The sequence below is a fragment of the Kitasatospora sp. NPDC057692 genome, assembly GCF_042799475.1.
Taxonomy (GTDB): domain Bacteria; phylum Actinomycetota; class Actinomycetes; order Streptomycetales; family Streptomycetaceae; genus Kitasatospora.
This window is the reverse complement of record NZ_JBHVIV010000064.1, coordinates 1-53,038: the sequence shown is the minus strand read 5'-3', so window position 1 is coordinate 53,038 and position 53,038 is coordinate 1. Positions and strand designations below refer to the sequence as shown.

General features: G+C 73.5%; 51 protein-coding genes. 21 read left to right on the top strand and 30 right to left on the bottom strand.

Annotated features, from left to right (window positions below):
- Positions 1–73: 73 nt before the first annotated feature.
- From ACFVFS_RS29445 to ACFVFS_RS29435, 3 genes are all read right to left on the bottom strand, one after another.
- Positions 74–331, bottom strand: a complete 258-nt coding sequence (locus tag ACFVFS_RS29445) for a hypothetical protein (protein ID WP_380627811.1) — start codon at positions 329–331, stop codon at positions 74–76.
- Positions 331–870, bottom strand: coding sequence for an RNA polymerase sigma factor (locus tag ACFVFS_RS29440; protein WP_380627808.1), 540 nt, complete (start codon positions 868–870; stop codon positions 331–333). Before ACFVFS_RS29440 ends, ACFVFS_RS29445 begins: the two co-directional genes overlap by 1 nt.
- 84 nt (positions 871–954) lie before the next feature.
- Positions 955–1,485, bottom strand: a complete 531-nt coding sequence (locus tag ACFVFS_RS29435; RefSeq protein WP_380627807.1) for an ATP-binding protein — start codon at positions 1,483–1,485, stop codon at positions 955–957.
- Positions 1,486–1,637: 152 nt separating this feature from the next.
- Between ACFVFS_RS29435 and ACFVFS_RS29430 the strand changes: the two genes are divergently transcribed.
- Positions 1,638–2,984 carry a hypothetical protein gene (locus tag ACFVFS_RS29430; protein ID WP_380627805.1) on the top strand — a complete coding sequence of 449 codons (1,347 nt, stop codon included), beginning with the start codon at positions 1,638–1,640 and terminating at the stop codon, positions 2,982–2,984.
- A 31-nt stretch (positions 2,985–3,015) separates the two neighbouring features.
- Here ACFVFS_RS29430 and ACFVFS_RS29425 read toward each other — a convergent pair whose 3' ends face one another.
- The gene (locus ACFVFS_RS29425; RefSeq protein ID WP_380627814.1) at positions 3,016–3,432 is read right to left on the bottom strand and encodes a VOC family protein; all 417 of its coding nucleotides are present in this window, start codon (positions 3,430–3,432) and stop codon (positions 3,016–3,018) included.
- A gap of 140 nt (positions 3,433–3,572) precedes the next feature.
- The gene (locus ACFVFS_RS29420) at positions 3,573–5,894 is read right to left on the bottom strand and encodes a hypothetical protein (protein WP_380627804.1); all 2,322 of its coding nucleotides are present in this window, start codon (positions 5,892–5,894) and stop codon (positions 3,573–3,575) included.
- 198 nt (positions 5,895–6,092) lie between these two features.
- Between ACFVFS_RS29420 and ACFVFS_RS29415 the strand changes: the two genes are divergently transcribed.
- Positions 6,093–6,707 (top strand): NADAR family protein, encoded by a 615-nt coding sequence (locus tag ACFVFS_RS29415; protein ID WP_380627802.1) that lies wholly within the window; start codon positions 6,093–6,095, stop codon positions 6,705–6,707.
- Positions 6,708–6,894: 187 nt separating this feature from the next.
- A complete protein-coding gene (locus tag ACFVFS_RS29410) occupies positions 6,895–8,175 on the top strand; it encodes a hypothetical protein (protein WP_380627801.1) in 1,281 nt (426 codons plus the stop codon).
- 79 nt (positions 8,176–8,254) lie between these two features.
- Here ACFVFS_RS29410 and ACFVFS_RS29405 read toward each other — a convergent pair whose 3' ends face one another.
- Positions 8,255–9,637, bottom strand: coding sequence for a glycine--tRNA ligase (locus ACFVFS_RS29405; protein ID WP_380627800.1), 1,383 nt, complete (start codon positions 9,635–9,637; stop codon positions 8,255–8,257).
- A 191-nt stretch (positions 9,638–9,828) separates the two neighbouring features.
- Between ACFVFS_RS29405 and ACFVFS_RS29400 the strand changes: the two genes are divergently transcribed.
- The 4 genes from ACFVFS_RS29400 to ACFVFS_RS29385 are packed head-to-tail and all read left to right on the top strand — an operon-like array spanning position 9,829 to position 12,992.
- A complete protein-coding gene (locus ACFVFS_RS29400) occupies positions 9,829–10,812 on the top strand; it encodes a metal ABC transporter substrate-binding protein (protein ID WP_380627798.1) in 984 nt (327 codons plus the stop codon).
- 13 nt (positions 10,813–10,825) lie between these two features.
- Positions 10,826–11,605 carry a metal ABC transporter ATP-binding protein gene (locus ACFVFS_RS29395; RefSeq protein WP_380627797.1) on the top strand — a complete coding sequence of 260 codons (780 nt, stop codon included), beginning with the start codon at positions 10,826–10,828 and terminating at the stop codon, positions 11,603–11,605.
- Entirely contained in the window at positions 11,602–12,546 is a 945-nt protein-coding gene (locus tag ACFVFS_RS29390) for a metal ABC transporter permease (RefSeq protein WP_380627795.1), read from the top strand. The genes ACFVFS_RS29395 and ACFVFS_RS29390 overlap by 4 nt, the downstream gene beginning before the upstream one ends.
- Before the next feature lie 35 nt (positions 12,547–12,581).
- Complete coding sequence (locus ACFVFS_RS29385) at positions 12,582–12,992, top strand: Fur family transcriptional regulator (RefSeq protein WP_376091030.1); 411 nt, start codon at positions 12,582–12,584, stop codon at positions 12,990–12,992.
- Positions 12,993–13,074: 82 nt separating this feature from the next.
- Here ACFVFS_RS29385 and ACFVFS_RS29380 read toward each other — a convergent pair whose 3' ends face one another.
- From ACFVFS_RS29380 to leuA, 4 genes are all read right to left on the bottom strand, one after another.
- Positions 13,075–13,920 (bottom strand): isoprenyl transferase, encoded by an 846-nt coding sequence (locus ACFVFS_RS29380; RefSeq protein WP_380627793.1) that lies wholly within the window; start codon positions 13,918–13,920, stop codon positions 13,075–13,077.
- A 4-nt stretch (positions 13,921–13,924) separates the two neighbouring features.
- Positions 13,925–14,671 carry a DNA repair protein RecO gene (gene recO / locus ACFVFS_RS29375; RefSeq protein WP_380627791.1) on the bottom strand — a complete coding sequence of 249 codons (747 nt, stop codon included), beginning with the start codon at positions 14,669–14,671 and terminating at the stop codon, positions 13,925–13,927.
- A 194-nt stretch (positions 14,672–14,865) separates the two neighbouring features.
- On the bottom strand, positions 14,866–15,519 hold the full coding sequence (locus ACFVFS_RS29370; protein WP_376091293.1) for a TerB family tellurite resistance protein: 654 nt from the start codon (positions 15,517–15,519) through the stop codon (positions 14,866–14,868).
- Between the two features lie 280 nt (positions 15,520–15,799).
- Entirely contained in the window at positions 15,800–17,596 is a 1,797-nt protein-coding gene (leuA, locus tag ACFVFS_RS29365) for a 2-isopropylmalate synthase (protein ID WP_380627789.1), read from the bottom strand.
- A gap of 359 nt (positions 17,597–17,955) precedes the next feature.
- Here leuA and ACFVFS_RS29360 point away from each other — a divergent pair, with 359 nt between their 5' ends.
- Both ACFVFS_RS29360 and ACFVFS_RS29355 read left to right on the top strand, forming a co-directional pair.
- Positions 17,956–18,984: a M4 family metallopeptidase gene (locus ACFVFS_RS29360; RefSeq protein ID WP_380627788.1), complete on the top strand. Its 1,029-nt coding sequence runs from the start codon at positions 17,956–17,958 to the stop codon at positions 18,982–18,984.
- Between the two features lie 67 nt (positions 18,985–19,051).
- Complete coding sequence (locus tag ACFVFS_RS29355; protein ID WP_344337572.1) at positions 19,052–19,318, top strand: protealysin inhibitor emfourin; 267 nt, start codon at positions 19,052–19,054, stop codon at positions 19,316–19,318.
- Positions 19,319–19,344: 26 nt separating this feature from the next.
- Here the strand turns inward: ACFVFS_RS29355 and ACFVFS_RS29350 are convergent, their stop codons facing one another.
- The 15 genes from ACFVFS_RS29350 to hrcA form a co-directional block, all read right to left on the bottom strand.
- Positions 19,345–20,058 (bottom strand): alpha/beta fold hydrolase, encoded by a 714-nt coding sequence (locus ACFVFS_RS29350; protein ID WP_380627785.1) that lies wholly within the window; start codon positions 20,056–20,058, stop codon positions 19,345–19,347.
- Positions 20,059–20,074: 16 nt separating this feature from the next.
- On the bottom strand, positions 20,075–21,055 hold the full coding sequence (locus ACFVFS_RS29345) for a GTPase Era (RefSeq protein WP_380627783.1): 981 nt from the start codon (positions 21,053–21,055) through the stop codon (positions 20,075–20,077).
- A gap of 55 nt (positions 21,056–21,110) precedes the next feature.
- Positions 21,111–21,272 carry a hypothetical protein gene (locus ACFVFS_RS29340; RefSeq protein WP_380627781.1) on the bottom strand — a complete coding sequence of 54 codons (162 nt, stop codon included), beginning with the start codon at positions 21,270–21,272 and terminating at the stop codon, positions 21,111–21,113.
- 125 nt (positions 21,273–21,397) lie between these two features.
- Entirely contained in the window at positions 21,398–21,763 is a 366-nt protein-coding gene (locus ACFVFS_RS29335; RefSeq protein ID WP_380627779.1) for a cytidine deaminase, read from the bottom strand.
- 30 nt (positions 21,764–21,793) lie between these two features.
- Positions 21,794–22,333 (bottom strand): DUF4383 domain-containing protein, encoded by a 540-nt coding sequence (locus tag ACFVFS_RS29330; protein WP_380627777.1) that lies wholly within the window; start codon positions 22,331–22,333, stop codon positions 21,794–21,796.
- A 30-nt stretch (positions 22,334–22,363) separates the two neighbouring features.
- Entirely contained in the window at positions 22,364–22,600 is a 237-nt protein-coding gene (locus ACFVFS_RS29325; RefSeq protein ID WP_380627775.1) for a hypothetical protein, read from the bottom strand.
- Positions 22,601–22,633: 33 nt separating this feature from the next.
- Positions 22,634–23,959 carry a hemolysin family protein gene (locus tag ACFVFS_RS29320; protein WP_380627773.1) on the bottom strand — a complete coding sequence of 442 codons (1,326 nt, stop codon included), beginning with the start codon at positions 23,957–23,959 and terminating at the stop codon, positions 22,634–22,636.
- 19 nt (positions 23,960–23,978) lie between these two features.
- On the bottom strand, positions 23,979–24,473 hold the full coding sequence (gene ybeY / locus ACFVFS_RS29315; RefSeq protein WP_355375134.1) for an rRNA maturation RNase YbeY: 495 nt from the start codon (positions 24,471–24,473) through the stop codon (positions 23,979–23,981).
- 14 nt (positions 24,474–24,487) lie between these two features.
- Positions 24,488–25,612 (bottom strand): PhoH family protein, encoded by a 1,125-nt coding sequence (locus tag ACFVFS_RS29310; RefSeq protein WP_380627771.1) that lies wholly within the window; start codon positions 25,610–25,612, stop codon positions 24,488–24,490.
- Positions 25,613–25,822: 210 nt separating this feature from the next.
- Positions 25,823–26,743: a ribonuclease Z gene (locus tag ACFVFS_RS29305; RefSeq protein WP_380627769.1), complete on the bottom strand. Its 921-nt coding sequence runs from the start codon at positions 26,741–26,743 to the stop codon at positions 25,823–25,825.
- Between the two features lie 4 nt (positions 26,744–26,747).
- Entirely contained in the window at positions 26,748–27,101 is a 354-nt protein-coding gene (locus tag ACFVFS_RS29300; RefSeq protein WP_380627767.1) for a histidine triad nucleotide-binding protein, read from the bottom strand.
- A gap of 146 nt (positions 27,102–27,247) precedes the next feature.
- Positions 27,248–30,490 (bottom strand): PDZ domain-containing protein, encoded by a 3,243-nt coding sequence (locus tag ACFVFS_RS29295; RefSeq protein WP_380627765.1) that lies wholly within the window; start codon positions 30,488–30,490, stop codon positions 27,248–27,250.
- 77 nt (positions 30,491–30,567) lie between these two features.
- Positions 30,568–31,317 carry a 16S rRNA (uracil(1498)-N(3))-methyltransferase gene (locus ACFVFS_RS29290; RefSeq protein ID WP_380627763.1) on the bottom strand — a complete coding sequence of 250 codons (750 nt, stop codon included), beginning with the start codon at positions 31,315–31,317 and terminating at the stop codon, positions 30,568–30,570.
- A gap of 81 nt (positions 31,318–31,398) precedes the next feature.
- Positions 31,399–32,544, bottom strand: a complete 1,146-nt coding sequence (dnaJ, locus tag ACFVFS_RS29285; RefSeq protein ID WP_380627762.1) for a molecular chaperone DnaJ — start codon at positions 32,542–32,544, stop codon at positions 31,399–31,401.
- A gap of 73 nt (positions 32,545–32,617) precedes the next feature.
- A complete protein-coding gene (gene hrcA, locus ACFVFS_RS29280) occupies positions 32,618–33,652 on the bottom strand; it encodes a heat-inducible transcriptional repressor HrcA (protein ID WP_380627760.1) in 1,035 nt (344 codons plus the stop codon).
- A 274-nt stretch (positions 33,653–33,926) separates the two neighbouring features.
- On the opposite strand from hrcA, the gene htpX reads away from it, so the two are divergent.
- The 4 genes from htpX to ACFVFS_RS29260 are packed head-to-tail and all read left to right on the top strand — an operon-like array spanning position 33,927 to position 37,188.
- On the top strand, positions 33,927–34,847 hold the full coding sequence (htpX, locus tag ACFVFS_RS29275; protein WP_380627759.1) for a zinc metalloprotease HtpX: 921 nt from the start codon (positions 33,927–33,929) through the stop codon (positions 34,845–34,847).
- A 60-nt stretch (positions 34,848–34,907) separates the two neighbouring features.
- Positions 34,908–35,495 (top strand): hypothetical protein, encoded by a 588-nt coding sequence (locus tag ACFVFS_RS29270; RefSeq protein WP_380627757.1) that lies wholly within the window; start codon positions 34,908–34,910, stop codon positions 35,493–35,495.
- Between the two features lie 42 nt (positions 35,496–35,537).
- Entirely contained in the window at positions 35,538–36,317 is a 780-nt protein-coding gene (locus ACFVFS_RS29265; RefSeq protein ID WP_380627756.1) for a DUF2785 domain-containing protein, read from the top strand.
- A gap of 37 nt (positions 36,318–36,354) precedes the next feature.
- On the top strand, positions 36,355–37,188 hold the full coding sequence (locus tag ACFVFS_RS29260) for a DUF3097 domain-containing protein (RefSeq protein ID WP_380627754.1): 834 nt from the start codon (positions 36,355–36,357) through the stop codon (positions 37,186–37,188).
- Here the strand turns inward: ACFVFS_RS29260 and ACFVFS_RS29255 are convergent.
- The 3 genes from ACFVFS_RS29255 to ACFVFS_RS29245 form a co-directional block, all read right to left on the bottom strand.
- Positions 37,179–37,736, bottom strand: a complete 558-nt coding sequence (locus tag ACFVFS_RS29255; protein WP_380627752.1) for a Uma2 family endonuclease — start codon at positions 37,734–37,736, stop codon at positions 37,179–37,181. The two genes, ACFVFS_RS29260 and ACFVFS_RS29255, sit on opposite strands and share 10 nt — an antisense overlap.
- Before the next feature lie 40 nt (positions 37,737–37,776).
- Positions 37,777–39,006: a radical SAM family heme chaperone HemW gene (hemW, locus tag ACFVFS_RS29250; RefSeq protein WP_380627750.1), complete on the bottom strand. Its 1,230-nt coding sequence runs from the start codon at positions 39,004–39,006 to the stop codon at positions 37,777–37,779.
- Positions 39,007–39,076: 70 nt separating this feature from the next.
- On the bottom strand, positions 39,077–40,999 hold the full coding sequence (locus ACFVFS_RS29245; RefSeq protein ID WP_380627748.1) for an AMP-dependent synthetase/ligase: 1,923 nt from the start codon (positions 40,997–40,999) through the stop codon (positions 39,077–39,079).
- Between the two features lie 321 nt (positions 41,000–41,320).
- Here ACFVFS_RS29245 and ACFVFS_RS29240 point away from each other — a divergent pair, with 321 nt between their 5' ends.
- The 4 genes from ACFVFS_RS29240 to ACFVFS_RS29225 all read left to right on the top strand — a co-directional run bounded on the left by ACFVFS_RS29240 (position 41,321) and on the right by ACFVFS_RS29225 (position 47,457).
- Complete coding sequence (locus ACFVFS_RS29240; protein WP_380627746.1) at positions 41,321–43,054, top strand: ABC transporter ATP-binding protein; 1,734 nt, start codon at positions 41,321–41,323, stop codon at positions 43,052–43,054.
- Between the two features lie 197 nt (positions 43,055–43,251).
- Entirely contained in the window at positions 43,252–45,150 is a 1,899-nt protein-coding gene (locus ACFVFS_RS29235) for an ABC transporter ATP-binding protein (RefSeq protein ID WP_380627813.1), read from the top strand.
- Positions 45,151–45,264: 114 nt separating this feature from the next.
- Positions 45,265–46,260, top strand: coding sequence for an RNA polymerase sigma factor SigJ (gene sigJ / locus ACFVFS_RS29230; protein ID WP_380627745.1), 996 nt, complete (start codon positions 45,265–45,267; stop codon positions 46,258–46,260).
- A gap of 129 nt (positions 46,261–46,389) precedes the next feature.
- Positions 46,390–47,457, top strand: coding sequence for an NAD(P)/FAD-dependent oxidoreductase (locus tag ACFVFS_RS29225; protein ID WP_380627743.1), 1,068 nt, complete (start codon positions 46,390–46,392; stop codon positions 47,455–47,457).
- A 94-nt stretch (positions 47,458–47,551) separates the two neighbouring features.
- Here the strand turns inward: ACFVFS_RS29225 and lepA are convergent, their stop codons facing one another.
- Positions 47,552–49,423 (bottom strand): translation elongation factor 4, encoded by a 1,872-nt coding sequence (gene lepA, locus ACFVFS_RS29220; RefSeq protein ID WP_380627741.1) that lies wholly within the window; start codon positions 49,421–49,423, stop codon positions 47,552–47,554.
- Between the two features lie 249 nt (positions 49,424–49,672).
- Here lepA and ACFVFS_RS29215 point away from each other — a divergent pair, with 249 nt between their 5' ends.
- The 3 genes from ACFVFS_RS29215 to ACFVFS_RS29205 all read left to right on the top strand — a co-directional run bounded on the left by ACFVFS_RS29215 (position 49,673) and on the right by ACFVFS_RS29205 (position 51,567).
- Positions 49,673–49,978 (top strand): antibiotic biosynthesis monooxygenase family protein, encoded by a 306-nt coding sequence (locus tag ACFVFS_RS29215; RefSeq protein ID WP_380627739.1) that lies wholly within the window; start codon positions 49,673–49,675, stop codon positions 49,976–49,978.
- Positions 49,979–50,120: 142 nt separating this feature from the next.
- Entirely contained in the window at positions 50,121–50,390 is a 270-nt protein-coding gene (gene rpsT / locus ACFVFS_RS29210) for a 30S ribosomal protein S20 (protein WP_350566336.1), read from the top strand.
- A gap of 346 nt (positions 50,391–50,736) precedes the next feature.
- Complete coding sequence (locus ACFVFS_RS29205) at positions 50,737–51,567, top strand: hypothetical protein (protein ID WP_380627737.1); 831 nt, start codon at positions 50,737–50,739, stop codon at positions 51,565–51,567.
- Between the two features lie 31 nt (positions 51,568–51,598).
- Here the strand turns inward: ACFVFS_RS29205 and holA are convergent, their stop codons facing one another.
- Complete coding sequence (gene holA, locus ACFVFS_RS29200) at positions 51,599–52,600, bottom strand: DNA polymerase III subunit delta (RefSeq protein ID WP_380627735.1); 1,002 nt, start codon at positions 52,598–52,600, stop codon at positions 51,599–51,601.
- Positions 52,601–52,654: 54 nt separating this feature from the next.
- Between holA and ACFVFS_RS29195 the strand changes: the two genes are divergently transcribed.
- Positions 52,655–52,948 carry a hypothetical protein gene (locus ACFVFS_RS29195; RefSeq protein ID WP_380627734.1) on the top strand — a complete coding sequence of 98 codons (294 nt, stop codon included), beginning with the start codon at positions 52,655–52,657 and terminating at the stop codon, positions 52,946–52,948.
- Positions 52,949–53,038 lie beyond the last annotated feature (90 nt).

Here is a 53,038-nt window from a genome sequence, read left to right as displayed (position 1 = left end):
CGGGGTGGGGGGTGGCGTTGGGCCGCGGCCCGGTCGCGGCCACCCCCCCGGGGGGGGGGCCGCGACGCGCGCCTCACCCCTTCCGCAACTCGCACCGCCCGTCGACGCACTCCCGCTGCAGCCTCCCCCGCGACACCGTCTCCACCAGCCCGATCACCCAGCACGTCGGACAGCCCCGGAAGGCGAGCAGCCCGACCGGCAGCAGGAGCAGCGCCACCGGGCCGGCGAACGGCAGCAGCGCGAACGCGCCCAGCAACGCGGCGAATCCCACCCCGCCGCGCGCCAGGTGCCCGGCCAGCGTCCGGCTGCCGTACCCCCGGTCCCCGGCCATCACCGCTCCCCCGCGACGGTGACCGCCCGGACCGAGGCCCGCGCCCGGTGCAGCCGCGACTTCATGGCGGCCGTGCTGAGCCCCAGCACATCGGCGACCATCCGCCCGCTGAGCCCCTGGACGTCCCGCATGATCAGCACCCGCCGCTGGTCCTCCGGCAGCGCGGCGATCGCCTCCGCGACCCGCCCGGCCTCCAGCCGCCCGAGCACCTCCTCCTCCGCCGACCGGTACGGCGCCTCACCGGGCACCGGACGTTCCCGCAGTACCGAACGGGCCCGCCGCAGACACTCGTTCCGCACGATCCGGAACATCCACGAGGCCAGCGCCCCGGTCGCCCGCAGCATCCCGATCTTGCGGTACAGGATGATCAGCGCCTCCTGCGCCGCGTCCTCGGCGTCCTCCGGTGTGGCGCACAGCGAGCGGGCGAACCGCTGCACGTGCGGGTGCGCCCCCGACACCAGGGCGGCGATCGCCTCCACGTCCCCGTCCTGCGCCGCGGCCACCACCGAACTGCCCGGCCACTCCCGCACCTCAGCCACGCCGCCGACCCCACTTCCGCAGCACCGTCACACTGCACATCACGACCAGCGCCGCGCCGACCGCCACGACCACCCAGACCATCATCACCGTCTCCTCGTCCGCCCCGGCGCTCGCCGGAACCGCCTATAGGAGGCGGCGGCCCCCCGAAAGGATTCACCCCGGCATCCCCGGGCCCCCGCCGCTCCGGACGGAGCCGGAACCGGCAGGTCCGGCGGGTAGGTGAACCAGACGACCTTGCCGGCGCCGGACCGCTCCCAGCCCCAGCCCTGCGCGAGGGCCTCCACCAGCAGCAGGCCGCGGCCGTCGACGGCCTCCGGATCCGGCTCGCCGCGCGGGAGGGACGGGGAGGCGTCCGTGATCTCGATCCGCAGCAGCTCGTCCGCCCACCGCACGGTGACGGTGCAGGGGGCGCGGGTGTGCTCGGCGGCGTTGGCGAGCAGCTCGCCGGTGCACAGCTCCACCTCGCCCAGGGCGTCGGCCGAGAGCGGGAGGCCCCACGACCGCGCGGCCGCCACCACCGACCGGCGCGCCGCCACCACCGCGCCCTCGTCCGGCGGGACGCCCCAGGCGCCGAGGACGGGGAAGCCTGCCGTGTCGAGCGGGCTGATGGTCATGGTTCTCCGTCCGGACGAGGGGGCGCAACGGGACGGGTGTCGCCGACGGCACCCGATGGGCTGACTTTCAGTCAACGCGGGTACACGGAGAGAAAGAATCGGCGAAGCTGGTCCGGACGTTGAACCGGTTGAACGGAGAGACGGGGATCGCGATGGCGAGACGACCGCGCACACCCAACACCGCACTGGCCGCGCTGCTCCTCCAGGCGCACTGGAGCAACGACCAGTTGGCGCGCGCGGTGAACCGCACGGGAGCGGAGGCCGGGTTCGCCCTCACCTACGACAAGTCGTCCGTCTCGCACTGGCTCTCCGGCGTCAAGCCCCGCGCGGAGGTCCACGAGGCGGTCCGGGAGGCGTTCGCGCGGCGGCTCGGCCGACCGGTGACACCGGAGGAGACCGGCTTCGGCGGGTGCGACCGGCGGGACGGCCACACCGGCGCGCTGTCCGACCTGATGTCGATCGGAAAGGCCGATATGGATCCGTCCCGTCGAGGGGTGCTCGCCGCCGGACTGTACTCCGTCGCGCTCACGCTGCCGGTGTTCGACGATCCGGAGGCCGTCGAGCGGGTGGCGCGGGCGGGGGCGGGCCGGACGGTGCGGGTCGGGCGGGGCGAGGTGGAGACGGTCCGGGTGATGACGGAGCGGATCGCCGGGATCCTCGACGAGTTGGGCGCGGCGCACGCCCGGCCGATGGCGGCGGCCTTCCTGGTGAACTCGGTGGGACCGTGGCTCCGCGCCTCGGGAAGCGAGCGGGTGAAGGCGGAGCTGCTGGCGGCCGCGGCCGACCTCACGTACCTGACCGGCTGGATGGCGATGTACGAGACGGCCCACGGGCTGGGTCAGCAGTACTACGTCCAGGCCCTGAAGCTGGCCCGCGAGGCGCGGGACCACACCACCTACTGCCGCACCCTGCGCGGCATGGCACTGCAGGCCTCGAACCTCGGCTACGGGTCGAAGGCGCTGGACCTCGCCGACTCCGCCGCCGAGGCCGCTCCGGCGGCGGGGCCGCGCCTGCGGGCCTTCCTCGCCGGACAGCAGGCGCACGGCGCCGCGATGGTGAAGGACCGCCGGCAGGCGTTCGCCCGGCTGACCGAGACCGAGGCGGCGCTCTCCCGGGCGGACGGGCGCAACGACGCCGTCGGCGGCTACGACCAGGCCGCCTTCCACTTCCACGTCGCGCACGTCCTGTACGAACTCGGCGACCTGCCCGGCTCGATCACGGAACTCCAGGCCTCCACCCGGGTCCGCCCGCGCCACGAGAAGCAGGGCCGGGTGCACGCCAACGGGCTGCTCGCGCGGCGGCAGTTGGAACTGGGCCACGTCGAGGCGGCCTGCGAGACCTGGCACACCTTCCTGGACGACTACGCCACCCTCAGCTCCGTCCGCGGCGACGAGCACTTCCGCGCCCTCGGCACCGCGCTCCCCGGCCGCGCGGAGATCCCGGCCGTCCGCCGACTCCGGCAGCGCGCCCGCGACGTGGCGCGGCAGAAGGCCGCCTGAGAGGGCGGCCGGAGGAGAGGGGCCGAGGAGGTCACTCCCCGGTGGCGGTCTCGCCGAGTTCGGTGAAGAGGGTGAGCTGAAGGGCGCCGGGCGCCTCCAGGCGGGAGTTGAGGGAGTTCCAGGGGGTGCGGACCGGCTCGGCGATCACCTCGGCCCCGGCGGCGGCGAGGCGGGCGGTGGTGGCGGTGGAGTCGTCGACCTGGAAGGCGACCCGGAGGTGGCCGGCGACGCGGCGGCCGACCTCGACCTCGTCGATGAAGTCGGCGTGGCCCGGGTCGGCGATCTCCAGGGTGGCGCGGCCGGCTTCGAGGATGGTGACCCGGCCGTCGGGGGAGGCGAAGGCGCCGCGTTCGGGCAGGCCGAGGACGTCGCGGTAGAAGTGCAGCGCCTGCTCGTAGTCGGCGGCCGTGACCACCAGCCGGAGTTCACGGACGGCGGGCGCCGGCACGGGAACGGGAACGGGCCCGGCGTCGGGGAAGACGTCGGGGAAGGCGTCGGAGGGCTGGGACACGTCGGCTCCAAGGCGGAAAGGGGAAGGCGGCCCCACCGACAACCGCGGTGGGACCGCCTTCATTTCACGGGCGGACGTCAGTGCCGGTGGCGCCGACGACGGGAGACGAGGACGAGGGCCGCTCCGCCGAGGGCGACGGCGGCACCGATGCCGCCGATCACCGCGACCTGACTACCCGTCTCGGCGAGGCCGCCGCCCGGGTGGTGCGGCTTGCCGGTGGGCGCCGGGTGCGGGCTGTGGCTGCCGGTCGCGGTCGGCGAGGCCGTCGGCGAGCCGGTCGGCTCCGCGGTGGGCGAGGTGGTCGGCGAGGAGGTCGGCGAGGCCGTCGGGGACGGCGAGGACGTGGTCACCGTCACCGTGGCCGTGCACTCCCCCGCGGTCGAACCGGGCGGGCAGTTGCCGCCGGGCCGGTCGGCCACCACGGTGTTGCGCAGCGTGTGGTCCCCGGCCGCCGGGTCCTTCACCTTCACCGTGTAGGTCACCCGGGCGCTGCCGCCGACCGCCAGGTCGCCGGTCCAGCCGAGCACCGGCTGCGTGTAGGACACCTGTCCGGCGGTCGCGGTGGCGTCCCCGTTGTACACGGCGTCGTCGAGGACGGCGCTCAGGTCGTCGGTGACGGTCAGTCCGGTGAGCGCCGCGTTGCCGGTGTTGGTGATGTCCACGTGGTACGTGACGGTGTCGCCCGGGGCGGCCTGGCTCTTGTCGGCGCTCTTGGCGAGGCGGTAGCCGGCGTGCTCGGTGACGGTGTTGCGCACGGTGTTGCTGGTGCGCTGCTGGTCGCGGCCGGTCTGGGCGCCGCGGTAGGAGAGGGACGCGGTGTCGTCGAGCTTGGTGCCCGGCGCGAGTCCGGCGGCGACCTTGGCCCGGAAGGAGATGGTGGCCTCGGCGCCCGGCGCGAGGTCGGCGGCGGTGCAGGTGACGTTCTGCCCGGAGGCGGTGCAGCCGGTGCCGGATCCCTCGACGTAGGTGGTGCCGGCCGGCAGCACGTCGGTCAGGGTGACGCCGGTGGCGGTGTCGAGGTCGGCGCTGCTGCCGTCCGGGTGCCGGTTGGCGATGGTGAAGGTGTAGGTGATCTCGGCCCCGGGGTCGACCAGGCCGGGCGGGGTGTCGTCGGGCTCGCCCGCGGGGGTGTTGGCCTTGGTGATCTGCAGGTCCGGTTCGAGGGCGTCGACGGCGAGCCAGACCGCCTGCGGGTGCAGCGCGTCGCCCGCGCCGTTGATCTGGAGCACGGCCTGGGTGCTGCTCGCGGGGATCTTGCCGGTGACGTCGATCATCCGGGCGTCGTAGCCGTAGTTGTTGACCGGCGCCGGGTCACGGGTCGTGATGTTGGTGCCGGTCCCGTCCGTCGCGACGTGGTCGATCCGGCTGGTGAAGGCGTTGTCGGTGGTGACGCCACCGGCCGGGTTGGGCATCTCCAGCAGCGTCAGGTTGCTGGTCGAGGAGCCGACCAGCAGCTCGTCGCCCTGGATCGGCACGTCGCCGTCGCCGACGGTGACGCCCATGGTGGCCGGCGGGGCCGTGGCGGGCGTGCGGATGCCGGTGAGCGTGAGCGTCGCCAGGTTGTCGGGGAAGCGCAGCAGCTGGAAGCCGTCCCAGATGTTGAGGTAGCGCAGCGGCTCCGCCTGGTTCTCGTAGGCGACCACCAGGGACCAGCCGCCCCAGCAGCCGACGTTGTTGCCGCCGAAGTTCTGGGCGGAGGACCGCCCGGCGCACGCCTGGATGTCCGCGACGGTGTAGCTGCCGGGGCCGGCGGCCTTCACCTGGGCGGTGACGTCCTTGACACCCGCCCCGGCCAGCAGCGGCTCCGGCGGGTTGCCGCCGACCTGCTGGTCGAACCAGTCGTAGGTGTCGGCGGTCAGCTGCTCGTAGGAGGCGCTGCCCGGGACCTTCCAGGACACCAGGTTGCCGGTGTTGATGTTCCCGGAGGTCCCGCCCGCGGTGCTGGTGTTGGTCGGGTTGAACTGCCAGTACAGGCGGGCCGACAGCACCTGGGCCCCGGCCGGGATCACCAGCTGCGCGGAGGACGCGTTGTTGCCGGGCGCGTTCGGGTCGGTCTTCACGTACTTGGTGCGGCCGTTGTTGGTGCCCTCGGTGTCGTTGCAGACCGAGCCGTCGCTGTCGTCACAGGTCAGCACCGAGTTCGACGCCATCGTCAGGTTGCCGTGCGCCAGCAGGTCGACCACCGGGTCCGGGCCGATCGGCCGCTCGGTCCCGAGACCGCGGACCGCCTTGGCGGCCGGGCCGGTGGACGGCGCCGACGGCCCGGCGAGCGGCGCGGAGGGGGCGAGCGCCAGCGCCGAGGCGGCGAGGGCGCCGAGCACCGCCCGGCCGGGCAGGCGCCGGGGCCGGGGGTCGGGTGCCGGGCGTCCCGGACGCGCGGGTGGCGTGAGGTCTCTCACGAGGACTCCAAGATGTGCGGTGATACAGGAGGGTGAGGGGCCCTCCGGGCCGAATCGTGACGATACGTCCGAATTCGGCCAGCCGAATAATATGTCACATGCCTTCACCGGTCGATCACCGGCGCCCGCCGTGCCGTCGAACAGTGGGCGGAGGAAACCCGTTGGCCGCACCACACCCCTTCATGTCAATATGACGATATGAGCGACGAACGCACCATCGACCCCGTCGAGACCCGCGACCGCGCCGCCCTGCTCGCCGCCGTGGCGGCCGGGGCGGAGCCCAAGTGGCTGATGTTCTGGGGCCACCAGGAGCAGCCGGGCGGGTCGCTCGGCCCCGGGGTGCTGAGCCAGTGGTGGCCCGGGCACCCGTTCACCGTCGACGGCGTCGCGTACCCGACCGCCGAGCACTGGATGATGGCGGGCAAGGCCCGGATGTTCGGGGACGAGCGGACGCTCGCCCGGATCCTCGCGGCACCGCACCCCGCCGAGGCGAAGAAGCTGGGCCGCCAGGTCCGGAACTTCGACGACGCGACGTGGACGGCCGGGCGGTTCGAGCTGGTCGTCGAGGGCAACGTGGCCAAGTTCGGCGGCCGCGAGGAGCTCCGGGACTATCTGCTGTCGACGCGTCGGCGCGTCCTGGTGGAGGCCAGCCCGCTCGACCGGATCTGGGGCATCGGCCTCGGCGCCGACCACGGGAGCGCCCGGCGCCCCGCCGAGTGGCGCGGTCTGAACCTGCTCGGCTTCGCCCTCATGGAGGCCCGCGCCCGACTGGCGGCCGCGACCGGGGCAAGCGCCGGCGCCGCCACCGGGTGACCACCGGTGCCTGCTGCGGGGCGGCGCTCCGGCGGGGCGCGCGCGCCGGGCCGCTCACCACCCGCGCGCTCTGCGCGCTCCCGGACACCACTCGCAAGCCAGTGGACGCACTGCCGTAACGCCAGCGCCGTATTTCGACGCGAGGATGTCTTGCCGTCAGGGCCTAGTTGGACAGGTTGCGGTGATCATGCGTACACGGCACACGGAACAGCCCCTCACCCCGGATGCGGGCGGCGGCGAGGGCGAGCGGACGGCGCTCGAACTCAGGGCGCAGCTGGACGAGTTACTGCGTGCCCGGCAGTACGCGGGGCAGCGCGAGCGGCGCCTGTCCGAGGCGCTGCGGGCGCTGCCCGAGCGGCAGCACCCGGACGGTGAGCTGCTGCGGCAGCTGACCCAGGCCCGGACGCTGCGCGAGGGACTGGGCGCGCGCTGCCTGGAGCTGAGCGACCAGCTGAAGACGCTGGAGGAGCGGCTGCGGCAGCCGGCGCCGCGCCGGTGGATCCCTCGCCAGCCCACCGCCGCGTCGGCCGCCGCGCCCACCGGCATGCCCGCCGGTGCGCCCGTCGGCATGCCCGTCGACCCGGGCGCGGCAGAGGAACCCGCAGCCGGAAGCCCGGGCGGCCCCGGAAGCGGAAGCGCAGGCGCAGCCGGGAGCACCGGCGCGCACGACGGCCGCCCGGCCCCCGCCGAGCAGCAGGCGCCCCCCGCCCCGCCCCGGCGCCGCTCCCCCGCCGAGCTGTCCGCCCTGGCCGAGCGCATCACCGCGCTGTACCGCCGGGCCTCCCCGGACGAGGCCGCCGGCATCCTCGACCAGGGCGCCGAGCACCTCACCCCGTACGACACCGCCCAGCTGGCCGCCCTGCTGGCCCGGCGCGGACCGGCCGGCGCCTCCGTCCACCTCGTCCGCAGCGCCGTCCACGCCGGGCCGCAGCACGCCGCCACCACACTGGCCGAGCTGCGCCAGGCGGGGCTGGCCGAGGAGGCCGGGGACCTGTTCCACGCGCTCCGCTCCTGCCCGGCCGGCGCCCTGCCCGCGCTGCTGGACGCGCTGGAGCGGGCCGGGCAGCACGCCGACGGCGCCACCCTGCTCTGGGAGTGGGGCTCCGCGCCGACCCCCGAGCTGGCCGCGCTGGCCACCGGGCTCTACCGGTCGGATCGCGCCGCCGACGCCCGGACCCTGCTGCGCCAGGCGGCCGGCCGGTCCACCGGGGACCTCGCCGCGCTCGCCGTCACCATGGCCCCGCCGCTGCCGACCCTGCTGCTGGGCGAGCTGCCGGCGCTCCGCCCGCCGGCCGAACTGGTCCGGCTGGCGGCCGCGCTGGTCGGCCGGCCGGACCTGTACGAGGCCCTGCTCACACCGCTGCTCGACGATCCCGTCCGCCACCGCACCACGCTCGCCGCCCTGCGCACGGCCGGCCTGCCGACCACCCCGGCCGCCCGCCCGCGCTCCCGCTGGGGCCGCCGGTAGGGCGCGGGCGGGCGGAGACACCACGGAGCCCCCGCCGCCCGGGAGGGGCGGACGGGGGCTCCGTGCCGGCGAGGGGACGTCAGCAGCCGATGAGGCGCGCCGCCAGGTAGGACTTCACCTGGTCGAGCGAGACGCGCTCCTGCGTCATGGTGTCGCGCTCGCGCACGGTCACCGCGTCGTCCTCCAGGGTGTCGAAGTCGACCGTCACGCAGAACGGCGTGCCGATCTCGTCCTGGCGGCGGTAGCGCTTGCCGATGGCGCCGGCGTCGTCGAACTCGACGTTCCAGGCGGTGCGCAGGTCGGCGGCCAGGCCGCGGGCCTTCGGCGAGAGGTCGGCGTTGCGCGACAGCGGCAGCACCGCGACCTTGACCGGGGCCAGGCGCGGGTCGAGCCGCATGCCGACGCGCTTCTCCATGACGCCCTTGGCGTTCGGCGCCTCGTCCTCGAAGTAGGCGTCGATCAGGAAGGCCAGCATGGCGCGGTTGAGGCCGGCCGCCGGCTCGATGACGTACGGGAAGTACCGCTCGCCGGACTCCTGGTCGAAGTACTTGAGGTCCTGGCCGGAGGCCTCGCTGTGCACCGACAGGTCGTAGTCGGTGCGGTTGGCGATGCCCTCCAGCTCGGAGAACTCGGTGCCGCCGAAGTTGAAGCGGTACTCGATGTCCACCGTGCGCTTGGCGTAGTGGGAGAGCTTCTCCTTCGGGTGCTCGAACAGGCGCATGTTCTCGGTGCGCAGGCCGAGGCCGACGTACCAGTCCCAGCGCTGCTGGAGCCAGTACTCGTGCCACTGCTCGTCCTCGCCCGGCTTGACGAAGAACTCCATCTCCATCTGCTCGAACTCACGGGTCCGGAAGATGAAGTTGCCGGGCGTGATCTCGTTGCGGAAGCTCTTGCCGACCTGGGCGATGCCGAACGGCGGCTTCTTGCGCGAAGTGGTCTGGACGGCCTTGAAGTTGGTGAAGATGCCCTGGGCGGTCTCCGGGCGCAGGTAGGCCAGGCCGCTCGCCTCCTCGGTGACGCCGAGGTGGGTCTTCAGCATGCCCGAGAAGTCCTTGGGCTCGGTGAACTGGCCCTTGGTGCCGCAGTCGGGGCAGTTGATGTCCTGCAGGCCGTTCGGCGGCGGGAAGCCGTGCTTGGCCTCGTACTTCTCCTCCAGGTGGTCGGCCCGGTGGCGCTTGTGGCAGGAGAGGCACTCGGTCAGCGGGTCGTTGAAGGTCTGGACGTGGCCGGACGCCTCCCAGACCTCGCGGGCCAGGATCACCGACGAGTCGAGTCCGACGACGTCCTCACGGGCCTGGACCATCGCACGCCACCACTGGCGCTTGATGTTCTCCTTGAGCTCGACGCCCAGCGGACCGTAGTCCCAGGCGGCACGCGTGCCGCCGTAGATCTCGCTGCAGGGGTAGACGAAGCCACGGCGCTTGCTCAGGCTGACGATCGTCTCGATCTTGTCGGCTGCCACAGTGCTCTCTTCAGTACGTACGGCCCGGTCAGGGCACGGCTGGTTGCGCGTACCCGAATACCTCAGGTTACCGGCCATACGGGTACGGGGTTCAAATCGGTATCGCCGGTACCGGCCCACTCACCGTCATCACGCGTTCACCCGTCCGAGTGATTTGACAATCATTTCCATCTAATCTGAGAATGGTTGTCATGATGATCCGACGACGTGCCCGCAGCACCCTGGCCCTGACCGCCACCGCCCTCACCGCCGCCCTCACCCTGACGGCCTGCGGCGGCGGCGCGCAGGGCTCGGACGGCAGGCTGAACGTCGTCGCGTCCTTCTACCCGATGGAGTACCTCGCCTCGACGATCGGCGGCGAGCACGTGAAGGTCACCGACCTGACCGCCGCCGGCGTCGAGCCGCACGACCTCGAACTCACCGCCAAGCAGGTGGGGCGCGTCCAGAAGGCCGACGCGATCGTCTACCTCAAGGGCCTGCAGCCCACCGTCGACAAGGCGGTCGACGGCTCCGGGGCGAAGCACAAGATCGACGCCACCGCCGCCGCCCCGCTGGAGGACCACCACCTCCCGGAGGACCACGCGGAGGGCGACGGCCACGACCACCACGACGAGGCCGCCGGCGACCCGCACATCTGGCTCGACCCGACCCGCTACGCCGCCGTGGCCCGGAGCGTCGGCGACGGCTTCGCCGAGGCCGACCCCGCGCACGCCGACGACTACCGGCGCAACACCGACGAACTGGTCGGCCGGCTCACCGCCCTGGACCAGGAGTTCAAGGACGGGCTGAAGGACGCGCGGACCCGCACCTTCGTCACCAGCCACGCCGCCTTCGGCTACCTCGCCGAGGCCTACGGCCTCACCCAGGTCGCCATCAACGGCGTCGACCCCGACTCCGAGCCCACCCCGGCCCGGCTCGCCGACGTCCAGAAGGCCGCCAAGGAGAACGGCGCCACCACGATCTTCTTCGAGACCCTGGTCAGCCCCAAGCTCGCCGAGACCGTCGCCAAGGACCTCGGCCTCAGGACCGCCGTCCTCGACCCGCTGGAGGGCGTCAAGGACCCGGGCCGGGAGAACTACCTGACGGTCATGAAGCAGAACCTGGCCAACCTGCGGACCGCCCTGGGCGCGGACACCGCCGCCGGCCCGGGCACCACCGCCACCCCCACCAGCTGACGGGACCACCGGCATGACTCCCCCGACACCCCCGGCCGTCCGCCTGCACGACGCCGTCGCCTCGCGCGGCGGGCGGCCGGTGCTGCGCGGCGTCGACCTCACCGTCCGCCCCGGCGAAGTGGTCGCCCTGCTCGGCGCCAACGGCTCCGGCAAGTCCACCACCGTCAAGGCCGTCACCGGCGCCGTCCCGCTGGAGCGCGGCGGCCTGGACCTGTTCGGCACCCCGCTCGCCCGGTTCCGCGCCTGGCACCGGATCGGCTACGTCCCGCAGCGCACCACCGCCGCCTCCGGCGTCCCCGCCACCGTGCGCGAGGTCGTCTCCACCGGCCGGCTGCCGCTGCACCGGCTGCTGCCGCTGCGCCGCGCCGACCGCACCGCCGTGGACCGCGCGCTGGCCGCCGTCGGCATGCTCGACCGGGCCCGCGACGGCGTCGCCGACCTCTCCGGCGGCCAGCAGCAGCGGGTGCTGATCGCCCGCGCGCTGGCCGGCTCCCCCGACCTGCTGATCATGGACGAGCCGATGGCCGGCGTGGACGCCGCCAGCCAGCAGGTGCTCGCCGACACCCTGCGCGCCGAGGTCGCGCGCGGCGCCGCCGTCCTCCTGGTGCTGCACGAACTCGGCCCGCTGGAACCGCTGATCGACCGCGCCGTGGTGCTCCGCGACGGCTGCGTCGCGCACGACGGCCCGCCCGTCCCCAACACCGGCCTGCACGCCCTGCCCGGCCACGACCACGTCCACCCGCACGCCGACCACGGCCACGACCACGAACGGATCCGGGGACTGCTGTCATGACCGAGATGCTCAGCTACGACTTCATGCAGCGGGCGCTGATCGCCGCCGTCCTGGTCGGCGTCACCGCCCCCGCCGTCGGCATCTACCTGGTGCAGCGCCGCCAGGCCCTGATGGGCGACGGCATGGGCCATGTCGCGATGACCGGCGTCGGCCTCGGCTTCATCTTCCAGACCAGCCCGGTCTGGATGGCCGTCCTGGTCTGCGTGTTCGGCGCCGTCACCATGGAGCTGGTGCGCTCCCGCGGCAACCAGCGCGGCGACATCGCCCTCGCGATGCTCTTCTACGGCGGTATGGCCTGCGGCAAGCTGCTGGTCTCCAAGTCCGCCCAGGCGGGCGCCGGTTCGCTGGAGAGCTACCTCTGGGGCTCCATCCTGACCGTCTCCCCCGGCGACCTGGCCACCATCGGCGCGCTCGCCGCCGTCGTCGTCGCCGTCACCCTCGGCCTGCGCCGCCAGCTCTTCGCGATCTGCCAGGACGAGGACTTCGCCAAGGTCACCGGCGTCCCGGTGCGGCTGCTCAACCTGCTGCTCGCCGTGATGGCCGCGGTCACCGTCACCGTCGCCATGCGGGTGGTCGGCCTGCTGCTGGTCAGCGCCCTGATGGTGGTCCCGGTCGCGGCCGCCCAGCAGCTCACCCGCTCCTTCGCCGCGACCCAGGCCGGCGCCATCGCGGTCGGCGTGATCGTCTCCCTGGCCGGCGTCACCGGCTCCTACCAGCTCGACGTGCCGTCCGGACCGGCCATCGTGCTGCTCGCCATCGCGGTGTTCGCGGTGTTCAGCGCGATCGCCGCACCGCTCGCCCGGCGCCGCCACCGCGGCGTCCCCGACACCGGACCGCAGGTCTGCGACGTCCGGCTGCCGGACCCGCAGCCGGCCGGGGCGGGCGCCCCGGGCCGGACCGACGCGACCACGCCGGGGCCCGGTGCGGGGCTGGCACAATGAGGTGCCACACGCCCACACCACCAGGAGGACCCACGGTGACCACCGCAGGCCCGTCGCCGCGAGCCCGATCGACCCGGCAGCGCGCCGCCGTCTCGGCGGTCCTGGACGAGATCGAGGACTTCCGCAGCGCGCAGGAGCTCCACGACATGCTGAAGCACCGGGGCGACTCGGTCGGCCTCACCACCGTCTACCGGACGCTCCAGTCGCTCGCCGACGCCGGCGAGGTGGACGTCCTGCGCACCGCCGACGGCGAGGCCGTCTACCGCCGGTGCAGCAGCGGGCACCACCACCACCTGGTCTGCCGGCAGTGCGGCGCCACCGTCGAGGTCGAGGGCCCGGCCGTCGAGCGCTGGGCCAACTCGGTCGCCGCCGAGCACGGGTTCAGCGACATCGCGCACACCCTGGAGATCTTCGGCACCTGCGCGGAGTGCGCCAAGCGGGACTGATCCCGCACCGGAACGGCACGAGGGCCCGCGGGAGACGACTCCCGCGGGCCCTTCCGCGTACCGCTTCCCGGGTGCCGCGCGCTCAGCGCTGCGCCGGCACCTCGGCGGCCAGCTCGGCCGGCACCTCGTTGGGGATCGCCCCGCCGAACCGGCGGTCGCGCATCGCGAACTGCTCGCAGGCCCGCCACAGGTCGCGGCGGTCGAAGTCCGGCCAGAGCACGTCCTGGAACACGAACTCCGCGTACGCCGACTGCCAGAGCAGGAAGTTGGACGTCCGCTGCTCGCCGCTGGGGCGCAGGAAGAGGTCCACGTCCGGCATGTCCGGGTGGTACAGGTACTTGGCGAGGGTCTTCTCGTTGACCTTCCGCGGGTCCAGCCGGCCCGCCGCCACGTCGGCCGCGATGGCCGCCGCCGCGTCCGCGATCTCGGCCCGGCCGCCGTAGTTGACGCACATGTACAGCGTGACGGCGTCGTTGTCCCTGGTCTGCTCCTCGGCGACCTGGAGCTCCTGGACGACGCTCTTCCACAGCTTGGGCATCCGGCCCGCCCAGCGCACCCGCACGCCCATCGCGTCCATCTCGTCGCGGCGGCGGTGGATGACGTCCCGGTTGAAGTTCATCAGGAACTTCACCTCGTCGGGTGAGCGCTTCCAGTTCTCGGTGGAGAACGCGTACAGCGAGATGTTCTTCACGCCCAGCTCGATCGCGCCCTTCAGCACGTCCAGCACGACGCCCTCGCCGACCTTGTGGCCCTCGGTGCGCGGCAGCCCGCGCTCCTTCGCCCAGCGGCCGTTGCCGTCCATCACGATCGCGACGTGGTTGGGGACCAGCTCGCCGGGGATCTTCGGGGGCCGGGCACCGCTGGGGTGCGGGGTCGGGGGGAGGTACTCCCTCTGCTTGCCGCCGCCGAAGAGCCGTCGCGCTGCCATGTGCTCACTTCTCCACGTATCTCATCGAGCGGATGCCCCGCTCCAGGTGCCACTGCAGATAGGCCGCGACCAGGCCGCTGCCCTCCCGCCAGTACCTCGGCTCGGCGGCGTCGGCCGTCCGCCAGTCCCCGGACAGCAGCGCCCCGAGCAGTACCAGTGTCTCAGGGGAGGGTACGGCACATCCGGGCACGCGGCAGTCCGGGCAGAGCACGCCGCCCGCCTGGAGCGAGAAGAACCGGTTGGGGCCCTCCATGCCGCACTTGGCGCAGTCGTCGAAGCTCGCGCCGTACCCGTTGACCGCGAGCGACCGCAGCAGGAAGGCGTCCAGCACCAGGTGCGACTCGTGCTGCCCGGCCGCCAGCGTGCGCAGGCCACCGACCAGCAGCAGGTACTGCTGGACGGCCGGCTGGCCCTCGTTCTCGGCGAACCGCTCCGCCGTCTCCAGCATGGCCGTGCCGGCGGTGTAGCGGCCGTAGTCGGCGACGATCGGGCCGCCGTACGGGGCGATCGTCTCCACCTGGGTGCACAGCGGCAACCCGCGGCCGACCAGCTCACTCCCCCGGCTGAAGAACTGCACGTCCACGTGCGAGAACGGCTCCAGGCGCGCACCGAACTTCGACTTGGTCTTGCGCACCCCGCGCGCCACCGCGCGCACCTTGCCGTGGTTGCGGGTGAGCAGGGTGATGATCCGGTCGGCCTCGCCGAGCTTCTGCGCCCGGAGCACCACTCCGTCGTCCCGGAACAGGCTCATGCGCCCGCCTCGCCGCAGCGGGCCCGGCGGGCCTCGAACAGTGTGGACATCCCACCATTGTCCCCCAGCCGCCCGGCCGCGACCGACAGCCGTGTGCCCGCACCGGGCCGTGGGGGGTCGCCGAACGGTGCGGGTCACGGCGGGCCCCGGAGGGGGGTGGGGCCCGGTTTGTGGGGGTCCGGGGGAGAGCGGGTCTAGTACGGCGCCCGGGTCGCCGCCTCCAGCAGCGCCCCCACCCGCGCCTGCGGCAGGTCCAGGCAGCGCCCGACGGCGTCCAGCGCGTCCCGCTCCTGCGGCCGGTAGCGGCCGTCGGCCAGGGCGATCGCCGCGCCCTGCAGCAGCAGCCGCTCCCGGCCCGGCTGGGCCAGGTGCGGGGCGAGCGGTTCGAGCACCGCGTGCAGCTCCACGGCCAGCCCGCCGGCCATGCCGTGCGCGTCGTACAGTTCGCCGCCGAGCCCGGACAGCGCCGCCAGCGCGGCCAGCACCTGGGCCTCGCCGCAGTCCTCGAACCCGGCGTCCCGGACCGCCGCGCAGGCGGCCTCGCGGGCCGCGCGGTGCGCGGTGCCGCCGGCGGCCAGCAGGGCCAGCGCGACGGTGTACTGCGCGTCGCGCAGCATCCCGCCCAGGCGTACGCAGGTGGGCTGCTCCAGGCTCTCCACCCCGAACCGGCCGTGGCAGCTGGTGCACTGCACGCTGCCGATCACCGGTCCGAGCGGAAGCACCGGGGTGCCCAGCAGCCGCAGCCACCGCCGGCCGTGCTGCCGGCGGTAGTTGCGGTCCCCGCCGCAGCCTGGACAGAAGAAGTCACCGAGAACGTCAGTCCGCCACCGCGGGCGAACACCCCACATCCCTGTCACGGCGCCACTCCCCAGACATGGCAGGCGGCCTGCACAACAATGGGCAGGTCACGCGACCGGCCGCCGGACCGTCCCACCGGCCCGGCCTTCCGGTGGGACGATGTTGCCACGGTTGCCGACAGGTGTCAGTACTTCGAACGGCCCGATCCCGGAAAAAATGTGGCGCAGGACACAGCGCGCGCGCCCCGGGCCCCGCGCCCGCCCGGCCCGCGCCGGGAACGCCGCCGGGCCGCCCCGAACGGGACGGCCCGGCCACGACCACTCGTACGAACTACCCGCGCCGCGCCCGGTTGACGGCGCTGATCATCGCCTTCAGCGAGGCCAGCACGGTGTTGCCGTCGATCCCGACGCCCCACAGCACCCGGCCGTCCACCGCGCACTCGACGTACGCCGCGGCCTGGGCGTCGCCGCCCTCGCTCAGCGCGTGCTCGGCGTAGTCCAGCACCCGGACGTCCACGCCGATCTGCGCCAGCGCGTCGGCGAACGCCGAGACCGGGCCGTTGCCGGTACCGGCCAGGGTGACCGGCGTGCCGTCCACCACGGCCTCGGCGGTCAGCGCGTCCCGGCCGTCCTCGGTGGTCAGGGTGCGCGAGCCGCTCAGCGAGATCCGGCCCCACGGGTTCGCCGTGGTCGGCAGGTACTCGTCCTCGAAGACCCGCCAGATCTCGGCCGGGGTGACCTCGCCGCCCTCGGCGTCGGTCATGGTCTGGATGATCCGGGAGAACTCGATCTGCATCCGGCGCGGCAGGTCCAGCTTGTGGTCGTTCTTCAGCACGTAGGCCACGCCGCCCTTGCCGGACTGGCTGTTGACCCGGATGACCGCCTCGTAGGTGCGGCCGACGTCCTTCGGGTCGATCGGCAGGTACGGCACGCCCCAGGTGTGCTCCTCGACCGGCACGCCCGCCGCGGCCGCGTCCGCCGCCAGGACGTCGAAGCCCTTCTTGATGGCGTCCTGGTGCGAGCCGGAGAAGGAGGTGTACACCAGGTCGCCGGCGTACGGGTGGCGCGGGTGCACCTCCATCTGGTTGCAGTACTCGGCGGTGCGGCGCACCTCGTCGATGTCGGAGAAGTCGATCTGCGGGTCGATGCCCTGCGAGAACAGGTTCATCCCCAGCGTCACCAGGTCGACGTTGCCGGTCCGCTCGCCCTGCCCGAACAGGCAGCCCTCGATCCGGTCGGCGCCGGCCATGTAGGCCAGCTCGGCGGAGGCGACGGCGGTGCCCCGGTCGTTGTGCGGGTGCACCGACAGGCAGACGAACTCGCGGCGTGACAGGTGGCGCGACATCCACTCGAACTGGTCGGCCTGGACGTTCGGGGTGGCCCGCTCGACGGTGGCCGGCAGGTTCAGGATGATCTCGCGGCCCTCGCCCGGCTGCCAGACGTCCATGACCGCCTCGCAGACCTCCAGGGCGAAGTCCAGCTCGGTGTCGACGAAGATCTCCGGCGAGTACTGGTAGCCGAAGACGGTGTCCCCGCCCAGCAGCTTCTCGGCGTACTCCATCACCAGCCGGGTGCCGTCGGTGGCGATCGCCTTGGTGGCCGCCCGGTCGTTGCGGAACACCACCCGGCGGAACAGCGGCGCGGTCGCGTTGTACAGGTGCACGGTCGCGCGCGGCGCGCCGACCAGCGACTCGATCGTCTTCTCGATCAGCTCCTCGCGCGCCTGGGTCAGCACCGAGATGGTGACGTCCTCCGGGATCGCCCCCTCCTCGATCAGCGAGCGCACGAAGGCGTGGTCGGTGGCCCCGGAGGAGGGGAAGCCGACCTCGATCTCCTTGTAGCCCATCGCGACCAGCAGGTCGAACATCTTGCGCTTGCGGGCCGGGGACATCGGGTCGATCAGCGCCTGGTTGCCGTCCCGCAGGTCGGTGGAGAGCCAGCGCGGCGCCTTGGTGATCACCTTCGACGGCCAGGTGCGGTCCGGCAGGTCGACGGTGCCGAAGGGCAGGTAGCGGCCGTACCGCATGCCGGACGGCCGCTGGCGTACCGAGCCGGCGGTGATCGGGGTGGGGCGGTCGACGAACGCGCGGGCGGCGGGCACGGGCGCGGCGGAGCTCTGCTCGGTCATGGGGGTGAGTCTCGGCTTCCTGTGATGCGTGGTGCGGGCTGGTCGGGGCGGTGTCCTCACCCGACTCGGCCGGCCTGCTGCCGCTCGCGACCCGCAGGCGGGTCACCCGAATTCAGCGCGCAGCACAGTCCCCGCGGCGAGGGAGCCGGCCCTTGGTGGACTACAGGCCCTCGACGCGGCAGCTAAGAAGAAGCAGCCCGTTGCGCATGATGCGGCCCAGCCTAACCCAGCGCCGCGCGACCCCGAAGCGGGCCGCCCGGTCTTCCCACCCCTTGAGACGGCGCGCGGGAGCGGACGGGCGGCGCGCAATCCCGTCCGCGCCGGTGACAACACGTCATCGATGCCTCACCCTGGGCCACATGACAGCCGAACCGACGCTCTGCGCGATCGTTCCGCCGTACGTCCTGGACCGCCTCGCCGAGGACGGTCACGAGCCCGCCGCCCGCTCCCTCGCCCTCGACGCCGCGCACCGGGCCGCGCGGCTCACCGCCGACCTCCCCGCCGCCGCCCCGGCCGCCGCCGACCGCCTGGAGCGAGTGGTCTCCGACGCCGGGCACCGCGAACGCCTGCCCGGCCGCACGGTGCGCCGGGAGGGCGAGAACCCGCTGTCCGACCGGTCCGTGAACCACGCCTACGACGGCCTCGGCGACACCTGGACCCTGTTCTCCGCCGTCTTCGGGCGGCACTCCATCGACGACCAGGGCCTGCGGCTGGACGCCACCGTCCACTACGGCCGGAACTACGACAACGCCTTCTGGGACGGCCGGCGGATGGTCTTCGGGGACGGCGACGGCGAGGTGTTCGGCGACTTCACCGCCTGCGTCGACGTGATCGGCCACGAACTCACCCACGGCGTCACCCAGTTCACCGCCGGCCTGGAGTACCGCGACCAGCCCGGGGCACTCAACGAATCGGTCTCCGACGTCTTCGGCTCCCTGGTCAAGCAGTACGCGCTGGGGCAGGACGCCGCCGCGGCGGACTGGCTGATCGGCGCCGGGCTGCTCGCCCCCGGCGTGCAGGGGGTCGCGCTGCGCTCGATGAGGGCGCCCGGCACCGCGTACGACGACCCGCGGCTCGGCAAGGACCCGCAGCCCGCCCACCTGCGCGACTACGTGCGCACCTCCCAGGACAACGGCGGGGTGCACATCAACTCGGGCATCCCCAACCACGCCTTCTACCTGCTCGCCACCGCGCTCGGCGGCCCGGCCTGGGAGCGCGCCGGCCGGATCTGGTACGACGCGCTGACCGGCCGGCGACTGCCCGGGGACGCCGACTTCACCGCCTTCGCCCGGGCCACCGTCGCCGCCGCGAAGGCCCGCTACCCGGAGCCGGAGGTGGCCGACACGGTGACCGCGTCCTGGGCGAAGGTCGGCATCAGCCCGACTTGAGTCGCACTTAAGTCAAGGTCCGGGAAAACCCCGGCAAACGCCATCGCTGGGTAGCACCATGGACACCATGCGTATCCAGGTGACCCGGACCGGCGGCCTCGCGGGACACGTCCGCCGCGCTGAGCTCGACACCACCGAGCGGGTGGACGCCCCGCACGTGCACGCGCTCGCCCGCGAGGCCGTAGCGGGCGGGCTGCGCACCCCCTCCTACGGGGTGCCGGACGGCTTCCACTACGAGATCACCGTCGACGGCCGGACGGTGCACTGCGCGGACCCCAAGCTCACCGAGTCCCAGCGCGAGCTGGTCTCCCTGGTCCTGCGCGAGGGGGCGTAGCGCGTGTCCGGCCGTGCGCCGGCGCCTCAGAGCCAGCCGTCGAGGGAGGCCAGGAAGCCCGCGAGGTCGTCCCGGTGGATGGTGTGGCCGGCCCCGGGCACCGTGCGGACCTCGTAGCCGAGGCCGCGCAGGACCGCGGCGTCCTCGGGCCCGATCAGCCGGCTGTTGTCGGCGAGCTGCACCAGCGAGGGCACGGCCGGGGCGCCGGGCAGCGCGGCCCCGCCGTGCAGCGCGGAGAGCGCGAACGCGGTGTCCGGGTCCCACAGCGCCAGGGTGGCCAGCTCCACCTCCACGTCGGCCGGGTCCCAGCGCGGGCTGACCGCGGCGATCTGCCCCCGGGTGGCCTCCTTGAACTGGGCGAAGACCGCCGGGTCGAAGAGGCCCGGCCGGGCGTACCGCCAGGCCGGGTCGGAGTAGACCGCCCGGGCGGGCCGCAGCCGCTCGACCGCGTGCAGCAGGGTCAGCGCGCCCAGCGAGTGGCCGACCGCCAGGTCCGCGCCCCTCGGCAGGGTGTCGACCAGGTCCTCGGCGTACCGCTCGGGGCCGTAGCGGTCCACCGGGGTGGCGCCCTCCCCGCGCGGGCTGGCGCCGTGGCCGCGCAGGTCGACGGCGATCACCCGGTAGCCGCGCTCGGCGAGCGCCGGGCCGACCGACCGCCAGCTGCGGTGGTCGGACATGATCCCGTGGACCAGCAGCGCGGTCCGGTCGCCGGCGCCCCACTCCCGTGTGTGCAGCTTCATGCCGCGCCCCCGCCGGTCAGAACCCGAGCTTGCGCAGCTGCTTCGGGTCCCGCTGCCAGTCCTTGGCGACCTTGACGTGCAGGTCCAGGAAGACCGGGGTGCCGAGCAGCGCCTCGATGTGCTTGCGGGCGGTGGTGCCGACGTGCTTGAGCCGGGCGCCCTTGGCCCCGATCACGATCGCCTTCTGGCTCTGCCGCTCGATGTAGACGTTGGCGTGGATGTCCAGCAGCGGCCGGTCGGCCGGGCGGCCCTCGCGCGGCAGCATCTCCTCGACCACGACGGCCAGCGAGTGCGGCAGCTCGTCGCGCACGCCCTCCAGCGCGGCCTCGCGGATCAGCTCGGCCACCATGATCTGCTCGGGCTCGTCGGTGAGGTCGCCGTCCGGGTAGAGCGGCATGCCCTCCGGCAGCAGCTTGCTGATCAGCTCGCCGACCAGCTCCACCTGGCCGGCCCTGCTCCCACCACCACCCTTGTTCGAGGGACTGCGTCCCACCTCCTGATCGCCCACCGCGGAGACCGGGATGATCTCGGCCCACTCGATGCCCAGCTCGGCGCCGAGCTGGTGGACGGCGATCAGCTGCTCGGCCAGCCGCTTGGAGTCGACCAGGTCGGTCTTGGTGACGATGGCCACCTTGGGGGTCTTCTTGATCTCGGCGAGCTCCTTGGCGATGAACTTGTCGCCGGGGCCGAGCTTCTGGTCGGCGGGCAGGCAGAAGCCGATCACGTCGACCTCGGCCCAGGTGCTGCGGACCAGGTCGTTGAGGCGCTCGCCGAGCAGGGTGCGCGGCTTGTGCAGGCCGGGGGTGTCGACCAGCACCAGCTGGGCGTCCGGGCGGTGCACGATGCCGCGGACGGTGTGCCGGGTGGTCTGCGGGCGGTCGGAGGTGATCGCGACCTTCGTCCCCACCAGGGCGTTGGTCAGGGTCGACTTGCCCGCGTTGGGCCGGCCGACGAAGCACGCGAAGCCGGAGCGGTACGAGGAGGAAGGGGCATTCATGGGCTCCATTCTCCCTGATCACCCCCGCCGGGGCGGACACCGGCCGCCCGGTCCCTCACTTCCTGCCCTTGAACGCCGCGCCCAGGCCCCAGCCGAGGACGATCAGCAGGAAGGCGACCGAGCCCCAGAGCCAGTACGGCGACCCGGTCTCCTGCCACTTGCCCATGCCCATCACGCCCGCCAGCAGCCCCGCGAAGAACGCGAACGTCCCCAGCATCGCCCAGCCCCCTCACCGTGCCGGTTCCCCGCCCATCCCCGGTGAGATTATCCGCCGAATCCAGCGGCTCCGGAACGCGCCGGCGCCCGGGGCACGAGCCCCGGGCGCCGGTCGACCGCACGCTCTCAGCGGGCCCCGACCGAGGCGCGCAGCGCCCCGTCCGGCCCGGCCAGCAGCAGCGGGGTGCCCGCGCCGCCGAGGTCCCGCACCGCGGCCAGGTCGGCCTCCGCGGGCTGCTCCGCCTCGGTCACCACGGCCGCCGCCTCCAGCGACTTCGCACCGCTGGCCACCGCCATCGCCACCGCCGTCTGCACCGCGCTCAGCCGCAGCGACTCCAGCGCGACCGTCCCGGCCACGTACGTGCGGCCGGTCTCGTCACGCACCGCGGCCCCCTCCGCCACGCCGTTGCGGGCGCGGACGGAGCGGGCCAGGGTGATGATCTTCTTGTCTTCGGGGTCCAGCTCGACGATGTCACTCATGCCCAGGAGCATAGGCCCCGGCCGCCGGGGTCCGGCGGGTGCTCAGTGCCCGATCGGGTTGGGCGGCCCGGGCCGCATCACCTTCACGAAGGTCTTGGGACCGGCCGGCAGCGGCTGTTCCTCCCCGGCCCGCTTGCGCCAGTACGGGTTGTCGTGCGGCAGGTGGCTGCTGACCCGCCCGTACATCCCGAACGCGGTGATCACCACGCCGAAGGCGAAGGCGAAGATCACGTTGTGGATGCCGAAGTTCAGGATGTTGGCGTCCGGCCGTTCGAGCACCGTCAGCCCGTAGAACCCGGAGAGGATGAACAGCACCCCGGCCGCCATGTTCAGATTGGCGGCGAAGTTCCCGCCGACGACGGCGCCGAGCACCAGGATCCCGCCCACCACGATGGACAGGATGCTCAGTGCGCCGTTGGTGGACATCCCCGCGATCTCGTTGCCCTCGGTGGACAGGAAGCCCGGGTGGTCGGCCAGCCCCAGGCAGCCGAACACGATCAGGAAGACCCCGCCGAGCCCCGCCCCGATCCGCCAGACCAGCACCAGTTTGTGGTCGACGGGCAGTTCGTCTTGCAGCTTCATGGCGACCTCCGAAGTGGCCGTAGCACCTGGCTAGCTGTAGGGGTGGGCCCCCTGCATGTGCGGCACCTCGTGCATGTACAGCGAGCCGCACTGCTGGCAGCCCCGGAGCCCGGTGCCCCACTCCTGCTCCGGCCGGGTCTCCGCCTCGGCGGGCATGGTCCGGCCGCAGAGCGCCACGGCCGGATCCCGCTCCCGCACGACGTGCCAGACCTTCACCCCGCCCGCGCTCCCCTGCGGGCCGTACTCCGCGCGAAGTTGGTGCGTCATGCCTCCCATCGTCGCCCCGGAAGCACCCGGACGCTACTCGCCGGCCTCCCGGCCGTCCCGCGCCCCGGCGCGCACCGGGGCGGCGACCACGGAGCCGATCCGGTTGCGGCGCCCGGCCGAGCTCTCGGCGGTCAGCCGGATCGCGGTCAGGCCGCCCGGGATCTCCTCCGGCACCGGGATCTCGCAGGACGATCCGGGGATCGGCACCCGGCCCAGGTGCTTGGCCAGCAGGCCGCCGACCGTCTCGACGTCCTCGTCCTCCAGCTCGATCCCGAACAGCTCGCCGAGGTCCTCGACCAGCAGCCGCGCGGTGATCCGGTAGGAACCGTCCCCGAGGTCCTCCACCGGGGGGATCTCCCGGTCGTACTCGTCGGTGATCTCGCCGACGATCTCCTCCAGGATGTCCTCGATGGTGACCAGGCCGGCCGTGCCGCCGTACTCGTCGATCACGATCGCCACGTGGGAGCGCATCTGCTGCATCTCGCGCAGCAGGTCGGCGGCCGGCTTGGAGTCCGGGACGAACACCGCCGGGCGCAGCACCTCGCCGACCTCGTCGGACTCCGAGTCCCGGTTGATGTGGGTGCGGCGCACCAGGTCCTTGAGGTAGACGATGCCGACCACGTCGTCCTCGTTGTCGCCGACCACCGGGATCCGCGAGAAGCCCGAGCGCAGCGCCAGGGTCAGCGCCTGCCGCACGGTCTTGTGCCGCTCGATCATCACCAGGTCGGTGCGCGGCACCATCACCTCGCGGACGATGGTGTCGCCCAGCTCGAAGACCGAGTGCACCATCCGGCGCTCCTCGTCCTCGATGACGTCGTTCTTCTCCGCCAGGTCGACCAGGGCCCGCAGCTCCGCCTCGGAGGCGAACGGGCCCTCCTTGTAGCCCTTGCCGGGCGTCAGGGCGTTGCCGAGCAGGATCAGAAGCCGCGGGATCGGGCCGAGGATCCGGGCCAGCGGCAGCAGCACGAAGGAGGCCGCGGTCGCGGTCGTGAGCGGGTGCTGGCGGCCGATCGTGCGCGGCGAGACGCCCACCGCCACGAAGGACACCAGCACCATCACGCCGAACGCCAGCAGCACGGCCTGCCAGGTCGTGTCGATGGTGCGCACACACACCACGGTGACCAGGACCGCCGCCGCCATCTCGCTGGCGACCCGGATCAGGGTGGCCAGGTTGAGGTAGCGGATCGGGTCGGTGGCCAGTGCCAGCAGCCGGGCCGAGCCCTTGCGCCCGGAGCGCACGGCCTCCTCCGCCCGGAACCGGGAGACCCGGGAGATGCCCGCCTCGGCGCAGGCGGCCAGCCAGCCGAGCACGACCAGCAGCACGGCACCGAGGATGAAACTCGTACTCTCACCACTCACAGGGGTTCGGGCTCCGCGCTCAGTGGGTGGTGGGGGCCGGCGAGATGCCGCCGAGGCCCCGCTCGGCCCGCCAGCCGTCGAGGATCGCCTTCTGGAGGCCGAACATCTCGGCCTCCTCGTCCGGCTCCTCGTGGTCGTAGCCGAGCACGTGCAGCACGCCGTGCACGGTGAGCAGCTGCAGCTCCTCGTCCATCGAGTGCTTCGACGGGGCCGCCTTGCCCTGCTGCTCGGCGACCTCGGGGCAGAGCACGATGTCGCCGAGCAGGCCCTGCGGGAGCTCCTCGCCCTCCTTGCCGGGGCGCAGCTCGTCCATCGGGAAGGACATCACGTCCGTCGGGCCCGGGAGGTCCATCCACTGGATGTGCAGCTCCTCCATCGCCGCTCCGTCCACCAGGATCACGGACAGTTCGGACTGCGGGTGGATCCGCATCTTGTCCAGTGCGTAGCGGGCGACGTCGAGGATGGACTCCTCGTCGGCGTCCCAACCGGACTCGTTGGCGATGTCGATCGACATGAGGGGCTGGTTACTCAGCTTTCGGTGCGATGGGACTGTCGGGGTGCGCGCGAGCCGCGCCGCTGGGCGGGCTTGACCGGGAGCCTGCGCTCCTCGGTCTCCTGGGCCTCCTGGCGGGCGTCCCAGCGCTCGTACGCGTCCACGATCCGGCCGACCAGCTTGTGGCGGACCACGTCGGTGCTGGTGAGGACGGAGAAGTGGATGTCGGGCACGTCGACCAGGATCTCCTGGACGACCTTGAGGCCGCTGCGGGTGCCGCCCGGGAGGTCGATCTGGCTGGTGTCGCCGGTGACCACCACCCGGGAGTTGAACCCGAGGCGGGTGAGGAACATCTTCATCTGCTCGGGCGAGGTGTTCTGGGCCTCGTCGAGGATGATGAAGGCGTCGTTGAGGGTGCGGCCGCGCATGTAGGCGAGCGGCGCGACCTCGATGGTCCCGGCGGCCATCAGGCGCGGGATGGAGTCCGGGTCCATCATGTCGTGCAGGGCGTCGTACAGCGGGCGCAGGTACGGGTCGATCTTCTCGTAGAGGGTGCCGGGCAGGAAGCCCAGCCGCTCCCCCGCCTCGACGGCCGGCCGGGTCAGGATGATCCGGTTGACCTCCTTGGCCTGCAGGGCCTGGACGGCCTTGGCCATCGCCAGGTAGGTCTTGCCGGTGCCGGCCGGGCCGAGGCCGAAGACGATCGTGTGCTTGTCGATCGCGTCGACGTAGCGCTGCTGGTTGAGGGTCTTGGGGCGGATGGTCCGGCCCCGGTTGGACAGGATGTTCGCGGTGAACACCTGCGACGGCGCCGGGCTGTCCGGGTCCTCCGCGGCACCGCGGAGCATGGCGATGGAGCGCTCCACGGCGTCCTCCGTCAGGGGTTGGCCGGTGCGCAGCACCAGCATCATCTCGCTGAACAGCTGCTTGACGAGGGCCACCTCGGCGCGCGCGCCGGTCGCGGTCACCTCGTTGCCGCGGACGTGGATGTCGGCGGCGGGGAAGCCCTCCTCGATCACCCGCAGCAGCGAGTCGGCGGTGCCGAGCAGGGTGACCATCGGGTGCTTCTCGGGGATGACGATCCGGGCGCTGACGCGGCCGTCGTCGGCCGACTCGGGGCGCGGCTGTCCGTTGGTACGGGTCTGCGATGTGTCACTCATAGGTCGGCGCTGGGGCCTGCCTCATCCCATCCGTGTGTCGTGGTGCCGCTGGGTCTCTCCGGGGCACCAGGGTACGCCGCGCACGTGATCGACGCGGCGGGCGGCGGGGCCGCACCCGACGATGCTGCGGCAGATCGCCCAGGTGGCGCGAACGGTTTTCCGCGCCGTGCGCGCACCGGCCCGCGCGGGTGCGGGCGGGTGCGGGCCGGGTCACGCGCGCCGGGGCGGTACTGGTACCCGGGCGAGGTCCTCGGCAAGCACGATCGGGCCGTCGAAGTGCTTGCGGGCGTCGGCGAGGTGCTGGCCGAGGTCCGGGTAGCGCTGCGAGAAGTGGGTCAGCACCAGGCTGCGGGCGCCCGCCTCGGCGGCGACCTTGCCGGCCTGCCCGGCGGTGAGGTGGCCGTGGTCCTCGGCGAGCCGGGCGTCGGCGTCGGTGAAGGTGGCCTCGACGACCAGCAGGTCGGCGCGCTCGGCGAGCTCGTGCACGCCCTCGCAGAGCCGGGTGTCCATGACGAAGGCGAACCGCTGGCCGGGCCTCGGCTCGCTCACCTCGTCCAGGGTGACCCGCCGGCCGGCCGCCTCGATCGCGCCGTACCGCTGGAGCCGGCCGACGTCCGGGCCGCGGATGCCCAGGGAGGCCAGCCGTTCGGGCACCAGCCGGCGGCCGTCCGGCTCGCTCAGCCGGTAGCCGAAGGACTCGACGGGGTGCGAGAGCCGGACGGCGTCCAGCGCGAAGCGGGCGCCGGGCGCCGGCAGCGGGCCGGGCTCCTCGATCGGGCGGGGCCGCAGCACGGCCGTCTCGTGGTAGGCGGAGGCGTACCGCAGCCGCTCGAAGTACACCTCGCCGGAGGCCGGGAAGTAGACGTCCACCGGGTGCGGGACCCGGTCGAGGTTGATCCGCTGGATCACCCCGGCGAGGCCCAGGCTGTGGTCGCCGTGGAAGTGCGTGACGGCGATCCGGGTGAGCTGGGTGGCCGAGACCCCGGCGCGCAGCATCTGCCGCTGGGTGCCCTCGCCGGGGTCGAACAGCAGGCCCTCGCCGTCCCAGCGGAGCAGGTAGCCGTTGTGGTTGCGGTGCCGGGTCGGGACCTGGCTGGCGGTGCCGAGGACGACGAGTTCGCGCTGCGACACCCGACTAGACCATGCGCTCGGTCATCGGCTTGCCGCCGAGCACGTGGACGTGCGCGTGGAAGACCGTCTGCCCGGCGCCGGCGCCGGTGTTGAAGATCAGCCGGTAGTCCTCCAGGCCCTCGTCGGCGGCGACCCGGCCGGCCTCGGCGAGCAGCTCGCCGGCGGTCTCCGGCTCCTCGGCGGCCAGCGCGGCGGCGTTCGGGTAGTGGGCGTGCGGGATCACCAGGACGTGCACCGGGGCCTTCGGGGCGATGTCGCGGAAGGCGAGCACCCGCTCGGTCCTGCGCACCACGGTGGCCGGGATCCCGCCCGCCACGATCTTGCAGAACAGGCAGTCGGGCTGCGGCTCGCCGGCCATCGGGTTCTCCTCGCGGGTGCTGGTGCAGGTGCTGGGCGGGTCGTGCGTACGGCGGCATGCTAGGCCCTCCCTTTCGGGTCACGCCAGGCGGACGCGACCCGGAGGGGGAACCCGGCCGGGCCGCCGCGCGGCGGCCCGGCCGGGACCTACCGCTGCCCGGGCAGCGGCGGCGGGGTCCTCGCCGGCCGCTCGGCGAGCGCCGCCAGCGCCAGCCGGACCCCCTCGGCGAGCTGCGGGTCCTCCCCCGCCCCCCACGCGTGCGGCGGGAACGGCACCTCGACGTCCGGGTCCACGCCGTGGTTCTCCAGGCCCCAGCCGACCCGCTCCGACCAGAACGCGTACTTCGGCTGGGTCACCAGGGTGCCGTCGACCAGCGAGTAGCGGCTGTCGATGCCGATCACCCCGCCCCAGGTGCGGGTGCCGACCACCGGGCCGATGCCGAGCGCCTGGATGGCGGCGTTGACGATGTCGCCGTCCGAGCCGGAGTACTCGTCGGCCAGCGCGACGACCGGCCCGCGCGGCGCGTCCTCGGGGTAGGGCGCCGGGCTGGCGATGTCCCGGGCGACGCCCCAGCCGACGATCCGCCGGGACAGCTTCTCGATCACCAGCTGCGAGGTGTGCCCGCCCCGGTTGCCCCGGATGTCGACGATCACGCCCTCCCGGGCCATCTCCGAGCGCAGGTCGCGGTGGATCTGCGCCCAGCCGGTGGTCTGCATGTCGGGGACGTGCAGGTAGCCGAGCCGGCCCCCGGACAGCTCGCGCACGGCGGCCCGCCGGCCGGCCACCCAGTCGTGGTAGCGCAGCGCCTCGTCGTCGGCGAGCGGGACGACCACCGGGTGGCGCCGGTCGGTGCCGTCCTTGCCGGCCACGGTCAGCTCCACCGGCTGCCCGGCGGTGCCGGCGAGCAGCGGCGCCGGGCCGGTCACCGGGTCCACCGGGCGGCCGTTGACCGCCAGGACGGCGTCCCCCGGGCGGATCGCCGCGCCCGGGGCGGCCAGCGGCGAGTGCGCCCGCGGGTCCGAGGACTCGCCGGGCAGGATCCGGGCGATCCGCCACACCTCGCCGTCCCGGACCAGGTCGGCGCCGAGCAGGCCCTGCCGGCGGGCCGGCTCGGTGTGCCTCCCGTGCGGCACCACGTAGGCGTGCGAGGTGCCCAGCTCGCCGTGCACCTCCCAGAGCAGGTCCACCAGGTCGTCGTGCGAGCCGAGCCGCTCCACCAGCGGGCGGTAGCGGGCCAGCACCCCGGCCCAGTCCACCCCGGAGAGCTCCGGGTGCCAGAAGTTGTCCCGCATCAGGCGGCCGTTCTCGTCGTACATCTGCCGCCACTCGGCCGCCGGGTCGACGGTCACCCGCAGCCGGTCGAGGTCGACGTCGACCTCCTCGTCCTCGCCGGACGCCTTGTGGTCGGCGGGCAGGATCCGCAGCTCGCCCTCGTCCAGCACGGCCAGCCGGGTGCCGTCGCCGCTCACCGCGAACCCGTCCAGGCCGTCCACCAGCTGCTCGGCCCGGCGCTTGCGGAAGTCGAAGCGCTCCAGGGCGGGCCGCGGGCGGTCCTCCTCCAGTGAGGCGGCCTCGTCGCCCAGCTCGCCGACCAGCGGGACGCGCGTCCACAACACGCCGTCCTTGGCCGCCCGCAGGGCGCCGAACCGGCCGCCCTCCACCGGGAACGGCACGATCCGGTCGGCGATGCCGTCCAGGTCGACCCTGGTCACCGGCGGCGCGTCGGCCCCGCCCTCCTCACCGTCCGCCCGCTTGCCCCGGGGCTCCTCGTCCTCGCCGCCGGCCGGCCGCCCGGCCCGGCTCGGCCCGAACGGGTTCGGCGTGTCGGCGGCCAGCGTGATCAGGTACGGGCGGCAGCCGTTGGGGAACGACAGGTCGAAGACGTGCGAGTCGTACACCGGGTCGAAGTTGCGCACCGAGAGGAACGCCAGGTGCCGGCCGTCCGCGGTGAACGCCGGCGAGGTGTCGATGAACCGCTGCGGGGTCGCCTCGGAGACCGTCCGGGTGGCCAGGTTGGCCAGCACGATCTGGCGCAGCGACCACGGCCCGAGGGCCGGCTGCGACCAGGCCAGCCACGCCGAGTCCGGGCTGAACGCCAGCCCGCTGATCTCGCCGTCGGTGCTGTGCGCCAGCTCGTGCACGGCCCCGTCGGCCAGCGCGACCAGCAGCACCCGGCCGTCGTGCGAGCCGACCGCCAGCTGCTTGCCGTCCGGCGACACCAGCAGCGTGCGGACCCGCCCCAGCCGCCCGGCGGCCAGCCGGCGGCGCTCGGCGCCGAGCACGGCGGGCGCGTACTCGACCGCGTCGTCGCCCTCGGCGTCGGTCACCCAGACCACGCCCTGCGCGCCGTCCTCGCCCGCCGGGCCCGGCACCACCCTGGCGAGGCGGCCGCGCACGCCCGGCGTCTCGTCCAGCACCCGGGCCGGGCCCTCCCGGTGGGTGAGCCAGTGCACGGTGCCGCGCACCACCACCGCGCCGGCCCGGCCGGTGCGGTCCGGGGCGGCGCCCTCCAGCCAGTGGGCGGCGGACACCGGGCGGGGGCGGCGGCCGGTGCGCGGGCCGGCCGGCCGGACGTCGAGGCGGCGCGGCTCGGCGCCGGCCAGGTCGTCCAGCAGCCACAGGTCGCCGGCGGTGTGCCAGACCGTCCGGGTGCCGTCGGTGGTGGCGTCGCGGGCGTAGAAGCCCTCCGGGGAGCCGCCGTGGCGGCGCAGGTCGGAGCCGTCCGGGAGGCTGGAGTACAGCGCGCCGACGCCCTCGTGGTCGGAGAGGAACGCGATCCGCTCCCCCACCCACAGCGGCGACTCGATGTTGCCGTCCAGCTCCTCGTGGACGCGCTCGAAGCGCTCGGCGCCGATCCACAGCTTGCCGGTCCGCCCGCCCCGGTACCGCTTCCACCAGGCCGGCTCCACGCCGAACGCCGAGACCAGCAGCGCCCGCTCGCCGCCCGGCTCGAAGGCCAGCCCGCCGACCGGCCCGTAGGGCAGCCGTACCGGCTCGCCGCCGTCCAGCGGCACGGCGTGCGCCCAGGTGCGGCGCAGCGAGGCCTGACCGGCGGCGGTGGTGGCGATCGGCCGGCCGTCGGCCGTCCAGCCCCGCAGCTGGGTCTGGGCGTCGCCCCAGTGGGTGAGCCGGCGCGACGGGCCGCCGTCCACCGGCGCGAGGTGCACCTCGGGGGCGCCGTCCCGGGTGGAGGTGAACGCGACGTACCGGCCGTCCGGGGAGAACCGGGGGCGGCGGACCGGGACGTGGTCGGCCGTCAGCCGCCAGGCCCGGCCGCCGTCCAGCGGGGCGAGCCACACGTCGTTCTCGGCCACGAAGGCGATCAGGTCGCCGTGCAGGTGCGGGTGGCGCAGATAGGCGCCCACGGGAGTGCTCTCGGGTTCGCTCACACCCGTCACCCTAGGCAGCGGTCCGCGTCGCGCGCCGGGACTTTCCCGACCACGACCCCCTGCGGGGGACGCCGCGGCTACGACCAGCGGCCGGTGCGGCCCAGCAGCAGCGAGCCCGCCGCCACGCCGGCGGTGGAGGTGCGCAGCACGGACGGGCCGAGCCGGTACGGCTTCGCGCCGGCCCCGGCGAAGGCGGCCAGCTCCTCCGGGGAGACCCCGCCCTCCGGGCCGACCACCAGCACCAGGTCCCCGGCGCCGGGCAGTGCGGCCCCGGCCAGCGGCTCGGCGCCCTCCTCGTGCAGCACCGCCGCGAACGCGGCGCCGGCCAGCACCGGGGCCAGCTGCCGGGTGGTCACCAGGTCGCGGACCTCGGGGAAGCGCAGCCGGCGGGACTGCTTGCCGGCCTCCCGCGCGGTGGCCCGCCACTTGGCGAGCGCCTTGGCGCCGCGCTCGCCCTTCCACTGGGTGATGCAGCGCGAGGCCGCCCAGGGGATCACCACGTCCACGCCGACCTCGGTCATGGTCTCGACGGCCAGCTCGCCCCGGTCGCCCTTGGGCAGCGCCTGGACGACGACGATCCGCGGCGCCGGCAGCGGCTCGCGGCGCACGGCCGCCACCGCCACCTCGACCGCGTCCTTGCCGTGCACCGCCGCGACGGTGCCGTCCACGCCGAGTCCGAGGCCGTCCGCCAGGGTGACCGCCTCGCCCGGCTCCAGCCGCTTCACGGCGGCCGCGTGCCGGCCCTCCGGCCCGTCCAGCCGCACCAGCGCGCCGGGCGCGGCGGCGGCGATCCGCTCGGTGTCGACGACGAACACGGGCGCGGTCATGCGGGGAACCTCCGGGGTGGGAACGGGAACGGGAACGCGAAAGGGGTGCCGAGGAAGCCTCGGCACCCCCGCGCGGGACGGCTACCGGCCGTTGAAGGCGTCCTTCAGCCGGGAGAACAGCCCCTGCTGCCCGGGCGCGAACTGGCCGGACGGCCGCTCCTCGCCGCGCAGCACCGCCAGGCGGCGCAGCAGGTCCTCCTGCTCGGCGTCGAGCTTGGTGGGCGTCTGCACCTCGACGTGCACTATCAGGTCGCCCCGGCCGCCGCCGCGCAGGTGGGTGATGCCCCGGCCGTGCAGCGGGATGGACTGGCCGGACTGGGTGCCGGGCCGGATGTCGACCTCCTCCACCCCGTCCAGGGTCTGCAGCGGCACCTGGGTGCCGAGCGAGGCGGCCGTCATCGGGATGGTGACGGTGCAGTGCAGGTCGTCGCCGCGCCGCTGGAACACCGCGTGGGTGGTCTCGGCGATCTCGACGTAGAGGTCGCCGGCCGGGCCGCCGCCGGGGCCGACCTCGCCCTCGCCGGCCAGCTGGATCCGGGTGCCGTTGTCGACACCGGCGGGGATCTTGACGGTCAGGGTGCGGCGGGCGCGGACCCGGCCGTCGCCGGCGCACTCCGGGCACGGGGTCGGCACGACGGTGCCGAAGCCCTGGCACTGCGGGCAGGGGCGGGAGGTCATGACCTGGCCCAGGAAGGACCGGGTGACCTGGGAGACCTCGCCCTTGCCGCGGCACATGTCGCAGGTCTGCGCGGAGGTGCCGGGCGCGGCGCCCTCGCCGCTGCAGGTGGTGCAGGTGACGGCGGTGTCGACCTGGAGTTCCTTGGTGGTGCCGAACGCGGCCTCCTCCAGGGTGATCTCCAGGCGGATCATGGCGTCCTGGCCGCGCCGGGTCCGCGAGCGCGGCCCGCGCTGGCCGGAGGCCGCGCCGAAGAAGGCGTCCATGATGTCGGAGAAGCCGAAGCCGGCCGCGCCCGCGCCGAAGCCGCCCGCCCCGCCGCCCCCGCCGTTGGGCGAGAGCGGGTCGCCGCCGAGGTCGTAGACCTGGCGCTTCTGCGGGTCGGAGAGCACCTCGTAGGCGGCGTTGATCTCCTTGAACCGCTCCTGCGTCTTCGGGTCCGGGTTGACGTCCGGGTGCAGTTCGCGCGCCAGGCGCCGGAACGCCTTCTTGATCTCGTCCTGCCCCGCATCCCGTCGGACGCCGAGTACCGCGTAGTAGTCCGTGGCCACCAAATGCTCCGCTTGTTCCGCCTGTAAGAGTGCTTGCGACTGCGGTCACCATCAGATCCGATGGTGACCGTTCCTACGATTCGGCCAGGATCTGGCCCACGTACCGTGCCACCGCTCGCACCGCCCCCATTGTGCCCGGATAGTCCATCCGGGTCGGACCGATCACACCCAGTTTGGCCACGCTTTCGTCGCCCGAACCGTAACCGACCGAGACGACCGACGTGGAATTCAGCCCCTCGTAGGCGTTCTCGCGGCCGATCCGGACCGTCATCCCGGCGTCCGCGGTCTCACCCAGGAGGCGGAGCAGGACGACCTGCTCCTCCAGTGCTTCGAGCACCGGCTGGATGGTCAGCGGGAAGTCGTGGCCGAAACGGGTCAGGTTGGCCGTGCCGGCCAGCATGATCCGCTCCTCGCTCTGCTCGGCGAGCGTCTCGAAGAGCGTCGCCAGCACGGTGGTCACGGTCGGCCGGTCGGCCGCCTCGAACAGCGAGGGCAGCTCGTCCAGCAGCCCGGGGACGTCCGGGAGCCGCTGGCCGGCGGCCCCGGTGTTGACCCGGGCCCGCAGGTCCGCCAGCAGGGTCTCGCCGACCGCGCCGGGGCAGTCCACCAGCCGCTGCTCGACCCGGCCGGTGTTGGTGATCAGCACCAGCATCACCTTCGCCGGGGCCAGTGCGACCAGCTCGATGTGCCGCACCGTGGAGCGGCTCAGCGAGGGGTACTGCACCACCGCGACCTGGCGGGTCAGCTGGGCCAGCAGCCGCACCGTGCGGGCGACCACGTCGTCGAGGTCCACCGCGCCGTCCAGGAAGTGCCGGATCGCCCGCCGCTCGGGCGCGCTCATCGGCTTGACCTCGGCCAGCTTGTCGACGAACAGCCGGTAGCCCTTGTCGGTGGGGATCCGCCCGGCGCTGGTGTGCGGCTGGTGGATGTAGCCCTCCTCCTCCAGCGCCGCCATGTCGTTGCGGACGGTGGCCGGGGAGACCCCGAGGTTGTGCCGGTCCACCAGGGCCTTGGAGCCGACCGGCTCCTCCGTCCCCACGTAGTCCTGGACGATCGCGCGAAGCACCGCGAGCTTGCGGTCGTCGAGCTGGCGGACCTCACCGGCCATGGGGCACGCACCTCCGTCTTCACGCGTTGTCCGTTGTGACACGCCGTCGTGGCATGTGTCCGCATTTCGAGCTGTCGGGCCGGCCCCGAGGGACCCGGCCTTGGCACTCTGAACGCCTGAGTGCCAGAACCGTACCTGCCAGTGTAAGGCCCGGGTCCGACGGCAGGAACGGCCCGGCCGGGGTGATCCTGCCCGCAGTCGGCGGCGCGCGGATGATGCCGAGGGCCCGCCCTGGTGGCAGCATCGAAAGCGGACGGCGAACGGAGGAACAGCGATGTCGACCTCGGGCCCCCACACCCGTTTCGCCCCCGACCGCGGCCTGACCGGCCGGATGGTGGGGACGATGTTCCTGATCGGGCTGCTGTACGTCGGGTTCACCGGGCTGCTGATCGCCCTGCTGCGCGGCGCCTGGCCGATCATCGTCCTGGTCTCCGGCGGCCTGTTCGTCGCCCAGTTCTGGTTCAGCGACCGGATCACCGAGCGGGCCATGGGCGCCCACCCGGTCACCCCGGAGCAGTACCCGCAGCTGCACGGCGCCGTCGACCGGCTCTGCGCGCTCGCCGACATGCCCAAACCCCGGGTGGCCGTCGCCCGGAACGACATGCCGAACGCCTTCGCCACCGGCCGCAACCCGCAGAAGGCCGTGGTCTGCGTCACCACCGGCCTGCTGCGCCGGCTGGAACCGGAGGAGCTGGAGGGCGTGCTCGCCCACGAGCTGTCGCACGTCGCCCACCGGGACGTCGCCGTGATGACGGTGGCCGGCTTCCTCGGCGTGCTGGCCGGAGCGATGACCAGGATCGCGATGTACGGCGGCTTCATGGGCGGCGGGCGCAACAGCAACGACCCCAACGCGGCGATCGTCGCGCTGGTCGTCCCGCTGGTGTCGATCGCCGTCTACGCGATCAGCTTCCTGCTGACCCGGCTGCTCTCCCGCTACCGGGAGCTGGCCGCCGACCGGGCCGCCGCCCAGCTCACCGGCCGGCCCAGCGCGCTGGCCTCGGCGCTCACCAAGGTGACCGGCCAGATCGCCGCCATCCCGACCAAGGACCTGCGCCAGGCGCAGCCCTACAACGCCTTCTACTTCGCCCCCGCGCTGAGCGCCCGCGAGGCCGCCACCCAGCTGTTCTCCACCCACCCGACGCTGGAGCAGCGGCTGGCCCAGCTCGCGAAGATCTCCGCCCGGCTCGGCCGGTGACCCGCTGACCGTCGACCCGTTGACCCGTTGACCGTTGACCCGACCTCCGGAAGGACCGCCGTGGGAATCCTGGACGCGCTGTTCGGCCGCAGCAGGCCCGTCAGGCCCGACCTCGACCAGCTGTTCGGGGTGCCGTCCGCCGCGCTGACGCTGGAGGCCGGGGCGGGCCTGCGGCCCACCGGCCTCGGCTCGGTCTGCTTCGCCTCGGTCGAGGGCGGGGCGTTCGACGAGGTCGAGCGGCAGGTCCGGGCGCTGCTCGACGCCGACACCGGGCGCGGCGGGGTCCCCGTCGAGGCGTCCAGGGACGACTACGGCTACTCCTGGCTGCTCGCCCGGCACGCCCCCGAGGAGCTGCCGGAGCTGGTCAACGACCTGCACGCGGTCAACAGCGAACTGGAGGCCAACGGCTTCGGGCCGCAGCTGCTCTGCTCGCTGGTCGGCTTCCGCGACGCCTCGGGGCGGCGGCCGCTGGCCCTGGTCTACCTGTACAAGCGCGGCACCTTCTACCCGTTCGCCCCGCTGCCGGGCGGCGGGGAGAAGCGCGACAGCCCGCTGGAGCTGGAGGTCAACGCCATGCTCGGCAACGACCTGCGGCTGGAGAAGGACCTCACCCGCTGGTTCCCGGTCTGGGGCGCGCCGGGGCTGTGAAAACCGGTGGCCGGGAAGGCCCGGGGCCCCTAGGGTCCGGGCGTGATCAACTGGACCGAGATCGAGACCGCCGCCCCGACCCCCGAGCTGCTCGCCGCCGTGAGCGCCGCGCTGCGCTCCCCCGACCCGCATGTGCGCGACACCCTCGCCTACGAGCAGCTGTGCCGCTGGGTGCCGCTGCTCGGCCCGCAGGAGCGCCTCGCCCTCGGCGACGAGATGGCCGGGCGGCTGGCCGACCCCGAGATCCAGGCCCGCACCTTCGCGCCGCTGGTCCTCGCCGAACTCGCCGACGCCGGAGCCCACCGCCCGGCCTGGCTGGACGCCTTCGCCCGCTGGTACCCGGGCGAGAGCGACCTGCGGGGCTGGGACCCGGCGCTCGGCTGGCTGCACGCCGTCGCGCACGGCGCCGACTACCTGGCCGCCCTGGGCCGCGGCCCGCTGCTCGCCGACCCGACACCGCTGCTGGAGCTGGCCGCCGCCCGGCTGCTCGCCCCCACCGACCACGTGCTGGACGCCATGGAGGACGACCGGCTCGGCCGCGCCGCCGCCCAGATCCTCACCCGCCCCGAGCTGACCGAGCGGCAGGCGCTCGGCTGGCTCGACCCGATCGCCGCCCAGCCGCCGCGCCGCCCCTCCGCGACCGGCCGCGGCGTGCCCCCGGTCGTCTCCAACACCCTGCGCACGCTGCGGATGCTGTACGTGCTCGCCGACCGGGGCGTGCGCCTGGACCGCGGCGGGGACCCGGTGCCGCTGCCGCACTCGGCGGCGCTGCGCGAGCGGATCGCCGGGATCCTGGTGGTGAACTCGCCGTTCACCGGCTGACGCCCCGCGGGCTCCCGGGCCTCGTAGACTCCGGGGAATGCGCAGCCGCCAGTACGGACCCGATCTGACCCCGCCGTGGAAGAAGCAGGCGCCCGCCCCGGAGGTGCCCGCCGAGCGGGACCTGGTGGTCGAGGAGGCGGCGAGCGGCTTCTGCGGGGCGGTGGTGCGCTGCGAGAAGACCGCGGAGGGCTTCACCGTCACCCTGGAGGACCGGTTCGGCAAGCACCGGGTCTTCCCGATGGTCCCGCGCGGCTTCCTGCTGGAGGGCCGGGCGGTCACCCTGGTCCGGCCCGCCGGCCCGGCCCCCTCCCGCGCCCCCGGCCGCACCGCCTCCGGCTCGGTCGCCGTCCCCGGTGCCCGCGCCCGGGTGGCCCGGGAGTCGCGGATCTACGTCGAGGGCCGGCACGACGCCGAGCTGGTGGAGCGGGTCTGGGGCGACGACCTGCGGATCGAGGGCGTGGTCGTCGAGTACCTGGAGGGCGTCGACGACCTGCCCGCGATCGTCGCCGACTTCGCCCCCGGCCCGGGCCGGCGCCTCGGCGTCCTGGTCGACCACCTGCTCCCCGGCACCAAGGAGCACCGCATCGCCGCCCGGGTCACCAGCCCGCACGTGCTGGTCGTCGGCCACCCCTACATCGACGTCTGGCAGGCCGTGAAGCCCTCCTCCGTCGGCGTCCCCGCCTGGCCGGCCGTCCCCCGCGGCGAGGACTTCAAGCTCGGCACCTGCCGCCGCCTGGGCTGGCCCGAGGACACCCCCGCCGCCTGGAAGCGCATCCTCGCCGCGGTGGACTCCTTCAAGGACCTGGAGCCCGAACTCCTGGGCCGCGTCGAGGAGCTGATCGACTTCGTCACCCTGCCGGATCAGGAGTAGGTCCGGAACTCCGACGTGTCGAGGACCACCCCGACCAGGTCGACCGGCACGGGCTCGCCGAACTTGGTGGTCCGCTCGACCGCGTAGTCCGGCAGCCCCGAGGCCGCCGCCTGGCTCGGCTCGGTGAGCAGCACGCAGACGCCCTTGATCGGATCGACGATCAGGTAGGCCGGAACGGTGCCCTCCGCGTAGAGCTCCCGCTTGGTCCGGTAGTCGCGCAGCACGCTGGTCCTGGACACCACCTCGACCACCAGCGTCACGGACGGCGCGGAGAGCAGCCGCCCGGGGCCCTCGGCGGCCCCCCGCTCGATCACCACCAGGTCCGGCTGGGGCTCGCTGCCGTCGGCGGGGAACGCCACGTCCTGCGTCTGCAGCCGATGCCATCGCGTGCGGGGGATCTGGTCGACGATCGACTCGACGATGAGGTTGTGGGCCAGGTCCGGCCCCGCCATCATCACGATTTCCCCCCTGATGAGCTCGGCCTTGCAGCCCTCCGGGACCTCCAGGTTCTCGAAGATCCCCGTCATCCGATCATCGATGGCGGTCATGGCGCGCTCCCTCCGACGGCTGACACCACGGTAACGACACTCAGTCCACCAGGTCACGCACCACCGCGTCGGCCAGCAGGCGGCCCTGGAGGGTGAGGGCGGCGCGGCCCCGTTCGTAGGGGGCGGGGGCGAGGAGGCCGTCGGCGAGGGCGCGGGCGGCGGCCTCGCGGCCGGTGTCGGCGAGGAGGTCGAGCGGGATCCCCTCGGCGAGGCGCAGTTCGAGCAGGATGCGCTCGACGCGGCGGTCCTCGGCGGTGAGGCGCTCGCGGCCCTGGGCGGGGGTGCGGTGCTCGGCGAGGGCCCGGGCGTAGGCGGCGGGGTGCTTGGCGTTCCACCAGCGCACGCCGCCGACGTGGCTGTGCGCGCCGGGGCCGGCGCCCCACCAGTCGCCGCCGGTCCAGTACAGCTCGTTGTGGCGGCAGCGGCCCTCGGGGGTGGTGGACCAGTTGGAGACCTCGTACCAGGAGTAGCCGGCGGCGGCCAGCGCCTCCTCGGCGATCAGGTAGCGGTCGGCGTGCACGTCGTCGTCGATCATCGGCAGCTCGCCGCGCCCGACCCGGGCGGCCAGCCGGGTGCCCTCCTCGACGATCAGCGAGTAGGCGGAGACGTGGTCGGGGCCGGCGCCGATCGCGGCGTCCAGGGAGGCCCGCCAGTCGTCGTCGGACTCGCCGGGGGTGCCGTAGATGAGGTCGAGGTTGACGTGCTCGAAGCCGGCCGCGCGGGCCTCGGCGACGCAGGCCTCGGGGCGGCCGGGGGTGTGGTGGCGGTCGAGCAGCCGCAGCACGTGCGGGCGGGCCGACTGCATGCCGAAGGAGATCCGGTTGTAGCCGCCCTCGCGCAGCTCCGCCAGGTACGCCGGGTCCACCGACTCCGGGTTGGCCTCGGTGGTGACCTCGGCGCCGTCGGCGAGCCCGAACTCGTCGCGGACCGCGGCGAGCATCCGCACCAGGTCGCGGGCCGGCAGCAGGGTCGGGGTGCCGCCGCCCAGGAAGACGGTGCTCACCGGCGGCGCGTCCGCGCCGAGCACCCGCCGGGCGAGGCGGATCTCGGCGACCACGTTGTCCGCGTAGGTCTCCTGGGAGGCGACGGTGCCCGAGGAGCGCAGCTCGGTGGCGGTGTAGGTGTTGAAGTCGCAGTAGCCGCAGCGGCTGGCGCAGTAGGGCACGTGCAGGTAGAAGCCGAACGGCCGCGAGCCCAGCCCGTCGAGGGCGTGCGCGGGCAGGGAACCGTCGGACGGCACCGGTTCGCCGTCGGGAAGTGCGGAGGGCATGACCCCATTGTCCCGTACCGCCGGGGCCGTCCGTCCCGTACGGCCCCGCGGGCCGTACGGGACGGGCGGGTCAGGCCTCGTTGGCGCCCTCGTACATCGCGGTGACCGCCTCGGCGTAGGTCCGCTCCACCACCGGGCGCTTGATCTTCAGGCTCGGGGTGAGCTCGCCGTGCTCGACGTCCAGGTCGCGCGGCAGCAGGTGGAACCTCTTGATCGTCTGCCAGCGCTGCAGCCGGCCGTTGAGCCGCCGCACGAAGCCCTCGATCAGCTCGCGGGTCCGCGGGTCGGCGACCACCTCGGCGTAGGACGCGCCGGCCATGCCGTGCTCGGCCGCCCACGGCATGATCACCGCCTCGTCCAGGCCGATCAGCGCGGTGCAGTAGTTGCGGCCGTTGCCGATCACCAGGATGTTGCTGACGAACGGGCAGGACGCCTTGAACCTGCCCTCCACCTCGCTCGGCGCGACGTACTTGCCGCCGGAGGTCTTGAACAGGTCCTTCTTGCGGTCGGTGATCCGCAGGAAGCCGTCCGGGGACAGCTCGCCGATGTCCTCGGTGTGGAACCAGCCGTCCGCCTCCAGCACCTCGGCGGTCTTCTCCGGCAGGTTGTGGTAGCCGCGCATGACGCCGGGGCCGCGCAGCAGGATCTCGCCGTCGTCGGCGATCCGCACCTCGGTGCCCGGCAGCGGCCGGCCCACCGTGCCCACCCGGATGTCCTCGGCCCGGTTGACGCAGGAGCCGGCGCTGGTCTCGGACAGCCCGTAGCCCTCCAGGATCGGCACCCCGGCGCCGACGAAGAAGTAGCCGATCTCCGGGGCCAGCGCGGCGCTGCCGGACACCGCCCCGCGCAGCCGCCCGCCGAACGCGGCCCGGATCTTCGCGTACACCAGCCTGTCGGCGAGCGCGTGCTTCATCCGCAGCACCGCCGGGGCGCTGCCCACGCCGGTCGCCACCCGGCTCTCCTGGACCGCGCGGGCGTGGTCGCGGGCGGTGCGCGCCGCCCACAGGAAGATCTTGTACTTGGCGCCGCCCTCGGCCCGGGCCCTGCCGGCGATGCCGTTGTAGACCTTCTCGAAGATCCGCGGCGCCGAGGCCATGATGGTCGGCCGGATCACCGGGAGGTTGTGGATGATCCGGTCCACCCGGCCGTCCAGCGCCATCACGTGCCCGGTCGCGATCTGCCCCGAGATCAGGGTCTTGCCGAAAACGTGCGACAGCGGCAGCCACATGAACTGCACGTCGTCCGCGGCCAGCAGCCCGCTCGCCTCCTGCGCCCGCCCCTCGTAGGCCCAGCAGTCGTGCACCAGGCGCACGCCCTTGGGGCGCCCGGTGGTGCCGGAGGTGTAGATGAGGGTGGCCAGCTGCTCCTTGTCGAGGGCGGCGACCGCCTTCTCGACCGCGTCCGGGTGCGCGGCCAGGTGCTCGGCGCCGAGCCGCTCCAGCTCGGCGAAGGTGATCACCCGCAGCCGGCCCGCCGACGGGGGCCCGTCCGGCGCGTCGAACAGGATCACCGTCTCCAGCCCGGGCAGCCGGTCCAGTTCGGCGACCACCTTGTCCAGCTGGACGGCGTTCTCGGCGAACAGGGCCCGGGAGCCGGAGTCGGAGAGGATGAACGCCGTCTCGTCGGCGTTGGTGCTCGGGTAGACGGCCGTGGTGGCCGCGCCCGCGCACATGTTGCCGAGGTCGGCGAGGATCCACTCCAGCCGGGTGGAGGAGGCCAGCGCCACCCGGTCCTCCGCCTCGATGCCCAGCGAGAGCAGGCCGGCCGCCACCGCGTGCACCCGGGCCGCGGTCTGCGCCCAGGTCAGCGACCGCCACTGCTCGGCGCCGGGGGTGCTGTCCGCCGCGTGCTCGTCCACCGGGACGGGGTAGCGGTATGCCTCGCCGCCCGGGGTCAGCGCGACCCGCTCCTGGAACAGGTGGGCGACGGAAGCGGGACGCCCGGCGACGATGTCGGGACGGCCGGAGTCGATCAGGGACTGCGCGGAACTCAACGAGGACCTCCGGAGGCGGGTGGCCGTCTGAACGGGGTGGCGTCCGTGGGGGCGGCCGCCGGCCCCCAGGCAACCGGAGCCGATACCGGCGAGTAACAAGAGGGCTGTCAGCAGCCTAGGGGGAAACCGGTCATTCCGTAAGAGGGCGGGCCGAGGCGGCACTCTCCCGGACCGCCGGTGCACGGCACCACCGGGCCCCGCGGAACGTTCGGCAAAGGGCTGGACAAAGATCCGGCTCGCTTGCCCGGAATCTCCTGTGCCGGCCTCCCGAACAACGAGAATTGGGATGCCAACGCCGCCGCCGACGACAAGAGTGAGCCAGTGCTGATCAGACTGCTCAGGGCGTACCTGCGCCCCTACACCCGACCGATCATCCTGCTGGTGCTGCTCCAGCTGGTCTCCACCCTCGGGCTGCTCTACCTGCCCACACTCAACGCCGACATCATCGACAGCGGCGTGATCAAGGGGGACACCGGCTACATCCTGCGCGTGGGCGCCGTGATGATCGGCGTCACCCTCCTGCAGACCCTCTGCTCCATCTGCGCCGTCTACTACGGCGCGCGCACCGCCATGGCGGTGGGCCGCGACATCCGGGCCGCCGTCTTCGACCGGGTCCAGGGCTTCTCCGCCCGCGAGGTCGGCCAGTTCGGCGCCCCCTCCCTCATCACCCGCACCACCAACGACGTCCAGCAGGTCCAGATGCTGGTCCTGATGTCGTTCACCCTGATGGTCGCCGCACCGATCATGTGCGTCGGCGGCATCATCATGGCCCTCAACCAGGACGTGCCGCTCTCCGGACTGCTGCTGGCCGTCGTCCCCCTGCTCGGCCTCGTCGTCGCCCTCCTGGTCCGCCGGCTGCGCCCGCGCTTCCGCAGCATGCAGGAGAAGATCGACACCGTGAACCGGGTGCTGCGCGAGCAGATCACCGGCATCCGGGTCATCCGCGCCTTCGTCAAGGACGACCACGAGCAGAACCGGTTCGCCGGCGCCAACGGCGACCTCACCGACGTCTCGCTGCAGGTCGGCAAGCTGATGGCCTACCTGTTCCCGAGCGTCATGCTCGTCGTCAACGTCTCCAGCGTCGCCGTCCTGTGGTTCGGCGCCCACCGGATCAACAGCGGCGACATGGAGATCGGCGCCCTGACCGCGTTCCTCTCCTACCTGCTGCAGATCCTCATGAGCGTCATGATGGCCACCTTCATGTTCATGATGGTGCCGCGCGCCGAGGTCTGCGCCGAACGCATCCAGGAGGTGCTCGACACCTCCTCCAGCGTCGTGCCGCCCGCCGCCCCGATCACCGAGGTGCTGCGCCGCGGCCACCTCGAACTGCGCGACGTCGACTTCCGCTACCCCGGCGCCGAGGCCTCCGTGCTGCGCGGCATCGGCATCACCGCCCGCCCCGGCGAGACCACCGCCGTCATCGGCTCCACCGGCAGCGGCAAGTCCACCCTGCTCGGGCTCGTCCCCCGGCTCTTCGACACCACCTCCGGCCAGGTCCTGCTCGGCGGCGTCGACGTCCGCGAACTCGACCCCGCCGCACTCTCCGACAGCGTCGGCCTCGTCCCGCAGAAGCCCTACCTGTTCACCGGCACCGTCGCCAGCAACCTGCGCTACGGCCGGCCCGACGCCACCGACGAGGAACTCTGGCACGCCCTGGAGATCGCCCAGGCCAAGGACTTCGTCGAACAGCTCCCCGAGGGCCTCGACGCGCCCATCTCCCAGGGCGGCGCCAACGTCTCCGGCGGCCAGCGCCAGCGCCTGGCCATCGCCCGCACCCTGGTGCGCCGGCCCGACGTCTACCTCTTCGACGACTCCTTCTCCGCGCTCGACTACGCCACCGACGCCAAGCTGCGCAAGGCGCTGGCCCGGGAGACCTCCGAGGCCACCGTGGTGATCGTCGCCCAGCGCGTCTCCACCATCCGCGACGCCGACCGGATCATCGTCCTGGACGAGGGCGCCGTCGTCGGCAGCGGCACCCACGGCGAGCTCATGGCCGGCAATCCGACGTACCGGGAGATCGTGCTCTCCCAGCTCACCGAGCAGGAGGCGGCGTGACCAGCCCCGACAAGTCCGCGCCCGGCTTCGACAAGGCGCCCGGCGGACGTCCGGGCGGCCCCGGAGGCCCCGGAGGCCCCGGAGGGCCCAACGGCGCGGGCGGCCCCGGCGGCCCCGGCGCGGGCGGCCGTCCGCCCCAGGCCGGCGACTCGCAGGCCGCCGCCGCCCGCCGCGGACCCGCCGGCCCCGGCCGCTTCATGGGCGGCCAGGGCGCCGAGAAGTCCATGGACTTCAAGGCCTCCGGCAAGCGGCTGCTCAAACTGCTCCGCCCCGAGCGCGCCCTCATCGCCGGCGTCCTCGCCCTCGGCGTCCTCAGCATCGGCGCCGCCATCGTCGGCCCCAAGATCCTCGGCCACGCCACCGACCTGATCTTCGCCGGCGTCGTCAGCAACCGCTTCCCCGCCGACGCCTCCAAGCAGCAGATCATCGACGGCCTGCGCGCCCGCGGCGACGGCGACCTCGCCAACCTGCTCTCCTCCGTCGACTTCGCCCCCGGCCACGGCATGGACTTCGGCGCCATCGGCACCGTCCTGCTCTGGGTCCTGGCCATCTACGTCGCCTCCGCCGCCTTCGGCATCGTCCAGGGCCGCCTCGCCGCCCGCGCCATCCAGCGCGCCGGCTACCGGCTGCGCCAGGACACCGAGGCCAAGCTCGCCCGGCTGCCGCTCAGCTACTTCGACAAGCAGCCCCGCGGCGAGGTCCTCAGCCGGGTCACCAACGACATCGACAACATCAGCCAGACCATGCAGCAGACCATGGGCCAGGTGGTCAACTCGCTGCTCACCGTCGTCGGCGTGCTCGCCATGATGTTCTGGATCTCCTGGCTGCTCGCCCTCATCGCGCTGATCGCCGTCCCGCTGTCCGTCGTCGTCGCCACCCGCGTCGGCAAGCGCGCCCAGCCCCAGTTCGTCCAGCAGTGGAAGTCCACCGGGCAGCTCAACGCGCACATCGAGGAGATGTACACCGGCCACGCCCTGGTCAAGGTCTTCGGCCGGCAGAAGGAGTCCGCCGAGACCTTCCGCGAGCACAACGAGGCCCTCTACGCCTCCAGCTTCAAGGCCCAGTTCATCTCCGGCATCATCCAGCCCGCGATGATGCTCATCGGCAACCTCCAGTACGTGCTGATCGCCGTCGTCGGCGGCCTGCGGGTGGCGAGCGGCGCGCTGTCCATCGGCGACGTCCAGGCGTTCATCCAGTACTCCCGCCAGTTCAGCCAGCCGCTCACCCAGGTCGCCAGCATGGCCAACCTGGTGCAGTCCGGCGTCGCCTCCGCCGAGCGCGTCTTCGAACTCCTCGACGCCCCCGAGCAGACCCCCGAGCCGGCCATGCCCGAACGGCCCGACACCCTGCGCGGCCGGGTCGTCTTCCAGGACGTCGCCTTCCGCTACGACCCCGGCAAGCCGCTCATCGAGGACCTCTCGCTCAAGGTCGAGCCCGGCCAGACCGTCGCCATCGTCGGACCCACCGGCGCCGGCAAGACCACCATGGTCAACCTGCTGATGCGGTTCTACGAGGTCAGCTCCGGACGGATCACCCTCGACGGCGTCGACATCGCCGCGATGTCCCGCGAGGAACTGCGCTCCGGCATCGGCATGGTCCTCCAGGACACCTGGCTGTTCGGCGGCACCATCGCCGACAACATCGCCTACGGCGCCGAGGGGGCCACCCGCGAGCAGGTCGTCGAGGCCGCCCGGGCCGCCCACGTCGACCGCTTCGTGCGCACCCTCCCCGAGGGCTACGACACCGTCATCGACGACGAGGGCACCGGCGTCAGCGCCGGCGAGAAGCAGCTCATCACCATCGCCCGCGCCTTCCTCGCCCAGCCCTCGATCCTCGTCCTCGACGAGGCCACCAGCTCCGTCGACACCCGCACCGAGGTGCTCATCCAGCGGGCCATGGCCCGGCTGCGCACCGGGCGCACCAGCTTCGTCATCGCCCACCGGCTCTCCACCATCCGGGACGCCGACGTGATCCTCGTGATGGAGAACGGCTCCATCGTCGAGCAGGGCGGCCACGACGAGCTGATCGCCGCCGGCGGGGCCTACGCCCGGCTCTACCAGGCGCAGTTCGCCGAGGCGGTCGCCGAGGTCGAGTAGCCCCCGCGGCCACCGGGAGCCCGGGGCGGACGGTCCTCGCGTCCGCCCCGGGCTCCCGCGCGTCCGGGCCCGCCGCCCTCGGCCGCCGCGGGGGCGGGCGCTACCGTAAGGGGCGTGAGTGACGAACCGTCGGCGAACGCCGCCCAGCCCGCCTCCCGGCCCGGTGCCCGGCCCGCCGCCGGCGTGTCCGGAGGTGCCGGCACGCCCGCCGGCGCCGCCGACCCGGACGCCTTCGAGGTCCACCGGCGCTACCTCGGCTCCGTCGCCTACCGGATGCTCGGCTCCTTCACCGACGCCGAGGACGTCCTCCAGGAGGCCTGGCTGCGCTGGCGCGCCGCCGACCGCACCGCCGTCGCCGACCCGCGCGCCTACCTCACCACCGTCGTCACCCGCCTCTGCTACGACCAGCTCGGCTCCGCCCGGGCCCGCCGCGAGTCCTACTTCGGCGAATGGCTGCCCGAGCCGTCCCTCTCCTACCAGGACGCCCCCGCCTCCCCCGCCGACCTCGCCGAGCGCGGCGAATCCGTCTCGCTCGCGCTGCTCGCCGTGCTCGAACAGCTCACCCCCGCCGAACGCGCCGCCTTCGTCCTGCACGACGTCTTCGCGGTCGGCTTCGACGAGATCGCCGCCTCCCTCGACCGCAGCCCCGACGCCACCCGCCAGCTCGCCTCCCGCGCCCGCCGCCGGGTCAAGGACGGCGGCCGCCGGGCCACCGCCGACCCCGCCGAGCACCGGCAGGCCGTCGAGGCGTTCGCCGCCGCCAGCGCCCGCGGCGACATCGAGGGCCTGCTCGCCGTCCTCGACCCCGACATCGTCTGGCACTCCGACGGCGGCGGCGTCGTCAGCGCCGGCGCCCGCCCGGTGCTCGGCGCCGTCAAGGTGTCCCGGCTCGTGCTCGGCCTGGTCTCCAAGTGGGTCACCGCCGAGGCCGCCGTGGAGTTCGCCCTGGTCAACGGCGAGCCCGGCCTGGTCTGGTACGCGCGGCCCGGCGTGGTCGGCGGCGTGATGGCCTTCGCCGTCGCCGACGGCCGGATCACCGAGGCGTTCGCCGTGGTCAACCCGGAGAAGCTCGCCCACCTCGACGGCCTCACCACCCCTCCGGGAGTGTGACGCAGGTCACCGTCACACTCCCGCGGGCGCCGTCGTCCCCCTTCCGAACACGCGGAGAAGCGCTCCCCGGCCACCCCGGGGAGGCCGGGAGAGGACGCCGACGACGGCGCCACGAAGGAGCGGGACGACATGACCGACAAGCAGATCGTCGTACTGGGCGCCGGCTATGCGGGCCTCGCCGCCGCGACCCGGGCCGGAAAGCGCGGCCGGGTCACCCTGGTCGCCCCCGAGAGCCGCATCCTGCACCGCATCCGCCAGCACGAGACCACCGCCGGCATCCCCGTGCCCCGGCCCGCCGTCGCCGAGGTGCTGCGCGGCCGCGGCGTGCGGCACGTCCGGGCCCGCGCCACCGAGCTCGACCTCGCCGGCCGCAAGGTCCTCCTCGACAACGGCGAGACCCTCGCCTACGACACCCTCGTCTACGCCCTCGGCAGCCGCACCGCCTGGCACGGCGTCCCCGGCGCCGCCGAGCACGCCCACCCCGTCGAGCGGGCCACCGAGGTCGCCGAGCGGCTGCGCACCGCCGAGCGCCCCGGCACCGTCGCGGTCGTCGGCGGCGGCGCCACCGGCATCGAGCTGGCCGCCGAACTCGCCGAGGCCCACCCCCGCTGGACCGTGCGGATCGTCGCCGCCGACCGGGTCGGCGGCTGGTTCTCGGCCAAGGGCCACGACCACGTCCACCGCGTACTGCGCGGACTCGGCGTCGGGATCCACGAGCACAGCGCCGTCACCGCCGTCGACGCCCGGGGCCTCACCACCGCCGCCGGCCGGATCGACGCCGACCTGGTCGTCTGGGCCGCCTCGATGGAGCCGCACCCGCTGGCGGGCGAGGCCGGCCTCGCCGTCACCCCCGCCGGACAGGCGGTCGTCGACGACCACCTGCGGTCGGTCTCGCACCCCGAGGTGTACGTGATCGGCGACGCCGCCGAGGTGACCGTCCCCGGCACCGGCACCCTGCGGATGGGCTGCGCCACCGCCCTGCCGCAGGGCCAGTACCTCGGCAAGGTGCTCACCGGGCGCACCGACAAGCCGTTCGCCTTCCGGTACGTCGTCCAGTGCCTGAGCCTCGGCCGGCGCGACGGACTGCTGCAGTTCATCCACGGCGACGACTCGATGCGGCCGGCCGTGCTCACCGGGCGCGCCGGGCGGCTGGCCAAGGCGGCGATCCTCAGGAGCGTCGTGCTGTCGCTGCGCTGAGCGGGCCGCCCGCCCCGGCGGGTGCGGCCGGGGCGGACGCCCGAGGGGCCCGGGACGCGGTGGGCGTCCCGGGCCCCTCGCGGTGGCGCCGTCGCTACTTCTTCTCGCCCTTGGGGGCCTCGGCGTCGGTGGACAGCGCGGCGATGAAGGCCTCCTGCGGGACCTCCACGCGGCCGACCATCTTCATCCGCTTCTTGCCCTCCTTCTGCTTCTCCAGCAGCTTCCGCTTGCGGGAGATGTCACCGCCGTAGCACTTGGCGAGGACGTCCTTGCGGATCGCGCGGACCGTCTCGCGGGCGATCACGCGCGAGCCGATCGCGGCCTGGATCGGCACCTCGAACTGCTGGCGCGGGATCAGCTTCTGCAGCTTGCCGGCCATCATCACGCCGTAGCCGTAGGCCTTGTCCTTGTGCACGATCGCGGAGAACGCGTCCACCGCGTCGCCGTGCAGCAGGATGTCGACCTTCACCAGGTTCGCGGTCTGCTCGCCGATGGGCTCGTAGTCCAGCGAGGCGTAGCCGCGGGTCTTGGACTTCAGCTGGTCGAAGAAGTCGAAGACGATCTCGGCGAGCGGCAGGGTGTAGCGCAGCTCGACGCGGTCCTCGGACAGGTAGTCCATGCCCTGGAGGTTGCCGCGGCGGGACTGGCACAGCTCCATGATCGCGCCGACGAACTCGTTCGGCGCCAGGATGGTGCCGCGCACGACCGGCTCGTACACCTCGGCGATCTTGCCGGTGGGGAACTCGCTCGGGTTGGTGACGGTGTGCTCGGTGCCGTCCTCCATGATCACCCGGTAGACCACGTTCGGGGCGGTGGAGATGAGGTCGAGGTTGAACTCGCGCTCCAGGCGCTCCCGGATGATCTCCAGGTGCAGCAGGCCGAGGAAGCCGCAGCGGTAGCCGAAGCCCAGCGCCACCGACGTCTCGGGCTCGTACACCAGGGCCGCGTCGTTCAGCCGCAGCTTGTCGAGCGCGTCGCGCAGCAGCGGGTAGTCCGAGCCGTCCAGCGGGTACAGGCCGGAGAACACCATCGGGCGCGGGTCCTTGTAGCCGCCCAGCGCCTCGGTGGCGCCCTTGTGCTGCGAGGTGATCGTGTCACCGACCTTGGACTGCCGGACGTCCTTCACACCGGTGATGATGTAGCCCACCTCGCCGACGCCCAGGCCGTCGGCGACCTTGGGCTCCGGCGAGATGACGCCGATCTCCAGCAGCTCGTGGGTCGCGCCGGTGGACATCATGGCGATGCGCTCGCGCTTGGTCAGCTGGCCGTCGACCACACGGACGTAGGTGACCACGCCGCGGTAGGCGTCGTACACCGAGTCGAAGATCATCGCGCGGGCCGGGGCGTCGGCGACGCCGACCGGAGCCGGGACGGTGTTGACGATGTGGTCCAGCAGGTCCTCGACGCCCAGGCCGGTCTTGGCGCTGACCTTCAGCACGTCGGCCGGGTCGCAGCCGATGATGTGCGCGATCTCCTCGGCGTACTTCTCCGGCTGGGCGGCCGGCAGGTCGATCTTGTTCAGCACCGGGACGATCGTGAGGTCGTTCTCCAGCGCCAGGTACAGGTTGGCGAGGGTCTGCGCCTCGATGCCCTGGGCCGCGTCGACGACCAGGATGGTGCCCTCGCAGGCCGCGAGGGAGCGGGACACCTCGTACGTGAAGTCCACGTGGCCCGGGGTGTCGATCATGTTGAGGATGTGCGTGGTCCCGGCGTCGGGGCCGGTCAGCGGCGCCCAGGGGAGTCGGACCGCCTGCGACTTGATGGTGATGCCGCGCTCGCGCTCGATGTCCATGCGGTCGAGGTACTGGGCACGCATCTGCCGCGGGTCGACCACACCGGTGATCTGCAGCATCCGGTCGGCGAGCGTCGACTTGCCGTGGTCGATGTGGGCGATGATGCAGAAGTTGCGGATCAGCGCCGGGTCGGTACGGCTGGGCTCTGGCACATTGCTGGGGGTCGCGGGCACCTTGGTCCGATTCTCCGTTGGTCCGGGGGCCGGGGGTGTCCGGATCATCGCTGACCGGCTTCCCGGGCGACCGGACGGTCGTCCGATCGAGATAGTTCCTCCCATCTTCCCACCTCCCGCGACCGGGCCGCGCGCCACCGTCCGGTTCGGGCCGCCGGACCGGGCGGCGGGAGCCTTCGCGGCGGGTGCCGGGAGGGCCCGGCGGACCTCCGGTGCGGGTTCGAGCCGGGCACGGCAGGATGGCGGGCCATGATCCTGGAAAGCGCTCTGCTCGACGTCCTGCCCGGCCGGGAGGAGGAGTTCCTCACCGCCTTCGCCGAGGCCCGTCCGCTGATCGCCGGCCGGCCCGGCTTCCGCTCCCTGGAGCTGCGCCGCTGCCTGGACGAGGGGCGCGGCTCCCGGTTCCTGCTCCAGGTGGAGTGGGAGACCCTGGCCGACCACACCGAGGGGTTCCGCCGCTCCCCCGAGTACCGGCGGTGGCGCGAACTGCTGCACCACTTCTACCGGCCGTTCCCCGAGGTCGAGCACTACGGCGAGCCGGTCCTGCGGGCCTGAGCCGGCTCCGCCCGGTTTTGGCCGGGCCCGGCGCCCCTGGTAGCGTGGGGCGCTGCACCCGGCCTCGGCATGCCCTCTCAGCTGGCCCGACGGCCGCGCGGTGCAGCCCGTTCCGACCAATGACACAGACTGAGGCACTTTCGTGGCGAACATCAAGTCCCAGATCAAGCGCAACAAGACCAACGAGAAGGCGCGCCTGCGCAACAAGGCCGTCAAGTCCTCGCTGAAGACCGCCCTGCGCAAGGCCCGTGAGGCCGCTGCCGCCGGCGAGACCGAGAAGGCCACCGAGCTGGCCCGCGCCGCCTCCAAGGCGCTGGACAAGGCCGTGAGCAAGGGCGTCATCCACGCCAACCAGGCCGCCAACAAGAAGTCGGCCATCACCAAGCGCGTCAACGCCGCCGCTCAGGCCTGACGCCCCCGGGGCCGCATCGACGGCCCCACCCCCCTCGGGACGACCCGGCCCTCTACCCGGACACCCGAGGCGCGACAAACTTCGCACCGCACGCGGCCTGCGTTCGCCACGCGGGTGCGGTGCACAGAGATTGACCGGAAGTGCCTGCTCACAGGCCTTCCCGCTACTGCCCGATCGGTCCCCACCGGTCGGGCAGTACGCGTGTCCGGGGCCGGTCCGCGCTCCGGGGGCGCGGTCGCGGTCCGCGGACCGGACGGGGCCGACGGACCTGGTCCCGGCCTCCGGTGCGACCGGGTAGGGTCCCGGGTGTTCGGCAGCCACGCCGAGGGCCCGAGGGGGGCACACATTGGGGACACCGCCGCCACCGCCACCGCCGTCGCAGAGCGGGCCCGGCTTCGCCGGCTTCCCGCCGCAGCCGTCGGCGCCCGCTCCGCACAGCACGCCCGGCTTCGGGCCGCCGCCGGGCCTGCCCAGCGCGCCCGGCGCCCCCGGCGCCCCGACGGCTCCGACCGCCCCGGACGGCGGGCGGGGCGGCGGACTGCGGCGCAACGCGGTCTGGGCGTTCGTCGGCGCGATCATCGCCTCGGTGGTCTGGACCGGCGCCGTCGTCGCGGTGCCCGGCATCGTCGGCGGCACGTCGGCCGCGAAGAGCGTCCGCGGCTACCGCACCGTCGACAAGATCTGCGAGGCGGGCAAGCTCACCGCGTTCCGGGGCAAGTACAAAATGGTGGACAACTACCCGCTGGAGCACGCCGGCCGCAGCGAGTCCATGGACGTCATGCGCTGCTACGCGCTGATGAAGCGCACGGCCGGCGACAGCGAGACCACCGACTACGCCACCCTCGACATCCGCGCCGAGCTGCACAAGGCCGTCGACTCCGTTCCCGAGTTCGCCGCCGTGCGGCACTACTTCGAGCAGCAGAAGTACGAGATCACCGATGTGCCCGGCCTCGGTGAGGAGGCCTACCTCGCGTACGGCGACGAGCCGACCAGCGCGGACAAGACCTTCCACGACATCAACTACCACCTGCAGGTCCGCGACGGCGCCATGACGTACTCGCTGTTCTGGACGGACAACTACCAGGTCGGCAAGAACCACACGCTGGACCGCGAGACCGTGCGCAAGGCCATGCTCGACGACACCCGGGACATGCTCAAGGCGATCGGCGGCGCGTAGCGGCAGCCCGGCCGGGGACAGCCGGGGTCGATCAGTACGAGGGCGCCCGGGATCCGGCCCGGGCGGCCCTCGCCACGGTCACCACGGCGCGCTCCAGGGCGAAGGCCGGGTCGTCGGACCCGCCCTTGACGGCGGCGTCCGCCTGCGCGATCGCGGTCAGGGCGGTGGCCACGGCGTCGCCCGTCCAGCCGCGCATCTGCTGGCGGACCCGCTCCACCTTCCACGGCGGCATGCCCAGCTCGCGCGCCAGGTCCGCCGGGCGCATGTTCCGTCCGGTGGTCGCCAGCCGGCCGATGCTGCGGACGCCGGAGGCCAGCGCGTAGGTGATGCCGGTGGGCGGCTGGCCGACGGCCAGCGCCCAGCGCAGCCGCTCCAGCGCCTCGGCGGCCCGGCCGGTGACCGCCAGGTCCGCCACCTCGAAGCCGGTCGCCTCGGCCCGGCCACTGTAGTAGCGGGCCACCACGGTCTCGTCGATGGCGCCCTCGACGTCGGAGGTGAGCTGGCTGCACGCGGCGGCCAGCTCGCGCAGGTCGCTGCCGAGCGCGTCCAGCAGGGCCTGGCAGGCCTCGGGGGTCGCCGAGCGGCCGAGGGTGCGGAACTCGCCGCGGACGAAGGCCAGCCGCTCGCTCGCCTTGGCGAGCTTGGCGCAGGCCACCTCGCGGCCGCCGGCCTTCCGGCCCGCGTCGAGCAGGCCCTTGCCCTTGGCGCCGCCCGCGTGCACCAGGACCATGATCACTTCTTCGGCGGGGGCCTCGATGTACGCCTTGACCTCCTTGACGGAGTCGGCGGAGAGGTCCTGGGCGGCCCTGACCACGATGACCTTGCGCTCGGCGAAGAGTGAGGGCGTGGTCAGCTCGGCCAGGCTGCCCGGCTGCAGGCCGCCCGGCGGGAGGTCCCGCACATCGGTGTCCGGGTCGGCCGCCTTGGCCGCGGCCACCACCTGGGCGACCGCACGGTCCAGCAGCAGCTCCTCCTGGCCGACCGCGAGGGTCAGCGGGGCGAGCAGGTCGTCGGGTGCACTCTTCCTGGCCATCGCCTACCAGCATCCCACGGGGGACGGACAGCTCCGTCCCTGGAGAATGGACGGGTGACCGAAGACCCCACCACCGACCTGCCGGACGACTTCGACCCGCACGCCCGGCAACTGCTCGTCCTGCCCGACCGCGACGCCGCCGAGGAGGCGGCGGAGGGGCTCAGCGCGGACCACCCCGACCTCGGCGAACTCGAAATCGTCCGCGACGCCCTCGCCGGGGAGGACGACGCCGAGGACGCCCAGTGGCTGGTGGTCGTGGAACCCCCGGAGGACGGCTGGACCCCCGCCCTCCTGCGCGCCCTCGACACCGTCGCCACCTCCCACGAGGGCTGGCGCGAGGAGAGCTGACCGCCGGGCCGCTGCGGAGTGGGGGCGGTGGGGGGGCCGCCGGACCAACACCCCCCGGGGTGGGGCGCCCCCCCCCCGAACGCGCGCCCG

What these genes read in the sequence shown, in the direction of transcription:
- ACFVFS_RS29445 (WP_380627811.1), bottom strand. Translation starts at nt 331, where the DNA reads ATGGCCGGGGACCGGGGGTACGGCAGCCGGACGCTGGCCGGGCACCTG.
- ACFVFS_RS29435 (WP_380627807.1), bottom strand. Translation starts at nt 1,485, where the DNA reads ATGACCATCAGCCCGCTCGACACGGCAGGCTTCCCCGTCCTCGGCGCC.
- ACFVFS_RS29430 (WP_380627805.1), top strand. Translation starts at nt 1,638, where the DNA reads ATGGCGAGACGACCGCGCACACCCAACACCGCACTGGCCGCGCTGCTC.
- ACFVFS_RS29415 (WP_380627802.1), top strand. Translation starts at nt 6,093, where the DNA reads ATGAGCGACGAACGCACCATCGACCCCGTCGAGACCCGCGACCGCGCC.
- ACFVFS_RS29410 (WP_380627801.1), top strand. Translation starts at nt 6,895, where the DNA reads ATGCGTACACGGCACACGGAACAGCCCCTCACCCCGGATGCGGGCGGC.
- ACFVFS_RS29400 (WP_380627798.1), top strand. Translation starts at nt 9,829, where the DNA reads ATGATGATCCGACGACGTGCCCGCAGCACCCTGGCCCTGACCGCCACC.
- ACFVFS_RS29395 (WP_380627797.1), top strand. Translation starts at nt 10,826, where the DNA reads ATGACTCCCCCGACACCCCCGGCCGTCCGCCTGCACGACGCCGTCGCC.
- ACFVFS_RS29390 (WP_380627795.1), top strand. Translation starts at nt 11,602, where the DNA reads ATGACCGAGATGCTCAGCTACGACTTCATGCAGCGGGCGCTGATCGCC.
- ACFVFS_RS29380 (WP_380627793.1), bottom strand. Translation starts at nt 13,920, where the DNA reads ATGGCAGCGCGACGGCTCTTCGGCGGCGGCAAGCAGAGGGAGTACCTC.
- recO (WP_380627791.1), bottom strand. Translation starts at nt 14,671, where the DNA reads ATGAGCCTGTTCCGGGACGACGGAGTGGTGCTCCGGGCGCAGAAGCTC.
- ACFVFS_RS29370 (WP_376091293.1), bottom strand. Translation starts at nt 15,519, where the DNA reads ATGTGGGGTGTTCGCCCGCGGTGGCGGACTGACGTTCTCGGTGACTTC.
- leuA (WP_380627789.1), bottom strand. Translation starts at nt 17,596, where the DNA reads ATGACCGAGCAGAGCTCCGCCGCGCCCGTGCCCGCCGCCCGCGCGTTC.
- ACFVFS_RS29360 (WP_380627788.1), top strand. Translation starts at nt 17,956, where the DNA reads ATGACAGCCGAACCGACGCTCTGCGCGATCGTTCCGCCGTACGTCCTG.
- ACFVFS_RS29355 (WP_344337572.1), top strand. Translation starts at nt 19,052, where the DNA reads ATGCGTATCCAGGTGACCCGGACCGGCGGCCTCGCGGGACACGTCCGC.
- ACFVFS_RS29350 (WP_380627785.1), bottom strand. Translation starts at nt 20,058, where the DNA reads ATGAAGCTGCACACACGGGAGTGGGGCGCCGGCGACCGGACCGCGCTG.
- ACFVFS_RS29345 (WP_380627783.1), bottom strand. Translation starts at nt 21,055, where the DNA reads ATGAATGCCCCTTCCTCCTCGTACCGCTCCGGCTTCGCGTGCTTCGTC.
- ACFVFS_RS29340 (WP_380627781.1), bottom strand. Translation starts at nt 21,272, where the DNA reads ATGCTGGGGACGTTCGCGTTCTTCGCGGGGCTGCTGGCGGGCGTGATG.
- ACFVFS_RS29335 (WP_380627779.1), bottom strand. Translation starts at nt 21,763, where the DNA reads ATGCTCCTGGGCATGAGTGACATCGTCGAGCTGGACCCCGAAGACAAG.
- ACFVFS_RS29330 (WP_380627777.1), bottom strand. Translation starts at nt 22,333, where the DNA reads ATGAAGCTGCAAGACGAACTGCCCGTCGACCACAAACTGGTGCTGGTC.
- ACFVFS_RS29325 (WP_380627775.1), bottom strand. Translation starts at nt 22,600, where the DNA reads ATGACGCACCAACTTCGCGCGGAGTACGGCCCGCAGGGGAGCGCGGGC.
- ybeY (WP_355375134.1), bottom strand. Translation starts at nt 24,473, where the DNA reads ATGTCGATCGACATCGCCAACGAGTCCGGTTGGGACGCCGACGAGGAG.
- ACFVFS_RS29310 (WP_380627771.1), bottom strand. Translation starts at nt 25,612, where the DNA reads ATGAGTGACACATCGCAGACCCGTACCAACGGACAGCCGCGCCCCGAG.
- ACFVFS_RS29300 (WP_380627767.1), bottom strand. Translation starts at nt 27,101, where the DNA reads ATGGCCGGCGAGCCGCAGCCCGACTGCCTGTTCTGCAAGATCGTGGCG.
- ACFVFS_RS29290 (WP_380627763.1), bottom strand. Translation starts at nt 31,317, where the DNA reads ATGACCGCGCCCGTGTTCGTCGTCGACACCGAGCGGATCGCCGCCGCC.
- hrcA (WP_380627760.1), bottom strand. Translation starts at nt 33,652, where the DNA reads ATGGCCGGTGAGGTCCGCCAGCTCGACGACCGCAAGCTCGCGGTGCTT.
- htpX (WP_380627759.1), top strand. Translation starts at nt 33,927, where the DNA reads ATGTCGACCTCGGGCCCCCACACCCGTTTCGCCCCCGACCGCGGCCTG.
- ACFVFS_RS29260 (WP_380627754.1), top strand. Translation starts at nt 36,355, where the DNA reads ATGCGCAGCCGCCAGTACGGACCCGATCTGACCCCGCCGTGGAAGAAG.
- ACFVFS_RS29255 (WP_380627752.1), bottom strand. Translation starts at nt 37,736, where the DNA reads ATGACCGCCATCGATGATCGGATGACGGGGATCTTCGAGAACCTGGAG.
- hemW (WP_380627750.1), bottom strand. Translation starts at nt 39,006, where the DNA reads ATGCCCTCCGCACTTCCCGACGGCGAACCGGTGCCGTCCGACGGTTCC.
- ACFVFS_RS29235 (WP_380627813.1), top strand. Translation starts at nt 43,252, where the DNA reads ATGGGCGGCCAGGGCGCCGAGAAGTCCATGGACTTCAAGGCCTCCGGC.
- ACFVFS_RS29225 (WP_380627743.1), top strand. Translation starts at nt 46,390, where the DNA reads ATGACCGACAAGCAGATCGTCGTACTGGGCGCCGGCTATGCGGGCCTC.
- ACFVFS_RS29215 (WP_380627739.1), top strand. Translation starts at nt 49,673, where the DNA reads ATGATCCTGGAAAGCGCTCTGCTCGACGTCCTGCCCGGCCGGGAGGAG.
- holA (WP_380627735.1), bottom strand. Translation starts at nt 52,600, where the DNA reads ATGGCCAGGAAGAGTGCACCCGACGACCTGCTCGCCCCGCTGACCCTC.